The 55,559-nt window shown below is 61.3% G+C and carries 54 protein-coding genes and 3 pseudogenes (1 of these 57 running past the window's edge); 33 read left to right on the top strand and 24 right to left on the bottom strand.

The genetic code is table 11. The annotated features are described in order from the left end of the window. Positions 1-374: 374 nt before the first annotated feature. Positions 375-689, bottom strand: coding sequence for a phage integrase N-terminal SAM-like domain-containing protein (locus VCJ09_RS05285; protein WP_407693008.1), 315 nt, complete (start codon positions 687-689; stop codon positions 375-377). A gap of 28 nt (positions 690-717) precedes the next feature. On the opposite strand from VCJ09_RS05285, the gene VCJ09_RS05280 reads away from it, so the two are divergent. The 4 genes from VCJ09_RS05280 (at position 718) to VCJ09_RS05265 (ending at position 3,170) form a co-directional block, all read left to right on the top strand. Continuing rightward, positions 718-1,746, top strand: a complete 1,029-nt coding sequence (locus VCJ09_RS05280; protein WP_324733424.1) for an IS30 family transposase — start codon at positions 718-720, stop codon at positions 1,744-1,746. 132 nt (positions 1,747-1,878) lie between these two features. Further along, complete coding sequence (locus VCJ09_RS05275) at positions 1,879-2,331, top strand: DUF302 domain-containing protein (protein WP_324733423.1); 453 nt, start codon at positions 1,879-1,881, stop codon at positions 2,329-2,331. 119 nt (positions 2,332-2,450) lie between these two features. After that, the gene (locus tag VCJ09_RS05270; RefSeq protein WP_324733422.1) at positions 2,451-2,582 is read left to right on the top strand and encodes a hypothetical protein; all 132 of its coding nucleotides are present in this window, start codon (positions 2,451-2,453) and stop codon (positions 2,580-2,582) included. A gap of 156 nt (positions 2,583-2,738) precedes the next feature. Next, entirely contained in the window at positions 2,739-3,170 is a 432-nt protein-coding gene (locus VCJ09_RS05265) for an LIC_13387 family protein (protein WP_324733421.1), read from the top strand. Between the two features lie 210 nt (positions 3,171-3,380). On the opposite strand, the gene VCJ09_RS05260 is transcribed toward VCJ09_RS05265, so the two are convergent. After that, positions 3,381-4,511, bottom strand: coding sequence for a M14 family metallopeptidase (locus VCJ09_RS05260; RefSeq protein WP_324733420.1), 1,131 nt, complete (start codon positions 4,509-4,511; stop codon positions 3,381-3,383). A gap of 533 nt (positions 4,512-5,044) precedes the next feature. On the opposite strand from VCJ09_RS05260, the gene VCJ09_RS05255 reads away from it, so the two are divergent. Next, positions 5,045-5,602, top strand: coding sequence for a tetratricopeptide repeat protein (locus VCJ09_RS05255; RefSeq protein WP_324733419.1), 558 nt, complete (start codon positions 5,045-5,047; stop codon positions 5,600-5,602). A 165-nt stretch (positions 5,603-5,767) separates the two neighbouring features. On the opposite strand, the gene VCJ09_RS05250 is transcribed toward VCJ09_RS05255, so the two are convergent. The 5 genes and pseudogenes from VCJ09_RS05250 to VCJ09_RS05230 form a co-directional block, all read right to left on the bottom strand. Further along, positions 5,768-6,214, bottom strand: a complete 447-nt coding sequence (locus VCJ09_RS05250; RefSeq protein WP_324733418.1) for a YybH family protein — start codon at positions 6,212-6,214, stop codon at positions 5,768-5,770. A gap of 95 nt (positions 6,215-6,309) precedes the next feature. Further along, entirely contained in the window at positions 6,310-6,474 is a 165-nt protein-coding gene (locus tag VCJ09_RS05245; RefSeq protein ID WP_324733417.1) for a hypothetical protein, read from the bottom strand. Next, a complete protein-coding gene (locus VCJ09_RS05240; RefSeq protein WP_324733416.1) occupies positions 6,471-6,815 on the bottom strand; it encodes a YciI family protein in 345 nt (114 codons plus the stop codon). The genes VCJ09_RS05245 and VCJ09_RS05240 overlap by 4 nt, the downstream gene beginning before the upstream one ends. A 140-nt stretch (positions 6,816-6,955) precedes the next feature. Continuing rightward, the gene (locus VCJ09_RS05235; protein WP_324733415.1) at positions 6,956-8,200 is read right to left on the bottom strand and encodes an RNA polymerase sigma factor; all 1,245 of its coding nucleotides are present in this window, start codon (positions 8,198-8,200) and stop codon (positions 6,956-6,958) included. 292 nt (positions 8,201-8,492) lie between these two features. Continuing rightward, a pseudogene (locus VCJ09_RS05230) lies at positions 8,493-8,743 on the bottom strand (GntR family transcriptional regulator); the annotation flags it as partial. Positions 8,744-9,208: 465 nt separating this feature from the next. Between VCJ09_RS05230 and VCJ09_RS05225 the strand changes: the two are divergent. Beyond that, positions 9,209-9,421, top strand: a complete 213-nt coding sequence (locus VCJ09_RS05225) for a hypothetical protein (RefSeq protein ID WP_079204854.1) — start codon at positions 9,209-9,211, stop codon at positions 9,419-9,421. A gap of 71 nt (positions 9,422-9,492) precedes the next feature. On the opposite strand, the gene VCJ09_RS05220 is transcribed toward VCJ09_RS05225, so the two are convergent. After that, positions 9,493-10,965 carry a helicase HerA-like domain-containing protein gene (locus tag VCJ09_RS05220; protein ID WP_324733414.1) on the bottom strand — a complete coding sequence of 491 codons (1,473 nt, stop codon included), beginning with the start codon at positions 10,963-10,965 and terminating at the stop codon, positions 9,493-9,495. 133 nt (positions 10,966-11,098) lie between these two features. Here VCJ09_RS05220 and VCJ09_RS24955 point away from each other — a divergent pair. Together VCJ09_RS24955 and VCJ09_RS24950 are read left to right on the top strand one after the other, a co-directional pair. Further along, a pseudogene (locus tag VCJ09_RS24955) lies at positions 11,099-12,118 on the top strand (HAMP domain-containing protein); the annotation flags it as partial. 93 nt (positions 12,119-12,211) lie between these two features. After that, positions 12,212-12,976, top strand: a complete 765-nt coding sequence (locus tag VCJ09_RS24950) for a methyl-accepting chemotaxis protein (RefSeq protein ID WP_456107307.1) — start codon at positions 12,212-12,214, stop codon at positions 12,974-12,976. A gap of 23 nt (positions 12,977-12,999) precedes the next feature. On the opposite strand, the gene VCJ09_RS05210 is transcribed toward VCJ09_RS24950, so the two are convergent. Continuing rightward, on the bottom strand, positions 13,000-13,203 hold the full coding sequence (locus tag VCJ09_RS05210) for a hypothetical protein (protein WP_324733412.1): 204 nt from the start codon (positions 13,201-13,203) through the stop codon (positions 13,000-13,002). Positions 13,204-13,340: 137 nt separating this feature from the next. Between VCJ09_RS05210 and VCJ09_RS05205 the strand changes: the two genes are divergently transcribed. After that, on the top strand, positions 13,341-14,021 hold the full coding sequence (locus VCJ09_RS05205; protein WP_324733411.1) for a pirin family protein: 681 nt from the start codon (positions 13,341-13,343) through the stop codon (positions 14,019-14,021). A gap of 52 nt (positions 14,022-14,073) precedes the next feature. Here the strand turns inward: VCJ09_RS05205 and VCJ09_RS05200 are convergent, their stop codons facing one another. Next, positions 14,074-14,499: a CBS domain-containing protein gene (locus VCJ09_RS05200; RefSeq protein WP_079200887.1), complete on the bottom strand. Its 426-nt coding sequence runs from the start codon at positions 14,497-14,499 to the stop codon at positions 14,074-14,076. A gap of 46 nt (positions 14,500-14,545) precedes the next feature. Continuing rightward, a complete protein-coding gene (gene purU, locus VCJ09_RS05195) occupies positions 14,546-15,397 on the bottom strand; it encodes a formyltetrahydrofolate deformylase (protein ID WP_324733410.1) in 852 nt (283 codons plus the stop codon). Positions 15,398-15,739: 342 nt separating this feature from the next. Between purU and mvaT the strand changes: the two genes are divergently transcribed. After that, positions 15,740-16,117 (top strand): histone-like nucleoid-structuring protein MvaT, encoded by a 378-nt coding sequence (mvaT, locus tag VCJ09_RS05190; protein WP_079200885.1) that lies wholly within the window; start codon positions 15,740-15,742, stop codon positions 16,115-16,117. 179 nt (positions 16,118-16,296) lie between these two features. Here mvaT and sbcB read toward each other — a convergent pair whose 3' ends face one another. Continuing rightward, positions 16,297-17,727 carry an exodeoxyribonuclease I gene (sbcB, locus tag VCJ09_RS05185; RefSeq protein ID WP_324733409.1) on the bottom strand — a complete coding sequence of 477 codons (1,431 nt, stop codon included), beginning with the start codon at positions 17,725-17,727 and terminating at the stop codon, positions 16,297-16,299. Between the two features lie 158 nt (positions 17,728-17,885). On the opposite strand from sbcB, the gene VCJ09_RS05180 reads away from it, so the two are divergent. From VCJ09_RS05180 to VCJ09_RS05150, 7 genes are all read left to right on the top strand, one after another. Further along, positions 17,886-18,632 carry an RDD family protein gene (locus tag VCJ09_RS05180; protein ID WP_324733408.1) on the top strand — a complete coding sequence of 249 codons (747 nt, stop codon included), beginning with the start codon at positions 17,886-17,888 and terminating at the stop codon, positions 18,630-18,632. Continuing rightward, complete coding sequence (locus tag VCJ09_RS05175; protein WP_324733407.1) at positions 18,629-19,609, top strand: stage II sporulation protein M; 981 nt, start codon at positions 18,629-18,631, stop codon at positions 19,607-19,609. Before VCJ09_RS05180 ends, VCJ09_RS05175 begins: the two co-directional genes overlap by 4 nt. Next, the gene (locus tag VCJ09_RS05170) at positions 19,596-21,173 is read left to right on the top strand and encodes a DUF4129 domain-containing protein (protein WP_324733406.1); all 1,578 of its coding nucleotides are present in this window, start codon (positions 19,596-19,598) and stop codon (positions 21,171-21,173) included. The genes VCJ09_RS05175 and VCJ09_RS05170 overlap by 14 nt, the downstream gene beginning before the upstream one ends. Next, a complete protein-coding gene (locus tag VCJ09_RS05165; protein WP_324733405.1) occupies positions 21,170-22,363 on the top strand; it encodes a DUF4350 domain-containing protein in 1,194 nt (397 codons plus the stop codon). The genes VCJ09_RS05170 and VCJ09_RS05165 overlap by 4 nt, the downstream gene beginning before the upstream one ends. Beyond that, complete coding sequence (locus VCJ09_RS05160; protein WP_407693007.1) at positions 22,360-23,391, top strand: AAA family ATPase; 1,032 nt, start codon at positions 22,360-22,362, stop codon at positions 23,389-23,391. The genes VCJ09_RS05165 and VCJ09_RS05160 overlap by 4 nt, the downstream gene beginning before the upstream one ends. 25 nt (positions 23,392-23,416) lie before the next feature. Beyond that, positions 23,417-24,748, top strand: coding sequence for a DUF58 domain-containing protein (locus tag VCJ09_RS05155; RefSeq protein ID WP_324733404.1), 1,332 nt, complete (start codon positions 23,417-23,419; stop codon positions 24,746-24,748). A gap of 103 nt (positions 24,749-24,851) precedes the next feature. Next, on the top strand, positions 24,852-25,796 hold the full coding sequence (locus tag VCJ09_RS05150; protein WP_324733239.1) for an IS1595 family transposase: 945 nt from the start codon (positions 24,852-24,854) through the stop codon (positions 25,794-25,796). A 241-nt stretch (positions 25,797-26,037) separates the two neighbouring features. Here the strand turns inward: VCJ09_RS05150 and ltrA are convergent, their stop codons facing one another. Both ltrA and VCJ09_RS05140 read right to left on the bottom strand, forming a co-directional pair. Further along, on the bottom strand, positions 26,038-27,459 hold the full coding sequence (gene ltrA / locus VCJ09_RS05145; RefSeq protein WP_324733403.1) for a group II intron reverse transcriptase/maturase: 1,422 nt from the start codon (positions 27,457-27,459) through the stop codon (positions 26,038-26,040). A gap of 473 nt (positions 27,460-27,932) precedes the next feature. Continuing rightward, positions 27,933-28,220 (bottom strand): PA4642 family protein, encoded by a 288-nt coding sequence (locus VCJ09_RS05140; RefSeq protein ID WP_079200877.1) that lies wholly within the window; start codon positions 28,218-28,220, stop codon positions 27,933-27,935. A 218-nt stretch (positions 28,221-28,438) separates the two neighbouring features. Between VCJ09_RS05140 and VCJ09_RS05135 the strand changes: the two genes are divergently transcribed. Then, on the top strand, positions 28,439-29,113 hold the full coding sequence (locus VCJ09_RS05135) for a GntR family transcriptional regulator (RefSeq protein ID WP_324734597.1): 675 nt from the start codon (positions 28,439-28,441) through the stop codon (positions 29,111-29,113). A 185-nt stretch (positions 29,114-29,298) separates the two neighbouring features. Here the strand turns inward: VCJ09_RS05135 and VCJ09_RS05130 are convergent, their stop codons facing one another. After that, positions 29,299-31,188, bottom strand: a complete 1,890-nt coding sequence (locus tag VCJ09_RS05130; RefSeq protein ID WP_324733402.1) for an ABCB family ABC transporter ATP-binding protein/permease — start codon at positions 31,186-31,188, stop codon at positions 29,299-29,301. 169 nt (positions 31,189-31,357) lie between these two features. Then, positions 31,358-32,350, bottom strand: coding sequence for a DMT family transporter (locus VCJ09_RS05125; RefSeq protein ID WP_324733401.1), 993 nt, complete (start codon positions 32,348-32,350; stop codon positions 31,358-31,360). Positions 32,351-32,454: 104 nt separating this feature from the next. Between VCJ09_RS05125 and VCJ09_RS05120 the strand changes: the two genes are divergently transcribed. Continuing rightward, positions 32,455-33,354 (top strand): LysR substrate-binding domain-containing protein, encoded by a 900-nt coding sequence (locus VCJ09_RS05120; protein ID WP_324733400.1) that lies wholly within the window; start codon positions 32,455-32,457, stop codon positions 33,352-33,354. A 277-nt stretch (positions 33,355-33,631) separates the two neighbouring features. Here VCJ09_RS05120 and VCJ09_RS05115 read toward each other — a convergent pair whose 3' ends face one another. From VCJ09_RS05115 to VCJ09_RS05100, 4 genes are all read right to left on the bottom strand, one after another. Further along, positions 33,632-34,036: a hypothetical protein gene (locus VCJ09_RS05115; protein WP_324733399.1), complete on the bottom strand. Its 405-nt coding sequence runs from the start codon at positions 34,034-34,036 to the stop codon at positions 33,632-33,634. 105 nt (positions 34,037-34,141) lie between these two features. Then, positions 34,142-34,789 (bottom strand): peptidase M15, encoded by a 648-nt coding sequence (locus tag VCJ09_RS05110; protein WP_324733398.1) that lies wholly within the window; start codon positions 34,787-34,789, stop codon positions 34,142-34,144. Between the two features lie 164 nt (positions 34,790-34,953). Then, positions 34,954-36,090, bottom strand: a complete 1,137-nt coding sequence (locus VCJ09_RS05105; RefSeq protein ID WP_324733397.1) for a hypothetical protein — start codon at positions 36,088-36,090, stop codon at positions 34,954-34,956. Between the two features lie 73 nt (positions 36,091-36,163). Beyond that, complete coding sequence (locus VCJ09_RS05100; protein ID WP_324733396.1) at positions 36,164-37,219, bottom strand: hypothetical protein; 1,056 nt, start codon at positions 37,217-37,219, stop codon at positions 36,164-36,166. A gap of 136 nt (positions 37,220-37,355) precedes the next feature. Between VCJ09_RS05100 and VCJ09_RS05095 the strand changes: the two genes are divergently transcribed. After that, on the top strand, positions 37,356-38,384 hold the full coding sequence (locus VCJ09_RS05095) for an IS30 family transposase (protein ID WP_324730628.1): 1,029 nt from the start codon (positions 37,356-37,358) through the stop codon (positions 38,382-38,384). On the opposite strand, the gene VCJ09_RS05090 is transcribed toward VCJ09_RS05095, so the two are convergent. Together VCJ09_RS05090 and VCJ09_RS05085 are read right to left on the bottom strand one after the other, a co-directional pair. Further along, positions 38,296-38,766, bottom strand: a complete 471-nt coding sequence (locus VCJ09_RS05090; RefSeq protein WP_324733395.1) for a hypothetical protein — start codon at positions 38,764-38,766, stop codon at positions 38,296-38,298. The two genes, VCJ09_RS05095 and VCJ09_RS05090, sit on opposite strands and share 89 nt — an antisense overlap. A gap of 680 nt (positions 38,767-39,446) precedes the next feature. Beyond that, positions 39,447-39,956, bottom strand: a complete 510-nt coding sequence (locus VCJ09_RS05085; RefSeq protein WP_324733394.1) for a ProQ/FinO family protein — start codon at positions 39,954-39,956, stop codon at positions 39,447-39,449. A 381-nt stretch (positions 39,957-40,337) separates the two neighbouring features. Here VCJ09_RS05085 and VCJ09_RS05080 point away from each other — a divergent pair, with 381 nt between their 5' ends. The 13 genes and pseudogenes from VCJ09_RS05080 to VCJ09_RS05020 all read left to right on the top strand — a co-directional run bounded on the left by VCJ09_RS05080 (position 40,338) and on the right by VCJ09_RS05020 (position 54,051). Continuing rightward, positions 40,338-41,414 (top strand): proline racemase family protein, encoded by a 1,077-nt coding sequence (locus VCJ09_RS05080; protein WP_324733393.1) that lies wholly within the window; start codon positions 40,338-40,340, stop codon positions 41,412-41,414. Next, positions 41,411-42,532, top strand: coding sequence for an NAD(P)/FAD-dependent oxidoreductase (locus tag VCJ09_RS05075; protein WP_324733392.1), 1,122 nt, complete (start codon positions 41,411-41,413; stop codon positions 42,530-42,532). Before VCJ09_RS05080 ends, VCJ09_RS05075 begins: the two co-directional genes overlap by 4 nt. Beyond that, positions 42,529-42,765 carry a (2Fe-2S)-binding protein gene (locus VCJ09_RS05070; protein ID WP_324733391.1) on the top strand — a complete coding sequence of 79 codons (237 nt, stop codon included), beginning with the start codon at positions 42,529-42,531 and terminating at the stop codon, positions 42,763-42,765. Before VCJ09_RS05075 ends, VCJ09_RS05070 begins: the two co-directional genes overlap by 4 nt. Beyond that, positions 42,762-43,988, top strand: a pseudogene (locus tag VCJ09_RS05065) (FAD-dependent oxidoreductase); the annotation flags it as partial. The gene VCJ09_RS05070 and the pseudogene VCJ09_RS05065, both read left to right, overlap by 4 nt. A 123-nt stretch (positions 43,989-44,111) precedes the next feature. Beyond that, positions 44,112-44,861: an AraC family transcriptional regulator gene (locus tag VCJ09_RS05060; protein ID WP_324733390.1), complete on the top strand. Its 750-nt coding sequence runs from the start codon at positions 44,112-44,114 to the stop codon at positions 44,859-44,861. Positions 44,862-45,360: 499 nt separating this feature from the next. Beyond that, a complete protein-coding gene (locus tag VCJ09_RS05055; protein ID WP_324733389.1) occupies positions 45,361-46,176 on the top strand; it encodes an ABC transporter substrate-binding protein in 816 nt (271 codons plus the stop codon). 284 nt (positions 46,177-46,460) lie between these two features. Further along, positions 46,461-48,242 carry a cis-3-hydroxy-L-proline dehydratase gene (lhpI, locus tag VCJ09_RS05050; protein WP_324733388.1) on the top strand — a complete coding sequence of 594 codons (1,782 nt, stop codon included), beginning with the start codon at positions 46,461-46,463 and terminating at the stop codon, positions 48,240-48,242. After that, on the top strand, positions 48,235-48,900 hold the full coding sequence (locus VCJ09_RS05045; protein ID WP_079200867.1) for an amino acid ABC transporter permease: 666 nt from the start codon (positions 48,235-48,237) through the stop codon (positions 48,898-48,900). The genes lhpI and VCJ09_RS05045 overlap by 8 nt, the downstream gene beginning before the upstream one ends. A gap of 13 nt (positions 48,901-48,913) precedes the next feature. Continuing rightward, on the top strand, positions 48,914-49,564 hold the full coding sequence (locus VCJ09_RS05040; RefSeq protein ID WP_324733387.1) for an amino acid ABC transporter permease: 651 nt from the start codon (positions 48,914-48,916) through the stop codon (positions 49,562-49,564). Next, positions 49,557-50,279, top strand: coding sequence for an amino acid ABC transporter ATP-binding protein (locus VCJ09_RS05035; RefSeq protein ID WP_324733386.1), 723 nt, complete (start codon positions 49,557-49,559; stop codon positions 50,277-50,279). Before VCJ09_RS05040 ends, VCJ09_RS05035 begins: the two co-directional genes overlap by 8 nt. Before the next feature lie 9 nt (positions 50,280-50,288). After that, complete coding sequence (locus tag VCJ09_RS05030; protein ID WP_324733385.1) at positions 50,289-51,326, top strand: trans-3-hydroxy-L-proline dehydratase; 1,038 nt, start codon at positions 50,289-50,291, stop codon at positions 51,324-51,326. 157 nt (positions 51,327-51,483) lie between these two features. After that, positions 51,484-52,401, top strand: a complete 918-nt coding sequence (locus VCJ09_RS05025) for a dihydrodipicolinate synthase family protein (protein ID WP_079200864.1) — start codon at positions 51,484-51,486, stop codon at positions 52,399-52,401. A gap of 66 nt (positions 52,402-52,467) precedes the next feature. After that, a complete protein-coding gene (locus VCJ09_RS05020; protein ID WP_324733384.1) occupies positions 52,468-54,051 on the top strand; it encodes an aldehyde dehydrogenase (NADP(+)) in 1,584 nt (527 codons plus the stop codon). A 262-nt stretch (positions 54,052-54,313) separates the two neighbouring features. On the opposite strand, the gene VCJ09_RS05015 is transcribed toward VCJ09_RS05020, so the two are convergent. After that, entirely contained in the window at positions 54,314-55,321 is a 1,008-nt protein-coding gene (locus VCJ09_RS05015) for an Ldh family oxidoreductase (protein ID WP_324733383.1), read from the bottom strand. Positions 55,322-55,423: 102 nt separating this feature from the next. Continuing rightward, positions 55,424-55,559: the final stretch of a WbuC family cupin fold metalloprotein gene (locus VCJ09_RS05010; protein WP_324733382.1), read on the bottom strand. 338 nt of this gene lie beyond the right edge of the window; 136 of the gene's 474 nt are visible here — the last part of the coding sequence; its start codon lies off the right edge, out of view; its stop codon occupies positions 55,424-55,426.

Here is a 55,559-nt window from a genome sequence, read left to right as displayed (position 1 = left end):
TTCGCCTTGAGGACGGGCCTCCCACAGGGAGGACTCACGCCTGCGGATCCGAACCGTACAAGCCACCAGGCATTCGAGATACCTGGATGGACCGATCCGGATAGGTCGGTGACGTCTTTGCTATCGACCATCGTTGTTGGTGGATGGGTAAGCGTCATCCGCCCTACGCTCCTGGCTATTCGCGGATGAAACCCAGCCGACTGTCAAAGGGATCGGTGACGCGCCTATCGCGCACCCAGGCATCGCCTCGATGCTTGGCGGGCATAACCGCAGTCCTTCTGGCCTTTGCCATCACGTACCAGAATCTCGCCGCGGGTAAAGTCCACATCCTTGACCCGCAAGCGCATAACCTCCATCAAGCACATGCCCGAGCCTTACAGCAGACTGCCAACCAGCCAAAGCTCGCCCTTGAGCCCTGCCAACACCTGACGAACCTCGGCGATGCTTAGCACCACTGGTAAACGCACAGGCTTCTTCGCCCGGACGATTTCCCCGAGCCACGGCAGATCCAGCTTGAACACCTGCTTGTAGAGAAACAACAGAGCAGCCAACGCCTGATTCTGCGTGGAAGCGGACACATTTCTGCCTACCGCGAGATCAGATAGGAAAGCCTCTACTTCAGCCGCCCCCATCTCGAGAGGGTGACGATAGCGATGAAAACGGGCGGCGGCAAAAACTGAGTGCAACACCTGACCTTTCCGGTACGGTGCTGCCCCTATGTCTTATTCAGAACTCAGCGTTGAAGAGCGCGCCACCATTCAAATCGGTCGTGCCCAAGGCTTCAGCCTGCGCAAGATTGCCTGCTTAATCACCCGATCCCCTTCGACCATCAGCCGTGAGCTGCGCCGCAATCGAGATGCCTGTGGCGGCTACTCGGCCCGCTTGGCCCAGCAGCAGATGCAGGACCGCCGTCAGGTTTGTCGACCGATGCGAAAACTGTTGCCGGGTAGCGAGCGCTTCGAGTTGGTGGCCCATATGCTGCGTGAGCGTTTGTCTCCCGCGCAGATTGCCGGCAAGCTGCGCAGCATGAACATTCCCAGCCTCAGAGATGCCTACGTCTGTCGCGAGACGATCTATAACGCGATCTATGCCTTGCCGGTCGGCGAGCTGCGTAAGGAGCTGATCATCTGCCTGCGCCAAAGCAAGACGACGCGCAGACCGCGTTCTGGCGGCGTGGATCGGCGCGGACAGATCCCCGAGATGGTCAGCATTCATGTGCGCCCGCCGGAGATCGAAGACCGGCTGATGCCGGGGCATTGGGAAGGCGACCTGATCAAGGGTAAGGCCAACGCCTCGTCTGTAGGCACGTTGGTGGAGCGCACCAGTGGCTACCTGATGCTGGTGAAGATGAATGACGCGACGGCAACCTCGGCGATGGAGGGCTTCAGTGCAGCGCTCAATGGCATGCCGTTGGCGATGCGCAAGAGCATGACCTACGACCAGGGTCGAGAAATGGCGCGGCATGCTGAAATCACCCAGCAGACCGGGGTGGCAATTTACTTCTGCGACCCACACAGTCCCTGGCAGCGCGGCAGCAACGAAAACATCAACGGCCTGATCCGTCAGTACCTGCCCAAAGGAACGGACTTGTCGGTGCATAGCCAGGAAACGTTGGATGCCATTGCCTTGCAAATGAATATGCGTCCCCGTAAACGCTTCGACTTTAAATGCCCGATCGAAGTTATTGGGGAAGTAATGCAAAAGGCCATGACAATGCAGCATGATGCTCCAGCCTCAATTCAATAACCGTGTTGCACTCAGCTCCTGCACCGCATAACAAGCGACTCAAGTCGCTCGCTGCGCTCACTGAAGCCCGCCCCTGAGCCAATCGTTTGGCGTCATACTGAACCCTTCGTGTATCGCCAAGGAGTCTCGATTATGAAAATAGTGCAGGTAGTCGCCGCCGTACTGCTCGCGAGCATCTCAACACTCTGCGCAGCAGCGGACGGTCTAATCCAAGTCAAGAGCCCGTATTCAGTCAAAACCACCGCCGACAAATTTGAGGCGCTCGCCAAGCAGCGCGGCCTGACCGTTTTCGCGCGCATCGATCACGCTGCCGGCGCGGCGAAGGTTGGCAAATCGCTGCGTCCGACAGAGCTGCTCATCTTCGGCAGCCCAAAGGCTGGCACGCCATTCATAGAGTGCTCCCAAACGGTCGCAATCGACCTGCCGTTGAAGGCACTGTTCTGGGAAGACGCCAACGCTCAGGTCTGGCTTGGTTACAACGATCCGGCCTACCTCGGTCAGCGTCATGCAACTGCTCAGTGCCCCGCGATCGAGAACATTGGTAAAGCCCTGAGTGGCCTGGCCGAAGCGGCAACTGCCAAGTAGCGCGACAGATCTTTATGCGTGGTCTGCCCCTGCTGGGTTCGATGCTTTCGGCGCTAAAGGCCAAGCGGTGGAATGGTTTGTACCTCCAACTGGAGCCTACTGAACAAGGCTTGCGGGGCATGCCGCAAGCAATTGACCTCAACTACCTCAGCGCTCCGTCAGACACCCCCGAGCAGCCGCCCTACCAACCGGAGTTGCGCGACGAGATTGCCCCTGGAGTGCGCTGGATCGAGTTCTTGAGCATTGAGTAATGCCCGTGGCGGTCGCCAACCAGCGGCCAAGCGATGGCTGATGCCTGTGCATGCAGAACCAACAGCCCATGCTTGCCATAGAGCCGGCCTGTTCCATCCTGCCGCCTCATGCAGCCGCTCAGGTAAACCGCTGGATGGTCTTTTGAGGAGTTCGCCTTGTCATCAATAGCTCTTACCCTGGCCCAGTATCTGGTTACTGCGAGCGCGCTGGTTATCTTCGCCCTGGGCGCGGTGCATCTGCTGCTCACATTCACGGGTAGCTCCTTGCAACCGCGGGACGAGGTGCTGATGGCCCGCATGCATGAGATTTCACCGAAGATCACCCGCGAAACAAGCATGTGGAAGGCCTGGGTTGGCTTCAATGCCAGCCATAGCTTCGGTGCTCTGCTGTTTGGTTCGGTCTATGCCTACCTTGCTCTCGTGCATGGTCCCCTATTGTTTGCCTCGCCATACCTCTTGGGCGTTGGGCTTGTGCTGCTGTGTGGCTACGCCTTCCTCGGCAAGCGCTACTGGTTCAGCACGCCTTACCGCGGCATCCTCCTGGCAACTGCTCTGTACGTCGCCGCGCTCATCGCGAGTGGGGTCTGACTCGGCGCATTCGCCTCAGGTTGGCAATGGGCTAGCTCACGCCAATCGCTTGCTGCGCGCAGATGCCGCGGCAACCCCAGCTTGCCCTGACCAGCAATGCCGCGTCAGACACCTAGGTGGACTCTGCTCGCTGGTCGTCCACGCCGAGGACCAACCCGACAACCGGCTGGCCTCCACGCCACAGCCGGACGCCAGCAAGACAGGTCTTGCCTAGCGCAACGCCCCCACCATAGCCGCCGCAACACTGAGCACATCCTGGCCCAACTGCATCGAGCGCTTGCCGTCCCAGCCGGTAAGCGGATTGGGACTGTCGTCGTGGTCCTTGAACGGCATTTCGATGGTGAAGGACAGGCAGTCGAACTCCAGGCCGACCGCGTTGCAGGCCAGGGTGGTATTGGCTTGGCCGGGGGCATCGCGCTTGTAGCCGAACGCGGTCTGGAACTCGGCGCCGAGGGTGATCAGACGGCTGCGGAATTCCTCCTCCAGTTTTTCCAGGCGCGGACTGTAGCCGGGGTTGCCTTCACAGCCGGCGGTGAACACATGGGGGATTTCCTCGTCGCCATGGATGTCGAGGAACAGATCGACGCCGACGCTGCGCATCTGCTGCTGGACAAAGAACACCTCGGGACTCTCCGCCTCGCTGGCCGATTGCCAGGCGCGGTTGAGGTCCTTGCCGGCGGCATTGGTACGCAGGTGGCCACGGAAGGCGCCATCCGGGTTCATGTTCGGTACCAGATAGAGGTCGGCCTGTTGCAGCAGGGCATTCAGTTCGGCGTCGTCGCGGTTCTGCAGGCGCTCGATCAGGCCTTCCATGAACCATTCGGCCATGTGCTCGCCGGGATGCTGCTGGGCGATGATCCAGATCTTGCGCGGAGCCTGTGGGTTACGGCTGACCCGCAGCAACGGGATATCGCGGCCCTCGATGCTCTTGCCACTGGCGAACAGTTCGGCACCGGCCTGGTTCAGCGCCTGCTCGATCAGTCCGTCATGCCGCGCGCGGCTGTAGGGTTCGAAGTAGGCGAACCAGACCTGCGCCTCGCTCGGCTCGATGGCGAAGTTGAGCGCGCCCTCCTCGAAACGGCTGGGCACGCGGAACCAGTTGATATGGTCGTAAGAGGCAACGGCGTTGTAGCCGGTCCAGGCATGACTGTAGGCAGACTCGCCCGCGTTGGTCAGGCTAAAGCCGTAGCGCTGGCCCGGGGTTAGGCCGTCGACTTTGAAGTGGAACCACTGGAAGTGATAGCTGTTGAGATCAGGACGCATGGCCAGCAGCACCTGCTGCGGATTGCTGGCGTCGAGCACCTCGATATTGCCACTGTCGAAATTGCAGCTGATGTTCATGGATACCTCGCGGGCCTGATGGTGCGCTGCACCTGTGCCCGCAAGAATCGCAGGTCTGCCCGCCGGAAGAAACGCCAGAGGCGACAAACAGAGATGCATTGCATGTCTTGGGCATGTCCACGCGCCAGGCAAGCGATGGGCGGCCTGCCCGACGGCCGAAGAATATCGCGCCGGGGTGCCGCCTACAAAAGCGCGGCACGCCGCACGCCTCTCTAGAGATCCGCGCCCTCATTCGTGTGGAGCACGCGGCGAACGACAACAGCAGGCTGTCGGCCTACCCTGCAGCAAGCCCGGTCGAGCAATCCGCGCAGCGCTGAACCGAACAACTTGCTGGCGCTGGCGGGGTCTTCTAGTCTGCAGCAGCCGGGCTTCGCCCCGGCCTACGTGGTACAGGCAGACACCGAGCGAGCATAGGTAACAGGCCGAGGCAGTCAGGGCATTGTCCTTTCATAACATTGCTCTTTCATAGCATTGTCCTTTTATAAACAGACGGGCGCAGTCACCCGCATCCACTCCAGAAGAAGTGACAGACCATGAACGCTCATCGATGGCTACGCACGACACTCCCGGCACTCCTCTGCACAACCCTGCTGCTGGGCGGTTGCGCCAACCAGCAAGCGGACACCCGCACTGTGCCGCAGACGGGATCAGCCGTGGCCGGCGCATCACCGGTTGAGGACGCAGCGGCCACCCTGGCGAAGCTGCGCAGCCAAGCCAATCGCGGCGACCTCGACAGTCAGTTCCAGTTGGGCAGTTTCTACTTCGTCGGCAAGCCAGAGAAAGACCTCAAGCTAGCCGAGTACTGGTGGAAGCAGGCCGCCGACAAGGGCCACGCCATGGCCGCGGTCAGCCTGGCCTATCTGTATACCGGCCGCGACAATCCCGACTTCGCCAACCCGCAGGGCATGCTCAAGTACCTCAACCAATCGGCCGCCGGCGGCAACCCGATGGCCCAGCATATTCTCGGCAACCTCTACCTCAAGGGCCAACGAGGCGTACCGCGTGATGCCAACCAGGCTCGCCGGCTGTTCCAAAGCGCCTGCAAGCAGAACTATGAGGTCAGCTGCACGGCGCTGACGACATTGCCCTGAATGTGTCGCTGGCCCCTCATTAGCGGTTGCGGGCACTGCAGGTACGAGGGCGGGCGGCTATTGAAGGCGGTACTGCTGTGCGACCTAAAGATCACTTCCCGACGTCATCAGCACGTCGGGCGACCCTCTTTGGTCGCGAAGCCTGGCTAGCGGCCCGTCATTACGTCACGGCTTGAGATCGAACAAGGCTTTTCCACTTTCCATATCGAAGGGCGCGGAGAAGTGCTCATGGACGATCAGCCACTGGCCGTTGCGCTGCTGATAGCCCTGGGTCACACGCATCCAGGACGACTGCTCCTGGCCCTTGTCGTCGGTGCCGCCGCAGTGGCACAGGTAATAGCCCAGGGCCAGGTCGCCACCGACCAGCAAGGTCGGCTCATGGACCTCGAAGACGCCCGGCCCCGAACACATCTCCATGCAAGCCTGCCAGTGCGCGGCATAGGCCTCGCGGCCCTTGAACTGCAGCTGGAGGATGGCGTCGTAGGCGACCACATCGGTTGCATAGTGGTCGACGATGCGCGCGACGTCCTTGGCCTGTACGGCCTTGGCCCAACTGTCCAGCAGGGCCTGAACCTGGCTGTGGGGGTCTTGCAGACGAGTTGCAGTACTCATTTCCGTTCTCCTCAGGGAGTCGTTCGCTGGATCGCTGTTTCAGGCGCTTTCGTCGCGCCGCTGCAGCCGTTGGGCGCCTGCTCCGGCGCCGCGTGTTAGCGGTCATCCTCGGTTACCACCAGCATCGGCAGTTGCCGACGTTCGACGTTGAACACATCGTGCTGGCGCGCCAGCAACCACTGCTCGCGGCTGACGGTATTCGGGCAGTCATTGCGGCTCATGGCGTGCACGCCCAGGATGGATTTGCCGGGGTGGCTCACACATCCAGCTGGCGCACCGGTCGTACTTCGACACTGCCAACTCGCGCCGCCGGAATCTTCCCGGCAAGCTGGATGGCTTCGTTGAGGTCGCGGGCATCGACCAGGTAGAACCCGGCCAGCTGCTCCTTGGTCTCGGCGAAGGGGCCGTCGGTGATCGACAGTTTGCCGCCACGCATGCGCACCGTGGTCGCGGCCGCCACCGGCTGCAACGCCTCGGCGGCGAGCATACGACCGCTGTGGCGCACCGACTCGGCGTAGGCCAAGCACTCCTCGTCACGCGGGCTGTCGGGGGAGTCGTGCAGCAGCTGTTCGGTGCTGTAGACCAGGCAGAGGTATTTCATGGTGTCCTCCAGCGTCTTTCTCATTGTTGGTAATCACTAGTCGTGCGGCCGTGCGGCAAATCGACAGCGCCGCTGAATATATTTTCATGGCCGACCAGTGGTGCGGATCGGTCTAGTAAGTCGCGGCTAAAGCCCACCGATCAGGCGTCCTTCAGGGCCTGCAAGCGCCGCTCAAGAAACTGCCGACCCGGCTCCTGCTGGGCCAACTGCAGGGCCCGCAGATAGGCGCCGCGCGCTTCGCCGGTGCGCCCCAGGCGTCGATAGAGATCGGCCTGGGCGGCATGGGCCAGGTGGTAATCGGCCAGTTCGCCGCGCTTGAGCAGGGCCTCGATCAAGGCCAGTCCGACGCGTGGACCGTCACGCATGGCCAGCGCCACCGCGCGGTTGAGTTCGATCACCGGCGAGGGCGCAATGCGCAGCAGTGCATCGTAGAGCCCGACGATCTGCGGCCAATCGGTGGCCACGGCGTTCGCCGCCTCGGCATGCACGGCGGCGATCGCGGCCTGCAGCGAATAGGTGCCGAACCGCCGCGAGCGCAGGGCCTGCAGCACCAGGGCAGCGCCCTCGGCAATCAGCTCGGCCGACCAGAGCGAACGATCCTGCTGTTCCAGCAACACCGGCGCACCGCTCGCCGCAGTCCGCGCCGGGCGCCGCGCTTCATGCAGCAGCATCAATGCCAGCAGGCCCATGACTTCTGGCTCGGGCAGCAGTTCGAACAGCAGACGCCCTAGGCGAATGGCTTCGCTGGACAGATGGCTGCGGGTCAACGAGTCGCCGGAACTGGCGAAGTAGCCCTCGTTGAACACCAGGTAGATCACCTGCAGCACCGACTCCAGACGCTCGGCTAATTCGCCACGCCCCGGCACTTCGTAGGGGATGCGCGCATCGCGAATCTTGGTTTTGGCCCGCACGATGCGCTGGGCCACGGTGCTCGGGCTGGTGAGAAAGGCGCGGGCGATGTCTTCGCTGCTGAGGTCGCAGATCTCGCGCAGGGTCAGGGCGACCTGGGCATTGGCGGCGAGCGCCGGGTGGCAACAGGTGAAGATCAAGCGCAGGCGATCATCCTCGACGCTGTCACCGTCCCACACTGGCTGATCGCGCGCGGCGATAGAGTCGGCCAGGCGGGCATCCAGCGGTTCGAAGCGGGCCTGTCGGCGCAGGCTGTCGATGGCCTTGAAGCGCCCCGCCGACACCAGCCAGGCGCGTGGATTGGCCGGCACGCCATCGCGCGGCCACTGTTCCAGCGCCACCCGAAACGCCTCGTGCAGCGCCTCTTCGGCCAGGTCGATATCGCCCAGCAGGCGGATCAGGGTCGCCAGCACCCGCCGCGACTCGTCACGGTAGAGGCTGGCCAGCAGCTCGTGCATCCCGTCAGCGGCGTTCATGATCCCCTCCCTTCGGCTGGTGCGAAGCTCAGCGTAGGCCGCCTGCTCGTCAAGGACAACGGTGCACTCCTACGCGAGCACGCCCTACAGAAGCATGCGCATGCACATCGACGCCATCGGCCTCGGCAGACTTCACGACCGCAGCCGCTCCTGCGCGAACGCAGAAACCCTTCACGGAGTGGCGCGCCGGTAATGGCGCCGGTTGCTTTGCAGGAAGAACAGCCGCGACGCTTGTGCCAGCGCGGTGGGTGATAGGTACGCCGGACAAAACCGCTGACGTTTTGGCTCAAGGCATCGCCAACACATCGCGCAGGGTGGCGAGGGTCGCCGGGGCGATGCGGATACCACTGGGCCTCGGCGTGCCCAACACGAAGGTGGCGATAGCGTGACGGGTTGCCACCAGGCCAGCCGCCTGCAAGCGCGACAACGCCGCGCTCGCCACGGTGCGACTGACGCCCTGCTTTTCCATGATCGCTGACTCGGTTGGCAGCTTGTCGCCGCGCTGATCACAGCGGCGCGAATCCACCGCGACAGTTCGGTCACTCAGCCGGCCAATGCCCATCACCTGCCTGGTCGTCCCGGCTTGCGTTAACTGCGCCACGGACAATCCGCCAGCCTGCACTTCGGCTTGCAGGACTGACCGATCAGTCACAGTTGAACACCTGCCTGATGCACTATCGAGCACTGCATTGAACAGAACGGTCTTATTCACTGTCAGATGAAACAGTTAATGATCAATCGCCTCGCCAGTACTACTTAACCCCCCTAGACTTTTAAACGGCATTGACCATAATTGTATTAAACTGTACGCAATGGATAATTTAAGAGCACCTGCTTGATTAAGCTTAGTGGCTGTTTTCCAATAAAACTCAGCCTCAGGTAAACATATTCAGGCCTGTTCGACCGCTGCATCTGCCATTGCCACAGCCACCCGATTGATGACCGCAGCAGTAAGGCCATTGCCTTACGTTGTCATCACACTACTTCTTCAACACCATGGGTAATCACGTGACGAAAGACGAACTGCGCGCCGAACTCGAGCGCCAGGCGCAGCGTTACAAGGATGTACAAGGCGGAGAAATCATTACTTACGCCGCTCAACCGGAACCCGAGCGCAAGCCCTGGCGCAAGAAGGCCAACCTTCTTGACCAAGCATTTGAAAAAGAAATCGAAAAGATCGAAAAAGACCTGCAAGCCAAACACGACGAGCACAGCGGCTGACTGCCCTCTGCAGAACGTATTTAGCCCCGCAGGGATAACGCTCGATAACCGTGGTTATTGACGGCGTGGCGTTATCGTCTCTTGCCGCCCAGCAACGAGCCCAGCAGACCGCGCACCAACTGCCGACCAAGCTGGTTGGCGGCCTGGCGTACGGCGCTTTTCATCACCTGCCCGGCCAGGCCGCCGAGCATGCCGCCAATGCCGCCTGCGGGACTCTCCTTGGTTTGCTGTTGCGCCGCCTCGACACTGGCTTGTGCGACACGGGCGGTGAGCCGTTCGTAGGCCGACTCGCGGTCGATCGGCTTGTCGTAGCGCCCGGCCAGCGGCGACTGCCGAATCAGCGCGGCCCGCTCGCTCTCGCTCAACGGGCCGATGCGCGACTGTGGCGGCGCAATGGCTACGCGCAGGACCATGGCCGGCGTGCCCTTGTCTTCCAGGGTGCCAACCAGGGCCTCGCCGATGCCGAGCTCGGTCAGGGTTGTCAAGGTATCGATCGAGGGGTTGGGACGAAAACCATCCGCTACCGCGCGCAGAGATTTTTGCTCCCTGGTGGTGAAAGCGCGCAAGCCGTGCTGAATCCGCAGGCCAAGCTGGGCCAGCACGCCATCGGGCAAGTCACTGGGCGATTGCGTGACGAAGTAGACGCCCACGCCTTTCGAACGAATCAACCGAACCACCTGCTCCAGGCGTTCCTGCAGGGCTTTCGGGGTGTCGGCGAAGAGCAGGTGCGCCTCATCGAAGAACAGCGCCAGCAGCGGTTTGTCGGCATCGCCGCGCTCCGGCAACTGCTCGAACAACTCGGCCAGCAGCCACAGCAGGAAGGTCGCGTAGACCTTCGGTGCCTCATGTACCAGACGGCTGGCGTCGAGCAGATGAATGCGCCCGCGCCCGTCGCGATCCGGCTGCAGAATGTCTTCCAGCTGCAGTGCCGGCTCGCCGAACAAGGCTTCGGCGCCCTGCTGCTCGAGGCTCGACAGGCGGCGCAATAGGGCCTGGGCAGAGGTTGTGGTGAACAGCGCACTGTCCTCGCCGAGCACCGCCGGCGTGCTCTTCAGGTACGCCAGCAATGCTTTCAGGTCTTTCAGATCGAGCAATAGCAGCCCTTCGCGATCCGCCACCTTGAACGCCGCATAGAGGGCGGCCTGCTGGCTGTCGGTCAATTCCAGCAAAGCCCCGAGCAGCAGCGGGCCCATCTCGCTGAGGGTGGTGCGCAACGGATGACCGCTCTGGCCATGGATATCCCATAGCGTAACCGGGTAGGCCGTCGGTCGATGCTCAAGCCAGGGCATGCTGGCGATCCGCTCGGCGATTTTTCCCTGAGGCGCACCGGCGGCGCCGAGACCACATAGGTCACCTTTGACATCCGCGGCGAACACCGCCACCCCGGCATCGCTGAAGCCCTCGATGAGACGCTGCAGGGTCACGGTTTTCCCGGTGCCGGTCGCACCCGCCACCAGCCCATGCCGATTGGCCAAGCGCAAGGCCTGAACGACCGGCTGACCAGCAAGGTCAGCGCCGAAAACAAACTGCTCTGATACGGACATTTCGGTGTCTCCCAGGTTAAAGGATTCGTCCACGGGTGCCGAGATAGCAAGACTGCGGACCCTAGCGCCACAGACTGCGTGCAACTTACAGCCAGCTACGACTGGCAGCTGACCATAGTGAACAACATAAAACATGACCCACAATCTGAAATTCAGTCACAAGATTCTGCTTGCGGCTTCCCTGGTGGTAATCGCCGCCTTCTCGTTATTCACCCTATACAACGATTACCTGCAACGTCATGCAATTCGCGCCAATCTGGAAAACTACCTAAATGAAATGGGTGAGGTAACCGCTGGCACTATCCAAAACTGGTTGTCCGGTCGCATCTTGTTGGTAGAAAGCACAGCTCAGACAATTGCCCAAGACGCATCATCCGACAAGGTCGTTCGCGTGTTGGAACAGAAAGCCCTCAATTCAACCTTCGCCTTTACCTACCTGGGTAGCGACGACGGCGCCTTCACCATGCGCCCAAACAGTGCGATGCCTAAAGACTTCGACCCACGCACCCGCCCTTGGTACAAGGATGCTCAGAATGCGGGTGGCACTATTCTTACCGAACCCTTTGTCGATGCAGCGACCAACGAACTAATCATCGCCATCGCCTCACCAGCTCAATCGGCCGGCGTTGTAGGCGGTGACTTGAGCCTGACCACCTTGGTCAACATCATCAACTCGCTGAACTTTGACGGGATTGGCTATGCCTTCCTGGTCAGTGCCGATGGCAAGATCCTGGTGCACCCGCAGAAAGAACTGGTGATGAAGACGCTCAGGGACCTCTACCCGAGCGACACGCCGCGCATCACCTCCGGCTTCAGCGAGACAGAAATGGATGGTGAGACCCGCATCCTCACCTTCGCCCCGGTCAAGGGCCTGCCCTCGGTCAACTGGTACGTCGGCCTGTCCATCGACAAGGACAAGGCGTATGCGGCGCTCAGTGACTTCCGCGCCTCGGCCATAGTCGCCACGCTGATCGCGGTGGTGCTGATCATCCTCCTGCTGAGCATGCTGATCCGCCTGCTGCTGCAACCGCTGACCCTGATGGGTAAGGCCATGCAGGACATCGCCCAAGGCGACGGTGACCTGACCAAGCGCCTGGCGATCCAGTCCAACGACGAATTCGGCACCCTGGGCAAAGCCTTCAACCAGTTTGTCGAACGGATTCACGGCTCGATCCGCGAAGTGTCCTCGGCCACCCACCAGGTCAACGAGGTGGCCAAGTTGGTGGTGGCCGCCTCCAACTCCTCGATGATCAACTCCGACGAACAGGCCAGCCGCACCAACAGCGTGGCCGCTGCGATCAACGAGCTAGGCGCCGCCGCCCAGGAAATCGCGCGCAACGCCGCAGATGCCTCGACCCAGGCCTCCGATGCTCGGGAGCAGGCCGAAGACGGGCGCCAAGTGGTGGGAAAAACCATCCAGGCGATGAATCAATTGTCCGGAAAGATCCGCACTTCTTGTGGCCACATCGAAACGCTGAACGGCAAAACGGTGAACATCGGCCAGATTCTCGAGGTGATCAAGAGCATCTCCCAGCAAACCAATCTGCTCGCGCTCAACGCCGCCATCGAAGCGGCCCGGGCCGGCGAAGCGGGCCGCGGGTTTGCCGTGGTCGCCGACGAGGTGCGCAACCTGGCGTACCGCACCCAGGAATCGGCACAGGAAATCGAGAAAATGATCGAGGAACTGCAGGTCGGCTCGCGCGAGTCGGTCACCACCATGACCGAGAGCCAGCGTTACAGCGAAGAAAGCGTGCAGATCGCCAACCAGGCCGGCGAGCGCCTGAGCAGCGTAACCCTGCGTATCGGCGAGATCGACGGCATGAACCAGTCGGTGGCCACCGCCACCGAAGAACAGACCTCGGTGATCGAGTCGTTGAACATGGACATCACCGAGATCAACACCCTCAACCAGGATGGCGTGGAAAACCTGCAGGCCACCCTGCGCGCCTGCGGCGATCTGGAACAACAGGCTTCGCGCCTGAAGCTACTGGTCGACAGTTTCCGCATCTGAAATCGTCGACAGCAAGAGGGCGCCTATTCGGCGCCCTTTTTTGTTTCTTTGTCCGCGGGTTCCAGTTGCTCGCCAGCCGGCTCCTGCAGCTTGCGCCACAGCTCGGCGGCATCGGCAAATTCAGTACCGCTCTGCGGGCTCAAGGCATCCGGGTCATAACGCCTGACGCAGCCCTCACCCAGGGTCGGCGGTGGCTGCGAGGTAGCGCGATCCAGGGGGTCTTGCATGCTGTGCACCTTCGCTAGCGCCCACATCAGCGCCCAATACATCATTTAAATCGATCGATATCAGCGCAAATTTACGCTTTTTATCGATCACTCCACTTCCCACAATGACCACCTCGACGTACTTCCCAGAGGTGATCATGTACCAGATTCGCCCCGCTGCCGAACGTGGCCATTCGCAACTGAGCTGGCTGAACAGTTACCACAGTTTTTCCTTCGGCGAGTATTACGACCCGCGCTTTCAGGGTTTCTCGCACCTGCGGGTGATCAACGAAGATAGCGTCTTGGCCGGTGCCGGATTTGCCACGCACGGCCACCGTGACATGGAAATCATCAGCTATGTTCGCCAAGGCACCTTGGCGCACCAGGATTCGCTGGGCACCCGCGAAGAAATCCAGGCCGGGGAATTCCAGCTGATGCGCGCCGGCTCCGGCATCCGTCACGGCGAGTTCAACGCCTCGGCGAGCGAGCCGGTGCACTTCATGCAAATCTGGATAGAGCCGGCGCAACGCGGCTTGGCGCCGGGCTATCAGCAGCGCGCCTTTGCCACGCAGGAAGGCCTGCAGATCATCGCCACCCCGGACGGCGCCGACGGCAGCCTGCAGATCGCCCAGGACATGACCCTCTACCGCTGGCAGGGCGGCCCACTCGACTATGTGCTTGCCCCGGGGCGCTGGCTCTACTTGCAGCTGTTGACGGGCCAGCTGAACGGTCCAGGCATACACCTGGCCACTGGCGATGGCCTGCAAGTGCGCGAGCCCGGCACACTCAACCTGCAGGGTCAGGGCGAGGCGCTGCTGTTCGACTTGCCTGCGGTATGAAACTTCGGTGCCTGCAGGGCTTGGAACACGGGCCTGCAGGCGACTTGTTACCTTATTTCGAAAGGGCTTTGCCCTGATCGTGCTGGGCGAACTCCTTGACCGCACGCAGCACATCGCTGCGGCTGATCTGGCCAACCAGGCGCCCGTTCTCCACCACCGGGATGCGCCCCAGGCGACCACGCAAAAAGCGCTCGGAGACCTCAATGACGTCGGTTTCCGGAGAAATGGTCTCAATCTCGGTATTCATGTAAGAACTGACCACACCACCGATCGCCTCGTAATAAGCCCCCGACAGGATGCCGCGCAGGCAATCGCCCTCGGATAACAAGCCAATCAGGTGTCCCTGGGAGTCAACCACCGGGGCACCAGCAATGCGATGCTCCAACAGCCGATTAATGGCGGTAAACAGATCGGTGTCGGACCGAAAGGTCACCAGATGGCGAGTCATGTAATCGCGCACCTTAATAGATTTGAGCATTAGCGAACTCCTTCAACCTGCACTTGGTTAATGCACGACACGGCAATTAGTCGAACACCACGGTCTTGTTATCGTGAACCAATACACGGTCCTCTAAGTGATAGCGTAGCCCACGGGACAACACCATTTTTTCCACATCCTTACCCAGACGGACCATTTCTTCGATGCTGTCGCGGTGACTGACGCGCACCACGTCCTGCTCGATGATCGGCCCGGCATCCAGCTCCTCGGTCACATAGTGCGAAGTCGCGCCAATCAGCTTGACCCCGCGCAGCGAGGCCTGATGGTAAGGCTTGGCGCCGACGAACGACGGCAGGAAGCTGTGGTGAATGTTGATCACCCGCTGGGCAAAGTCGCGACACAGTTGTGGCGGGAGAATCTGCATATAACGCGCCAGCACTATGACGTCCGCGGCATGCGCTTTGACCAGCCGCTCAACTTCATCGAAGGCCAGCTGCTTGTTCTGCGGCTCGACCGGCACATGGAAATAGGGAATACCATGCCACTCGACCATGCTGCGCAAATCGTCATGGTTGGAAATCACACAGGCAATATCGCAGTCCAATTCATCGCTGTGCCAACGGTGCAGCAAGTCAGCCAGGCAATGCGACTCGCGACTGGCCATCAACACCACGCGTTTTTTCTGTGCCGAATCAGTGACCCGCCATTCCATGGAAAACTCACGGGCGATGGGCGCAAAGGCTTGGTGAAACCCCGGCAAATCGAACGGTAAGGAATCGGCGCGAATTTCATGGCGCATGAAGAACCAACCGCTGTGATTATCCGAGTGATGACTCGCCTCGGTGATCCAGCCATTGTAGGTGGCTAAAAAGTTACTGACCTTGGCCACAATACCAACGCGGTCCGGACAGGCTATTACCAGCCGAAAAGTACGCATGGGAAACTCCAGAGAAGCGGCAAAGTCGGTCATTCTAGCCACAGTGCGAGAAAACTGCAGTATTCCTGAAATCCAGCTCAACCACGTCTTGCCAGACAACCGAGCCACCTCGACCTGACAACGCCAGGCTATACGCGTTTGTTGAAGATAGTGGCCTTGCGCGAACCTCGAGAGGCAACCGATAAACACTGACTGGCGGAATCATGGAGTTATCGCAGCCGCATATTTAAAACTTTGTTTGATAAAGCGTGGCAAAATCTTGCAAAGCGGTTTACTTGTCAAAAGTGTCTGACTATTATTACTGACACTTAGCCACCACCTACTCAATTCAAGGTAAGCCGCATGTCGCTGATCAACGAATACCGCGCTACAGAAGAAGCCATCAAAGAACTGCAAGAGCGCCTGAAAAATCTGTCGCAAGACGACAAGCTGAAAAAAGAACTGGAATTTGAAGGCAAACTGCGCACGCTGATGGGCGAATACCAGAAGTCCCTGCGTGACATCATCGCCATGCTCGACCCGGACGCCAAAATCAGCAAGGCACCGCGCGCTGGCGCCAAGACCACCGGGGTCAAGCGTGCTCGCAAAGTTAAGCAGTACAAGAACCCGAACACCGGCGAAGTGATCGAAACCAAAGGTGGCAACCACAAGACCTTGAAAGAGTGGAAAGCCAAGTGGGGCGGCGATGTTGTTGAAAGCTGGGCAACCCTGCTGGATTAAGCTCTACGCTTGAGTCGTCGATTTCAGCGCATAAAAAAACGCCAGCCTTGCTGGCGTTTTTTTATTCTGTAACAACGCTATGTTGCTGGCAAAACGCAAGGAGGCTCTGGCGGTGAGCCACCCTACAGAGTCGACAGACAACAGCCCTTGCTATCTAGCGCCTGACGCCTCACAGCCCATTACAAGGCATAGCGCAGACGCAATTGCTGCGCATAGTCACGCCACTCAGTGAGTATGGCCTGCTGCTTCGGCGTGGCCTGAGCGAATATTTCGCCGAGCGCCGTCTCAAAATTCGCCAAGGTATTGGGCGCGCCACACTCGGGCCGGGTTAACCGCTGCTGACAAAATATCACCCAGCGCTGCTGTTCTGCTGCGTCCAGGCTGGAAGAAAAGTTGCGCGCGCGATAACGAAATAATAATTCAGGTAAGCGCGCGTCATCGAGCGGCCAGACATTCTGGGCCAACTGTGCTGGATCGGCACTGCGCACCTGTTCGCATAAACGCCGGTCGCGATCACCGATAAAACCATCATATAGCTGTTGCTCGGGATCCTCGCTGGGCGCAAAACCTTCTTCGCCATATATCAGGGCGAGTTTGTCCTGCCATTGCGCCTGAGCGGCAACCAATTGATCGGCGTGCAGCAGAGGCTCGGTCATGTCCAACTGCAAACGCTGAATATCTTCGCCACGCAGCACATTCAACGGCGCCACCACCGGGCAACGGTTGATGTGCAGCAACTTCAAGGGTACCGGCAACTCACCCTCGCCCAGTTGCTCGCGCCGGGTATATAGGCGCCGACGCAAGGACTCGCCATCTTCCTCGAGCAATGGCGCCAGATCGGCGTGCAAGTCGCAGACGATAAGTGCGTTGCGATTGCGCGGATGCCAGGCCAGCGGCATCACCAAAGCCAGATAATGCCGCGCACCGGCGAAACGTCCGGAAATATGCACCAGGGGCTGTAACAACCGAACTTGGTCGAGCACCCGTTGCTTGCTGCGCAGTTGATAGAGGTAGTTGTACAGTTTTGGCTGCTTACTGCGAATCAGCCGAGCCAGTGCGATGGTCGCGCGCACATCGGACAGGGCGTCATGGGCCTGGCCATGCTCGATGCCGTTGGCCGCGGTCAGGCGCTCCAACTTGAGGCTGACGCGACCTTCTTCCTCCGGCCAGACGATGCCATCCGGGCGCAAGGCATAGGCCGCGCGCACCAGATCGATCAGGTCCCAGCGGCTGTTGCCTCCTTGCCACTCGCGGGCATAGGGGTCGAAAAAATTGCGGTACAGGGTGTAGCGGGTGACTTCATCGTCGAAGCGCAAGCTGTTGTAACCCACACTGCACGTGCCCGGCTGGACCATTTCGGCATGCACGCGGGCCATGAATTCGGCCTCGCTCAAGCCTTTTCCCGCCAACTGACTGGGCGTGATGCCGGTTATCAGGCAGGCGGCCGGATGCGGAAGAATATCGTCACTGGGCTGACAGTAGATGTTCAGCGGCTCGCCGATTTCATTGAGGTCTTCGTCGGTGCGAATCCCGGCGACTTGCAGCGGCCGGTCGCGGCGCGGATCGATACCGGTGGTTTCGTAGTCGTACCAGAACAGACTGGAGGTCACGGCGGCTTCCTATAGGCAGTGGGCGAATCCAGTCTAGCATTGCCCGCACGGCCATCCGGCAGGCACGGATTGCCGCCTCGAGCGCAGTTTGCATGCAGATTGGTTGCTTCGCCGCCTGTCGCTGGCTAGCATCGGGGTTTATTCAGCGCAGACCGCCGATGCCGCATTCCGCCACCTCGCCATCTCCGCGTCCGCCTCGACCACCCGTTCGGCAGCCAACTGCGTTGCTGGATACCCGCTACCAGGTGGAAACCCCGGAAGGTATCGATCTGCTCCTGCGTCCGGCAGGTGTAGTGCCGCGTGCCCTGGCCTTTACCATCGACCTGCTGATTCGCGGCCTGCTATTGCTGGTGACGTACGTCGTCCTCGGTCTGCTCGGCAAGTTCGGCATGGGCCTGGCGACCATCCTGCTGTTCCTGGTGACCTGGTGGTACATGGTGTTGTTCGAGGTGTTCAACCAGGGCCGCTCGCCCGGCAAGCAGATGCTCGGCCTGCGCGTGGTGCACGATGACGGCACCCCGGTCGGCTGGGCCGCTTCGCTGACCCGCAACCTGCTGCGCTTCGTCGATATCCTGCCGTTCGGCTACACCCTGGGTATTCTCAGCTGCCTCAATCACCCGGCGTTCAAGCGCCTCGGCGATATCGCCGCCGGCACCCTGGTGGTCTACCGCGACACCCTGCCCGCGCGCCCGAGCCTGCCGCAGGCCGAACCGCTGCATGCACCCTTCGCCCTCGACCTGGTCGAGCAACGGGCCTTGCTCGGATTTGCCGAGCGCGGCGCCAGCCTGTCCAGTGAACGCCGCACCGAGCTGGCGGCGATTCTTGCCGAGCCACTGCTGGTACCGCGCGAGCAGGCGGAACAGCGGATTAATGGCATCGCCCGCGGCCTGCTGGGGCCGACATGAAACAGAGCCTGTTCGAAAGCCGCCACCAAGCCGCCTGGCAAGCCTTCGCCGGACAACTCGACGCGCTCGAACGCGGCAAGACCGACAGCCAGCAGAGCAAGGGCTTCGCCGCCGCGTACCGACGCCTCTGTCAGCAACTGGCCCTGGCCCAGGCACGCGGCTACAGCAATCACTTGATCGAGCAGTTGCAGCATCTGGCACTACGCGGTCACCAGCAGTTCTATCGCCATCGCAGCCCGTTGGGCGCGCAGTTGATCGGTTTCCTACTCGCCGGTTTCCCCCGTTTGGTGCGGGCCGAATGGCGCTGCGTGCTAATCGCCAGCCTGGTGTTTTTCGGCAGCCTGTTGAGCATGGGAGTACTGGTCTATCTGTTCCCCGAGCTGCTCTACAGCCTGGTCGATCCGCAGCAAGTCGCGAGCATGGAGCAGATGTACGACCCCGATGCCCGGCGCCTCGGACGCTTCGGCGAACGCCACTCGGGCGACGACTGGCTGATGTTCGGCTACTACATCATGAACAACATTGGCATCGCCTTTCAGACCTTCGCCAGCGGCCTGCTGTTCGGCCTGGGCAGCCTGTTCTTCCTGCTGTTCAACGGCCTGATGATCGGCGCGGTGGCCGGCCACCTGACCCAGATCGGCTACGGCGAGACCTTCTGGTCGTTCGTCATCGGCCACGGCGCCTTCGAATTGACCGCCATCGCCCTGGCTGGCGGCGCCGGTATCAAGCTCGGCTGGGCACTGCTCGCGCCCGGTCGCCTGCCACGTAGCGAAGCCTTGCGCTTGGCCGCCGGGCGCAGCGTGCGCTTGGTCGGCGGGGTCATAGTATTTCTGCTTCTGGCCGCGTTTATCGAGGCCTACTGGTCGTCGATGACCTTCGCCGCGCCAACCGTCAAATATGCGGTTGGCGCAGGCCTGTGGCTGCTGGTGCTGAGCTATCTGCTGCTGGCCGGCCGAGGTGCCCATGCGCCTGACTGATGCCAGCGTGGCGATCCGCCCGCGCAGCCCCTGGGAAGCACTGGACCTAGGCGTGCTCCTGGCGCGCCGGCATGCCGGCCTGCTGATGGCCAGCTGGGCATTGGTCAGCCTGCCGATCTTCGCCCTGCTCTGCCTGTTGCTGTGGGACTACCCGGGCTGGGCGATATTCGCCTTCTGGTGGCTGAAACCGGCCTTCGAACGCCTGCCGCTGCATATCCTCGCGCGCGCCCTGTTCGGCGACACGCCAAGCCTCAAGCACGCGCTCAAAGCCCTGCCGGGCCTGCTCAAGCCACAACTGCTGGCCAGCCTGACCTGGCGCCGCTTCAGTCTCACGCGCAGCTTCGACCTGCCGGTTATGCAACTGGAAGGGCTGTCCGGCCAGGCACGCAGCCAGCGCCTGGTGGTACTGGGGCAACGCGATGCCGGCGCCGCGACCTGGTTGACCATAGTCGGCATGCACCTGGAAATGGCCCTGTGGTTGGGCCTGGCCAGCCTGTTCTACCTGCTGCTGCCGGCGCAGATCGAGCTGGACTGGAGCTGGCAGAGCCTGGCCAACGCGGCGGCCGGCGAATGGCTGTGGCTGGAGCACCTGTCCAACCTGCTGTATGTCCTGGTGCTGATCGCCTGGGAGCCGGTCTATGTCGCCTGCGGCTTTACCCTCTACCTGAATCGGCGCACCGCCCTGGAGGGCTGGGATATCGAACTGGTGTTCCGCCAACTGCGCCAACGCCTGACCGGCGTGGCCTATGCCCTGTTGCTCGGTTGCGGTCTGTTACTGCTGCAAGCCCCCCTGCCGGCCATGGCTGCCGAGATCGGCAGTTGCCCGCTGCCGGAGGCGGACCCCATCGGTCCCGAGGCCGCACGCCTGCTCAAACAACCGCTGAGCAGCCAGGCCGCCCAAGACAGCATCGGGCAACTGCTGGATCGGCCACCCTTTGAGCACCGCGAAACCGTCACCCGCTGGCGCTTCGGCGAGGAAGAGACCGCACAACCGAACGAAGAGCCGATCAGCGGCCTGCTGGAATTGCTCGAGAAATTCTTCAAGTTGGCCGAGTTCTGGAACAGCATCGACGCCGTCGCACTGTTTTTCGAGGCCCTGCTCTGGGCAGCCCTGCTCGGCCTGGTGGCGCTGCTGATCTGGCGCTATCGCCAATGGCTCGGCGCCTTCGCCGGGCGTATTGGCCTGGCTCAGCGCGCCGTAACGCCGCCCAGCAGCCAGCTATTCGGTCTGGAAGTGACCCCACAAAGCTTGCCGGCGGATGTCGCCGGCGAAGTCGAGCGGCTCTGGGCCGAGCAACCGCGCGCGGCCCTCGGCCTGCTCTATCGCGCCTTGCTCAGCCGCCTGCTGCACGACTATCACCTGCCCCTGCACAGCGCCCACACCGAGAGCGAAGTACTGCGCCTGGTTCAGGACCTGGATCAGGCCGAACTGAGCGACCTCAGCCAAACCCTGACCCTGCACTGGCAGAACCTCGCCTATGGCCATCGCCTGCCGCCGGATGATCTGCGCCAGGCGCTGTGCCAAGACTGGCGGCGCCTGTTCAATGACGGTGTGCGAGCATGAGCAGACGCCGCCAGTTCATCCTCGGCAGCGCGCTTGTGCTTGGCCTGGGCCTGCTCGGTCTCTATCTGCTGAGCCGCGCCCAGCCCTATCAAGAAACCGTCGAGCACGGCCCGGCACCCGAAGCGCAGACCAACCCATACCTGGCCGCCGAGCACTTTCTCCGCCAGCAGGACCTGCGGGTGCAGCGCGCCGATGACCTGCAGGTACTATCGACATTGCCCAGCGCCGGACAGACCCTGTTGCTGCTGGGCGACCGCCAACGCATGAGCCCACGCCAGGTCGCACGCCTGCGGGCCTGGGCGGCCAAGGGTGGGCACCTGGTGTTCGTTGCCGAACGCCTGTGGGATGAGGATGAGGGCAAAAGCGGTGACCTGCTGCTCGATAGCCTGGGCCTGCAGCAGTACCAGAGCGACGATCTCGACGAGCCTGAGAACGAGATCGAGGAACCCACGCCAGAGGCAGACGATGCCACGGCCAAGGCCTACCCCGAGCTGACCCAGCTTTACCTGGAAAACGAGCAAGCGCCGGCCTACTTCAGTTTCGATACCGGCTTTCATCTCTACGATGCGCAAAATCGCGCGCATGCCTGGGCCAACAGCGCTGCGGCGACCCACCTGGTCCAGCTCTATCATGGCGACGGTCTGATCAGCGTGCTGAGCGACAGCTGGATCTGGCAGAACGACAAGATCGCCGATTACGACAATGCCTGGCTGCTCTGGTACCTGAGTCAGGACAGCGCCGTGACCCTGCTCTACCACGCCGATCGCGACAACCTGCTCAGCCTGCTGTTGCGCTACTTCCCCCAGGCCTTGCTGGCCCTGGCCCTGCTGGTCGGCCTCGGCTTGTGGCGCGTCGGTATGCGTGAGGGCCCGCTGCAAGCGCCGGCCAGCCCGAATCGCCGGCAATTGCAGGAACACCTGCGCGGCAGTGCCGATTTCCTCCTCCGCCGCGGCGGCCAACACAGCCTGCTGCAGGGTTTGCAACAGGACATCCAGCGCCGTGCGCGTCGCCGTCATCCCGGCTTCGAACGCCTCGGCGTGACCGATCAATGGCAGGTGCTGGGGCGCCTGACCCGCTTGCCCAGCCGCGCCATCAGCCAAGCCATGGGGCCGCTACCTAAGCAGCGTCTGTCCGCCGTCGATTTCACCCGCCAGGTCGCCCACCTGCAAACACTCAGGAATGCCCTATGAGCGAACACATGCCCGAACAGCTGAGCCCGCCCGCTGCAGCCGCACCCCAAACGCCGAGCAGCCCGGCGCAACAGCGCCAGCGCGCCAGCCAACTGGCCCAGGCTCTGCGCCTGGAGTTGCACAAGGCGCTGATCGGCCAGAACGCCGTGGTCGACGATGTGCTCACCGCCCTGATCGCCGGTGGCCACGTACTGATCGAGGGCGTCCCCGGCCTGGGCAAGACCCTGCTGGTACGTGCCCTCGCGCGCTGCTTCGGTGGCGAATTCACCCGCATCCAGTTCACCCCGGACCTGATGCCCAGCGACGTCACCGGCCACGCCGTATACGACCTGCAAAGCGAGCAGTTCAAGCTGCGCAAGGGCCCGGTGTTCACCAACCTGCTGCTGGCCGACGAGATCAATCGCGCCCCGGCCAAGACCCAGGCGGCCCTGCTGGAAGTCATGCAGGAGCGTCAGGTCACCCTCGAAGGGCGCGCCCTGGCGGTGCCGCTGCCGTTCATGGTGCTGGCCACGCAGAACCCGATCGAGCAGGAAGGCACCTACCCACTGCCCGAAGCCGAGCTGGACCGTTTCATGCTCAAGCTGCGCATGGACTACCCCGAGCAGGCCGAAGAACTGAACATGGTGCGTCAGGTCACCCGTTCGACCCGCGCCGACATGCTCGACGTCACCCCCTTGCGCGCCCTGCTGCAAGCCAAGGATCTGCTGGCCATCCAGAAGATCGCCAGCGACCTGCCGCTCGACGAACAGGTGCTCGATTATGCCGTGCGCCTGGCCCGCGCCACCCGCACCTGGCCAGGACTGATTCTCGGCGCCGGGCCACGCGCCTCGATCGCCCTGGTGCGTGGCGCCCGCGCCCGCGCCCTGTTGCGCGGCGGCGACTTCGTCCTGCCGGATGACATCAAGAGCTGCGCCCTGGCGGTACTGCGCCACCGTGTGCGCTTGGCGCCGGAGCTGGATATCGAAGGCCTGGAAGTCGACCAGGTGCTCCAGCAGTTGCTCGACCAGGTCCCGGCGCCGCGTCTATGAACCGCTCTACCCAGGGTGCTGGCGCATGAAGCCCGCGCGCGCGTTGCTGATTCTGCTCGGCGTCCTGCTCGGCCTGGCCATTGTGCTCGGCACCTTGCAGGCACTGGCAGTCGAGGTGCCGCAAAGCCTGCAGGCGCTCTGGTGGGGGCTGCTGCTGGCACTGACCGGCGCGGCGCTGGTCGATGCCCTGCGCTTGGGAAAATTGCCCTCGCCACGTCTCGAGCGCCAGCTGCCAGGCAATCTGCCGCTGGGCCGCTGGAGCGAGGTGCAGCTGACTCTGCACCACGCCTATGCCCAGCCCGTGGCGCTGGAGGTGTTCGATCATGTGGCCGACGGCATGGCCTTCGAGCACCTGCCGCAACGTATCGATCTGCACCCGGGCGAACAGACCCAATTCGCCTACCGCGTGCGGCCGCTGCTCCGCGGGCACTTCCATTTCGACCAATGTGAAATCAGCCTGCCCAGCCCGCTGCGCCTGTGGCAGGCTCGCCGCTATCTGGCGTTGCCCGGAGAAACCCGGGTCTACCCGGACTTCGCCCGCCTGCATGGCGCGCAACTGATGGCGGTCGACGACTGGCTCAGCCAGCTTGGCGTGCGCCAGCGCCCGCGGCGCGGCCTCGGCTTGGAGTTTCACCAGTTGCGCGAATTCCGTGACGGCGACAGCCTGCGCCAGATCGACTGGAAAGCCACCGCCCGCAAGCGCACGCCGATCGCCCGGGAGTTCCAGGACGAGCGCGGCCAACAGATCATTTTTCTGCTCGACTGCGGCCGCCGTATGCGCAGCCAGGATGGCGAACTGGCGCACTTCGACCACGCCCTCAATGCCTGCCTGCTGCTCAGCTATGTGGCGCTGCGCCAGGGCGATGCGGTGGGCCTGGCAACCTTTGCCGGGGAACAGCAGCGCTTCCTCGCGCCAGTCAAAGGCTCGGCGCAACTCAATGTGCTACTGAATGCCGTGTACGACCTGAGCAGCACCCTGCAGCCGGCCGACTTCGCCGCTGCGGCCGACGCCCTGCTCGCCCGCCAGCGGCGCCGCGCCCTGGTGGTGCTGGTCACCAACCTGCGCGACGAAGACGATCAGGAGTTGCTCGCTGCAGTCAAACGCATCGGCCGCCAGCACCGCGTACTGATCGCCAGCCTGCGCGAAGAGGTGCTCGACAGCCTGCGCCACACACCGGTCGAGGATCTGGCAACAGCCCTGAGCTACTGCGGCACGGTCGACTACCTCAACGACCGCGCCGGCCTGCACGAACGTCTGGCCGTGCACAACGTGCCGGTACTCGACGCCCGGCCCAGCGAACTGGGCCCGCAGTTGGTCAGCCGCTATCTGGCCTGGAAGAAGGCCGGGGTGTTGTAGTCCCCGCGCCCCAAAAGGCTACCTGATTACGTACCAAGCTCAGTTGCTTCATTGAAACCCCCTGCTACGGTTAACTGTATGAATAACCAGTAGTAGGTGTCCCATGGCCCGTAATCAGGTTCAATTCCAGCCCGGTCTTTCGCTCACTAACTTCCTTAAGCGCTACGCAACCGAGGAGCAGTGTCGCGAAGCGCTCTTCAAGCTACGTTGGCCAGCCGGTTTCATCTGCCCCGAGTGTGGCCATCAGGGCGCCTGCTGCCAATTGGCGCGGCGGCTGTATCAGTGCAACCGCTGCCATCATCAGGCCTCGCTGACCGCGCGGACGATTTTTGACAGTACCAAGCTCCCTCTGACCACCTGGTTCCTGGCGATCTACCTGCTGACTCAACGCAAGAACAGCTTGTCGGCCTTGCAGCTCTCGCGTGAACTGGGCGTGAGCTACAACACGGCCTGGCAGCTCAAGCACAAGATCATGCAGGTGATGTTCGAGCGTGAACGGAACACGGTGCTCAGTGGCCGCATTGAAGTCGATGATGCCTATCTCGGTGGTGAGCGGCCGGGAAAGCGCGGTCGCGGCTCGGAGAACAAGGTTCCCTTCATCGCGGCGGTGCAGACCAGCGCAGAAGGTCACCCTCAGTATTTGCAGATACGCCGTGTACGGGCCTTCACGCTCAAGGCGATCGGCAGTTACGCGCAGCAGTCGGTGGCGCCGGGAAGCACCGTATTCAGCGACGGTCTTGCATGTTTCCGGGCTTTCGATGCGCGGGAGTGCCAGCATTTGCCCATCGTGACAGGGAGTGGTCGGGCCAGTGCCCAGCATCCGACCTTCAAGTGGGTCAACACCCTGCTGGGCAACGTCAAAAACGCCCTGACCGGGACTTTCCATGCGTTCGATCTCAAGCATGCTCCGCGCTATCTGGCCGAGTTCGAGTACCGCTTCAACCGGCGCTTCGACCTTGGTGCCATGATAGAGCGGTTCAGCTATGCCGCACTGAGGACACCGCCTATGCCTTACCGGCTCCTCAAGCTGGCTGAGGTTTATGCGTAATCAGGAAAGGCTATATCCCCGTTAGATGTTGAGCTAGCCGCAGTCTCGTGGGAGCGGCTGGGCGGCACCCCGCTTTAGCCGCGAAGTTTTGTTGCTGTATCGACGGTTTTCGCGGATAAATCCGCTCTCACAAACGCCCTGTATCTCTTGCAACACGTACAGGGACATAGATCGAGTAGGAGGAGGCCTCACGGCCTCCGTCCTCTCACACCACCGTACGTACGGTTCCGTATACGGCGGTTCAGGCTATGCGGCTAAGCCGGTTGATCGTATCCAGTATTGAGACCAGCCCAAGCCGATCCCACAGCTTCTTTGGCAGCGCCTGATTCATATGCGATGCCCCTGAGTTCCACCATGGCCCCCGACCGTTGACTGCCGATTTCCAGGCGCGCACTTCACTGAGTCCTAAACGCATCAGGTTACGCGCCCTCGTAAAGGGCCGTTTCCATTGTCGCCAGATTACACAGCGAAGTTTATGGCACACCCAGCCATCAAGCTCTTCGAGCGGTCGTTTGCTTTGGCTCAGTTTGAAGTACCCGCTCCAGCCTCGTAGTACCGGATTTAATCGCTCGATGACATGCGCCATCTTGCGTCCCCGGTTGCTACGCAGAAGCGTTCTGAGTCGGTCGCGCAGGCGACGCAGGCTCATGGTTGCCACTCTCAGTCTCGGCTGCTGGTGCCAGCTCATCCCATAGCCCAGGTAGTCGCAGATCCAGGGGCGTGCCACTCGGCTCTTTTCCCGATTCAGCGTCAGTTTCAGCCGCCGGTTCAGGACGCGCTCAACGCTGGCCATTACGCGCACACCGGCTCGCTGGCTGCGCACATAGATGTTCGCGTCATCGGCATAGCGTACGAAGCGATGGCCCCGCTTTGTCAGCTCGCGATCGAGTTCGTTGAGCAGGATGTTCGACAGCAACGGCGAGAGCGGGCCGCCTTGCGGCGCCCCTTCCTGCCGGCGGCTGGTGACCCCGCCCGACATCACCCCGGCCTCGAGATAACGGCGAATCAGCCTGAGCACTCGCTTGTCTTCAACCTGGCGCTGCACATGGGCCATCAATACATCGTGGTTGACCCGATCGAAGAACTTCTCCAGATCGAGTTCCACGCACCAGCGGTGGCCTGCCGCCACATGGGCACGGGCTGTTTCGATGGCTTGGTGGGCGCTTCTGCCCGGACGAAAGCCGTAGCTGTAGTCCGAGAACAGCGAGTCGAAGATCGGCGTGAGCTGTTGCAACAGAGCCTGTTGGATCAGGCGATCCACGACGCTGGGGATACCCAGCTGTCTTGTGCCGCCTTTGGGCTTGGGGATGTCAACGGCGCGCACACCTTGCGGGTGATACTCGCCGGCCAGCAACCTCGCCTTGAGGGTTGGCCAATACTGTTTCACGTAGCCCGCCAATTCGTAGACCGTCATGCCATCGGCACCCGGCGCACCCTTGTTGCTGACCACGCGGCGATACGCACGTTTGAGGTTGGCAGGTGCAAGCACCCGCTCCATCAGCGTGTCCGGCTCCGCGTTCGTCCACGCCACAGACGCCGTCGATGCTTGCGCCCTGTCAGCCGTCATCCTCGGATACCGTCCGGGACCTGGGGTAACAGTTTTCTCTTGGAGAATATTCTGCGTTTCAACATTCGACGAGACTCTGACGCCTACTGGCGGCATAACCTGTTCGGCCCTTGGTGGCGCGGTTATTCACCACTTATTACGGCGTCGGCTGACTTCTGCACGCTCATCCCGACGCCTCGCGGCGCTCGGTAGCACACTGGCAAACATGCAGATCTCCCAGGGTAATTCGCGCGACCTTCCTGCTTATGCCTGTCGGATCTACGTCGCAGCGTTCCGTGCAAGTATTGGGCTTTGACGGTATGGGCCGTCTCACCCCGCTGCGCCGCCTCTATCCGCTTCCTGTTCGTCAGGCCAGCATTTTGCCTCGGGCTTCCTTCAGATTCGCAGTCACCCACGACACCCTTGCCTCTGGCTAACACTTCCCCTTGCCGGGTGTGTAGAGGACTTGCACCTCCAAGTCACCAGCGTGGCCACCACAGCCAAACTGGTTGCGCTTGCGCGCAACGCGCCATGCCTGGCGCACCCACAAAAAAGCCCGCGAACGAGCGGGCTTTTTGCGACCAAGATGATCAACCGCGCGCGGCCTTGATCACCTCGATATAGGGTTCGGCAAAGCGCTGTTCCTGGACCAGGGCGATGAAGTCGCGACCCTGGGCATCCTTGGCCTCGAGGTCGTAACCAGCTTCGACGAAGAAGCCGACGAACCGCGTGAAATCGTCGACGCGCAGGCCGCGATAGGCCTTGATCAGTTTATGCAACGACGGCGGCGTGGCGTCAGCCGGCTCCACGGCGAGGAACAGCTTGATCGGCTCATCACCAATCTCTTCGCCAATCACCTGTTTCTTGTCTTTACGCATTGTTCACTCCAACTCGGCTGGCCACACGGGGCCGGCAGTGTACCTCTGGCGAACCTAGTGGCTCAACGCATCAACCGATTAAGCAGAGGAGCAATAGCTGGGCAGACTCACTGATTCATGCCGCGGCGAACGGGCTACGCGTAAGCAGGCGCGGCTCGCCCGACTCATCGTATACAATATTCACCAACACTAACTAACCGGGGGCCACTCCCTTGCCATTGCCCACCTTCACCGCCCCCAACCTCGGCGTCACCCCGACCGCCTCGGAAGTCATCACCAAGCACCTACGCGACGCAATCATCGGCGGCCATTTCGCCGAGAATGAGCCGGTCCGCCAGGACGACATCGCGCGAATCTTCAATGTCAGCAAGATTCCGGTGCGCGAAGCGCTCAAGCGCTTGGAGGCCGAAGGACTGGTGCAATTCCAGCGCAACAAGGGCGCGGTGGTGACCAAGATCTCCGAGCCGGAACTGGCGCAGATCTTCGAGGTGCGGGTGCTGCTGGAAGTCCAGGCGATTCGCCTGGCCGTGCCAAACATGACCGCGGCGACCTTCGTCCGCGCCGAACGCATCTGCGAGGAGTTCATCGGCGAGACCGACATCGGCCGCTGGGCCGAGCTGAACTGGGCACTGCACGCCTGCCTCTACGAACCGGCGCAGCGGCCCTTCCTGCTCAACCTGATTCGCTCCATCCACGACAAGGTGGAACGCTACCTGCGCATGCAGATGAGCCTGTCCGCAGGCAAGGACCGCGCCGACCACGAGCACCGTGAGATCCTCACGGCCTGCCGTGCGGGCGATGCCGACAAGGCCGCCGAACTGATCGAACAACACATCATCGGCGTCTGCCGCACCCTCTATGAGCACCTGCCCAATCGCCTGACGCCGAACTGACCGGGCTGCGCACTACAACGACAGTGCGCAATTGCACTGGGGCCGTCCTCGTTTATGACTGGGGCAGCCTTCTGGCGGACCGGCGGCGCTGGCACCGACGAGCGCGCTAGCGCCGCCGCTGGTAATAGCCAAGCAGTTCTGCATGGCCCAGGACATGCCCGTTCATCGCCCGTTTCAGCGCCGCCTTAGCGCGGAGGCTCGGGCCGCGGCGATGGCTGCGCTGCCGGCTCTTGCTGCTGCAGCGTCCACATCTGCGCGTAGCTGCCGTCGAGCGCGAGCAACTCGCGGTGGCTGCCGCTTTCGATGATGCGCCCGGCGTCCAGCACCAGGATGCGGTCGGCCTCCATCACCGTGGACAGGCGATGGGCGATCACCAGGGTGGTGCGGCCGACCTGGATGCGTTCGAGCGCGGCCTGGATGGCCTTCTCCGACTTGGAATCCAGCGCCGAGGTGGCCTCGTCGAAAATCAGGATGGCCGGGTTTTTCAGCAAGGCCCGGGCGATCGCCACGCGCTGCTTCTCGCCGCCGGACAGCTTGAGGCCGCGTTCGCCGACTTGGGTCTGGTAACCATCCGGCAGGCCCAGGATGAACTCGTGGATATGCGCGGCGCGGGCGGCGGCTTCGACCTCGTCACGGCAGGCCTCGGGACGGCCATAGCTGATGTTGTAATAGATGCTCTCGTTGAACAGCACGGTGTCCTGCGGAACGATGGCGATGGCCGCGCGCAGCGAGGCCTGGGTCAACTCGCGCAGATCCAAGCCGTCGATACGGATATGCCCGGAGTCGACGTCGTAGAAGCGGTACAGCAGCCGCGCCAGGGTCGACTTGCCCGAGCCGGAATGACCGACCACCGCCACCGTGCCGCCGGGCGGGACTTCGAGGCTCACGCCATGCAGAATCTCGCGGCGCGGGTCATAGCCGAAATGCACCTGCTCGAAGCTCAGCCGCGGACGGCTGGTCAGCAGCGGCTGGGCGGTCGGCGCGTCTTGCACATCCTGACGCTGGTCGAGCAGACCGAACAGCCGCTCCATATTGGTCAGCGCCTGCTTCACCTGGCGGTACATCATGCCCAGCACGAACAACGGGGCCGACAGCTGCAACAGGTAGGCGTTGACCAGCACCAGATCGCCGATGCTCAGCTCGCCGGCCACCACTCCCGCGGCAGCCCGCCACATCATGGCGCTGACGCCGACGGCGATCACCGTGGACTGCCCGAGATTGAGCAAGGCCAACGACTGGGTCGCCTTGACCTTGGCGTTCTCCAGGTGGCGCAGGTTCTGGTCGTAGCGCCCGGCCTCGTGCGCCTCGTTGTTGAAATACTTGACCGTCTCGTAGTTGAGCAGCGAGTCCACCGCGCGCTCGTTGGCGTGGGTATCGGCCTCCACCGCGGCGCGGTAGAAGCGCGTACGCCACTCGGTCACCGCCAGGGTCCATAGACTGTAGGCCAACAGTGTGCCCAGGGTGATGAAGGCGAAACCCCAGTCATAGGCCCAGACCAGCACCGCCGTCACCAGCAGCACCTCGAGCAGGGTCGGCACTATGCTGTAGAGCGTCCAGTCGAGCAGTTCGGAAATCGCGCTGCCGCCGCGTTCCACATCACGGGCCACGCCACCGGTACGGCGATCGAGGTGGAACTTCAAGCTGAGGCCGAGCAGGTGGCCGAATACTTTCAGGGTGACCTGGCGCGAGGTCCGCGCCATCACGCGGGCGAACACCACCTGGCGCAGTTCGTTGAACAGGGTGACGCCGATGCGCGCCGCGCCGTACGCCAGCAGCAGGCCGACCGGCAGCAGCACCAGGCTGGGTTCGACATTCAGCCCATCAACGATCTGCTTGAGGGCGACCGGCACATAGAGGTTGACCAGCTTGGCGGCGACGATCAGCACCAGCGCCAAGGCGATGCGGCCGACGTAGGGCCGCAGGTAGGGCAGCAGCTCGGCGAGCACCCTGAAGTCGCCGCGGGCACCGGCCGCGCGGGCAACCGCGGCGGTGGGTCCACTGTCCGAGGTGTCGCTCGCGGCAGGCTCGGGCGAGCGGGTTGGCGACGCCGCTGGCTGCTGGTCGGGAATGCTCATGGGGCCACCTGCCCGGCCAAGCCGGTTGGCCCCAGGCCCATGGCCGCGCCAATCCGCGGTCCGCCACCGCTCGACTGCTGCATCAGCGCCCTCCTACCTTGATCAGAGCCGTCACCACGACCTTACTCCACTTGTCTCCGCTGCTGTTGCGCAAGGTCGGTGCCGCCCCCTAGCGGCCCGATGAGGCGAGTACGGCCGTGGCCTGCTTGGCACCTTGAGCGCAAGCACCCTCAGCAACAGGCTCCTGCTGCTGGGGCGAGCTAGTGCGCCGCGCCACTAGCAACACCCCCGCCAGCACCAAGCCGGCCCCGGCCAATTGCGCCAGAGAAACCGGCTCGGCGAGCAACAGCCAACCGAAGAAAATCGTCAGCATCGGGCCCAATGTGCCGATCAGCACGGTACGCGCCGCACCGATGCGTTGCACCGCGGCGGACTGCCAGAACACCGGCAATACCGTGGAAAACAGGGCCATAGCCGCCGCATACAGGTAAACCGGTGCGGGCAGGATCAGGGCGGAAAAGGGCTGGCTAATCAGAAAATGGATCTGCGTCGCCAGGGTCGAAACGATAATCCCCAGTGCGGCAAAGCGGATCGAGCCGATACGCCGAATGGCGATCTCGGCGCCAGCGCTGTACAGCGCATAGGACAGCGCCGAGCCGAAGACGAAGGCCGCGCCGATCAGCACGGCATCGATGTCCCTCGCTACCTGCAGGTCGTGGGCAAACGCCAGGCCGATGCCCGCGTATGACAGCAGCAGTGCGCCTATTTGCCGCCGCTCCAGGCGTTTGCCCATAAACAGCACACCGATCAGCACGGTCAGGGTCGGGTAGATAAACAGAATCAAGCGTTCGAGCGCGGCAGAGATGTACTGCAGGCCCACGAAGTCGAGGATGCTGGCGCCGTAGTAACCGAGCAGCCCCAGCACCAGTAACAGGCCCCAGTCCTTGCGCGTGAGCGGTGGCGCGGAGCGGAAAAACGACAGGCTGACCCACAGCACTATTGGCAAGGCGATGGTCATGCGCAGGGTCAACAGGGTGATGGCATCCACGGGCGCCAGCGCATAGGCCAACTTGACGAAAATCGCCTTAAACGAAAAACCGAATGCCGCCAGAATCGCAAACACGATGCCCCAGCGTTCGGCCGACCAGGTTTTCCACGCCATAGCAGGTATATCCCAAAGAGTTGTCCTGAGCCGAATGATCGCGGGTGTAGAATCGCCGTTAAATTGGCTTTTTCGCAACGTAGCGTTCGGATTTAACCAAGCCTATGCACTATGACCTGACCGACCTCCGGCTCTTTGTCGCGATTGCCGAAGCGCAGAACCTCACCCGTGGCGCCGAGCGCGTGCATCTGGCGGCGTCTTCGGCCAGTCACCGCATCCGCCTGCTGGAAGACTCGATCGGCACCCCGCTGCTGGTTCGCCAGCCCCGCGGCGTCAGCCTGACCCGCGCCGGCGACGTGCTGCTACGCCATGCGCGCCAGGTGTTCGCCCAACTCGAACAGATGCATGCCGACCTCACGCCCTATGCCCAAGGCGTGCGCGGCCACGTCAGCCTGTGGGCCAACACCCACGCGACCCATGCCTTTCTACCGGACAGCCTGGCGGCCTTCCTGCGGCGTCACCCGCAAGTCAGTATTTCCCTGGAAGAGCACACCAGCCCCGAAGTCGTCCTGGCGGTGGCGCGCGGCGAGGTGGAGGTCGGCGTCGTGGCGGATTCGCTTGCCGGCGCCGACGTGGAACTGATTCCCTACCGCGCCGACCGCCTGGTGCTGATCGCCCCTGCGGATCACCCGCTGGCCCAACGGCCCAGCACGGCCTTTGCCGAGGTATTGGATTACCCCTTCGTGATGCTGCATTCCGGCTCGGCCATTCATACCTTCACCATGAACGCGGCCGCCGCGCTCGGCCGACACCTCGAGGTGCGCATTCAGGTGCGCAGTTTCGAGGCCGTATGCCGGATGGTCAGCGCCGGTGTTGGCCTGGGGCTGGTGCCGCGCAGCGCCATCGCCGGTGACACGCCGCGCTTGCCGCTGGCCGTTGTCGAACTGGAAGAGCCCTGGGCCCAGCGCGACCTGAAGGTCTGCGTGCGCAAGCGCGAGCTGTTGTCGCGATTTGCGGCTGACCTGGTCGACTGCCTGACCGGCAGCGATAGTGAGCTGGCGTAACGCTCCAGCTGTTTTGGTCGAAGGCCTTGGCGGTTGATTGGACGTGGGGGCTATCGGCGGGCACTGGCGCCGAGTATCTACCGATAAACAGATCAATTGGTCTTCTCGCCGATGGTCTGTTTAAGGCCGGCTGCGGCCGGTCATTACAGGCCGAAGTCGCCCCTTTCCTGCCGGTCGTGACAGGCAGGAATCGGCCAAAAGCAGACGTTAGAGTAGAGAAATAAATCTGTCCCCTTTTCTCATTGCTCACTACTTGTCGCATGGATAATGCCCACCCTCAAATCTTTAATTCAGGGTCTTCTAATTGCGCAAAATGTACTTTTTTAAATAGTGGAGCGCCGTACTTAATTTTTCGCCGCCATTCAGAAATTTCATTATTGGCCTGCGATGTTCCGAGGCCACCAATACTGATTGAGCAGGTGCTCAAGCCGGAAGTTGTTAGCCGTAAAAGTTGTATTCTTCCAATCTTTCGGGTTTTCTCAAGCCACCCCTTTTCATTGAGCCAATAGTTTACGGCGCTTGGACTCATAAGTTTAGTTAACACATCACGGCGCATTTCTTTTTTTGATAAATTTCCAACATCACCTTGAGCAATATAAAGCGCAGAAATTGTCCGAGAACGGTCTGTGCCCGCGAACGGATTTCCATAATCACCAGGAGCGTAGAACTCGATGCCTGACATAAGTATCTCCAAGAGTATTTGAAATTTATTAATATGTAAGGAAAACTGATTACTTAGCCTAAGCTTCTCACAGCCAGTAATTTTGAATAAAAATGAAAATAACAATTATTTTAGGCTGGTAACCCATGGCGTTATCAGCGTGCTACGCTGATGCTGGTTAAGGCAGGCACTTCCATTTTTTACCAAAGCTTTCTTATCCCCCGTATGTGGATTAGCAACGTATGTTTTGATTGATTTTTTTACTGCTGGATTGGCCCGCCAACCAAGATTGAAGGCAGCAAGTTTTGGAAACCAATACTGGCTACTGTAGGGCAGGTTGTCGTGAATCCACCAAGCAAGTGGTGTCCAATCACCGGTTTTCTCGTACCAAGGTAGCAGGGCGGGTACTGCGATGCAGGCGGTTGCGCCAATATACCCATCACTGTCAGGGCAATCCCATATGTGTTTGGCATAGTTATTAGGGTTGGCCGCACAATTGTATTGATTCCCTTTCTCCGCACCTTTGGCGTTGATTTCCTGGCTCCGATAGGCCGAGCGAATAGCAATACGACCGAAACGGGCCTGCAAGGGCTCAAGCAGTAGTTCGCAGAGCTGTTTTCCTGCGGCAATAGCTATTTCAGGCTGCTCGGGAATATTGGCAATACCTTCGATCTGACTAATTTCTGAGTAGAGAAAATCCCGCATAAAAAAACTTTCCGAGAGGCGCACCCGGCCGAGATCTTCAAGTGCTTTCACAGTAGTTGGGCTGTTCATTCAGCAATATCCTTATCATGTAAAATTTAAGGTGGACTCATACCCACTAACTCCTAGAATCCTAGTCAGCTACTGGTTTACAGTTGGTATCGAAGGCTTCTATCTGATCCTGACTACACGAGAAAGCATCAGATCTCCTCGCAGTGATAGATTAAACCGCCGAATCAAGGCTGGACGGTTTCCACTCGATCCCGACTAATGTAGATCAAGCCAACACTGTTCTTTCGACACTCTTCGACAAGTAATGTCACAGGTGCAACAGGTAAACCACCAGATCGCCCGTCGACACCCATAAACATAGTTTTTACACGGGTTCCCTTGCGCGCGCTTGCGGCTCCGTCACGCCAACGAACCAGCTTATGGATATCGTTTAGGTAAGCCTGCATCACTGCTTTGTCACCTTTCTTATCTAGCGCAGCGCCTGCTTTCACTTCAAAAATAGTATCAATGTGGGCGAGTTTGTGTGCGTCGTTAGATTGGCGCATGTCACCGCCCCTGTATAAGTTGAAACGCCCATCAAAACCTTCACTGAATACGACAAGATCCGGTCGTTCCTGCATGCGACTGCCTGCAGGCGCAGCAAATGAAAAATAGGTCTCAAGTGAGAGCTGCTCTGCTCCAAACCCGGCATCGCGTAAGCGGTGATAAAGGCGTGCGGTAGTATTGGCCTCGTGCCCAGTCACTGCAAGGCACTCACGGGCCAACTGGTCCAACTTAAAGGCCTTGCTCTCGAGCTCAAAGGCACTTTTCGGTTTGCAGTTATTGGCTATCTTTTTTGCAATTGGGGCCTGAGTTAGCTTCTGCTTAGGTCTAGAGACATAGAAGAAATCCTCTCCTTGACAGTAGTAAGCGAACGAAAGGCCATGAGAGTTGCTTTGCGCGGAGATCAGTTCAATTCTGTGCGGTGAAATCGCACGACCAAGCTCCGCCATATCTACACAGAAAAACCAGCACTCAATGCCCTTTGCAGCATCATCACGGAGTTTCGCCATGTCGGCGCAGTACCCATTGGCATCTATCTCGACTTTTAAGGCGTTTCGATAGCCATAAGCTCCTCCTTTGACCTCCACTGCAGCTACAGGAATGCTTTGCGTGGTAGCAAAGTCCCCCTCAAAGCCATCGCCGAAAAGCACGATGTCTACGCGATTACCAGAGAGGGCTTGCTCACGGGCAATACGCTGCGATGAGATACCCGATTTAACCAATTGATGATGAATAATTGCGTGGACTACATCTTCTTTTCCGCAAAACAGGCCGGAGTCAGAAAAAACGTTGGCAAGAAGCATATTGGTGATATTCATTTATCTCTCCGCCTAGAAATATTCACTACACGATTTATACAGGGCCATACTGCAACTAAGGCACAGCCATAGTTTATTTAATTGCCATCCTGAGGCAATATGCCCGCATATCGTCACTATCCTGCTCGGCCGCCTCTTTCATTTTCATGAACGGATTTTTTTTGAACCACGGGGCAGTTAATCGAAGGCCATCAAAAATCGACTCTGACTCACCCGATCTGAAACCAATAAGTGTTTTTATACGCTCGAAGAAATTTGAAATCTGACCATTTTCACCTATCCAATATATTCTTCTAAGCCAGCTAAGCGCGACCGTATCAAGCGGTATTAATATTGGACCACATTCTTCACCTGGAACCAGAAGCATAGGCATCAATTTTGTATTGTCAGGAGATGGGTAAATGATGATCCAAGCATAACTTTCGGCCACACCCCCATACACGAATGGATGGGATGAAAGTGGACCTATAGGCTTTTGCGCGCACTCATCCCATGTATCCCACCCAGCATCCGGTATAGGGCCGCTATTTTTATGCCGTTCCAATGACTTTCGAGCCAAATCTTCAATATCTTGTGCGCTGCGCTTAATGTCGATTTCTGTTTCATAAAATGCATATCCACAGCCAATATAAGTATGTGGAATATGAAAAAAACTATCATCCACCGAGCATCCGCAAACAAACCATCCACCCATCCAAATGTCTACCGGCTTCATTTTGCTAGTAACGGGTATCTCCCAGTAGGCGCGTGATGTATCCATTGCAGATGCCAACTCAGCGCTTCTTGCGGCATTTTCAAACGCAATAGGTTCTTCATCTGAATAAACTTTAAGAGGTCTAATAGGTATATCAATCTCAGGATACATCTCCCTCAAGTGATTCCCCGCCTCCATAGAATCTGTACCGTATGGACTGTAATCGCTTGGAAAATAGTTGTGATATCGGGTCTCAACATCCCAATGCGGCCACCTGCATGCCCCCCCTGATTCGGCATGTTTGGCTTTAAGTTCAGCCGTTTCTTTGAATAAGGCAAATAATCCAAACTCATTATCTACTCGATCAACAATACCCTGTAGGGTGGCCTGAACCTGCCATACATCATTGCGAACGTCTGCATTTGCTGGATGCAAGGACATTCCGACCATTAGACGATTTGCCAAAGTGGATACACTGACACCATAAACGCTAGCGATGCCTTGAAGTAGATTACGGGGCGGCCGCGGAAACTGAGTGCAACACCTGACCTTTCCGGTAAGGTGCGGCCCAATGGAATATCACGAACTCAGCATTGAAGAGCGCGCCACGATTCAAGTGGGTCGGTTGCATGGCATGAGCCAGCAAGCAATTGCCCAAGCACTTGGTCGCAACCGCTCCACGATCAGTCGTGAACTGCGACGTAACACCGGCTCCAACGGCATCTATCACGCACCTACGGCCCAGGGGCATATGCGTCAACGTCGAGAGGCGTGTCGCCCGCAAAAGAAGCTAGTGCCGGGCAGCGAACTGCTTGAGTTGGTGGTGGAGTTGCTGCGAAAAAACTTCTCTCCCGAACAGATTGCCGGCAAGCTGCGCAGCATGGATATTCCCAGTTTTGAAGATGCTTACGTTTGCCGCGAGACGATCTACAGCGCGGTCTATGCCCTGCCTGTGGGCGAGCTGCGCAAGGAGCTGATCCAGTGCCTGCGCCAGGGCAAGAGTACGCGTAGGCCGCGTGCAGGGGGCGTTGATCGGCGCAACCAGATCCCGGAGATGGTGAGCATCCATCTGCGTCCGCCAGAGATTGAAGACCGCTTGATGCCGGGGCACTGGGAAGGTGATCTGATCAAAGGCAAGGCCAACGCCTCTGCTGTGGGCACGCTGAACGAGCGCAGTAGCAATTACCTGATGCTGATCAAGATGAACGATGCAACGGCAACTTCGGCGGTTGAGGGTTTCAGTGCGGCCCTCAACCGGATGCCGCTGGCTGTGCGCAAGAGCATGACCTACGACCAGGGCAGGGAAATGACCCGGCATGCTGAGATCACCCAGAAAACAGGGGTGGCAATCTACTTCTGCGACCCGCACAGCCCCTGGCAGCGCGGCAGCAACGAGAACATCAATGGCCTGATTCGCCAGTATCTGCCCAAGGGCACGGACTTGTCTGTATGTAGCCAGGAACAGCTGGATGCCATCGCTTATGAGTTGAACATTCGTCCACGTAAGCGCTTCAACTGGAAGTGCCCAATTGAGGTGATGTCAGAGATGATGGAAAAAGCGATGACGATGCAACATGATGCGCCCGCTTCAATTCAATAACCGTGTTGCACTCAGCTCCTGCAACCGCCCGGTATTTATTCGCATTTAGACGTAAACGTACTTTTTCAGGGGAGGTCGCTGGTGGCAACATCATCCGATGAAGCTCCTTTGTGTAGCCCCCCTCACCTCCGAGCCCACAATCAGTACAGAATTTCCCCAAACTAGTTGCTTGGGCTTTCAGAGCCTTCTTCAATGTTGGATATTCACTATGCAGATTCCGAGCGATGACTAACTCATCACCACGCGGCAGGTTTCCGCTTCCTAAACTGCGCAAAGCGGACCATGCATCCTTGCCGTCTGCCTGCCAGGCTCTGTTTTCTGCTTGAATGCGATCAAGAACATTCGTGACTACAATTTCAGCCCTACGTTCTTTAGTATCCATATCCGCCAGAACCTCCTTAGTGGTGTTTAATTCGCTTCTGCCGATGCCCGAGCGTGATCACTTCGCCATCTAAACTTAGTACAGCGTAGGTGTTCAGTAGAGCGCCTAGGTCGCTCACGACTTGCGGGCCCACTTCTTTAGCGAGGCGGCGGCGAGCGGAATGATCGAAGTAGCGAATGCAGCCGCCATGATGGTCATACTCTTCTGCACCATAAGCTTGCAGCCACTCAATGATCTGGTGTGGTATGGCTCGCTGCTGTGCTCGAACCATTCCGTGCCTAGTCAAGTTAGACCTATCCATTTTCCGGCTCCAGACATCCGCATTTCGTTTGTGTGTCCGCAGTATCCTCCACACAGTATTTCTGTGTAATCCCTCAAATTTGTTGGCTTGCATGCTGTCTTTGGGGAAGTTAATGTCTTTTTTTGGGGAAGATTAATGCCTGGAAAAATCGAACGACCATCACTCGCCCAATCCGCATGACAGTCACGATTTTGACCGTATACCCACAACTATTACGTTAAGAAGGCAGCGACTTTAGAACGGTTAAACGTCAGCTATTGGCCGGCAGCGGGCACATCTGACAGGTGGTACCGGCCACTTGCTGCTCTTCGAACCGCCTCACCATCGCCTCGCGCACCTTGTCAGTGATTGGGCGACTCGGTGCCGAGCGCGAGTGATTTTAATCCACAATATGTTCCACAGCGGTATCGACGGCCTTGTCCTGTATACGCTCTTTCGGCTTTGTCTGATTACGTCGTGCTTGTCCGCGCTGCCGCTTAGCCTGCTGCTTCGCATGCAGCGTCTGAGCCGCCGTCACCATGCCAACTGCCTGGCCGCTCAAGTCCAAGCGCGGCGCATTCTCCGTCATGCTTGCCCAGTATCGACTTCCTCGGCACCAGGTAGCGATGCCCTGTTTGAGCTGTTCGCTGGATATTCCGAGCAGCTCCAGGTGTTGCTCGGCATCCTTGAAAATGCCCTCCTTTAGCGGAACCTTGGGGGCCGGATTGACCGGGAAGGCCAATGGAAAGTGCTTCTGCAATCGCCAGATCGCTTCCACCGCAGGATCTTGCTCGCGAGGCTTCGTCTGCGGAGAAGGCTTCCGCATACGCTGCTTCGTACTATCAGTTTTTACCTGCACTTTTTCGGCCCGCAGGCGGTCGCGTAGCTCAGCTAGTTGTTCAAAACCCATCGTTCAGTTCGCAGCTTCATGGTTGATTCGTGGTGCAAGGTTATCCCATGCAGTCTTTTGACACAGCCTAATCAAGAGTCGGCATGATTAAGGCAAGTGAGCGCGACATCCCAGTTGCTCGCCAACGAGCAATGGAGCGGCGGGGTATGTAGCGGCTTTGGACTGATTAAGGATAAGGGGCTGCTTTTGGCCGTTACCTGCCTTTCACCTGCCAACCACCCCATGCTTTGCCAGCAGAAAGCCCGCCCAGTCTGCCTTATCAGCCCCTCCCGCTCCGCCACCACTATGCCGTTTTCGTCATCTCCCTCCAGGAAATCCCTCAAGCCGCCAGCGCCCTGAACGGCCACTCTTGCACTGACCTTTCCAGTGCAGGAGGCAGCCATGCAACGCATCCGCGTCATCGACTCACACACCGGCGGTGAACCGACCCGCCTGGTGATCGACGGTTTTCCGGACCTGGGCCACGGCAGCATGAGCGAGCGCCGCCAGCTACTGGCCGAACGCTTCGACGACTGGCGCGCCGCCAGCATGCTCGAACCGCGCGGCAGCGACGTACTGGTCGGCGCGCTGCTGTGCGCGCCAGTGGACCCCAGCGCCAGTGCCGGGGTGATCTTCTTCAACAACAGCGGCTATCTGGGCATGTGCGGCCACGGCACCATCGGCCTGATAATTTCCCTCGCTCACCTCGGCCGCATCCAGCCCGGCCTGCACCGCATCGAAACCCCGGTCGGCACGGTCGAGGCCACCCTGCATGAGGATCGTTCGGTCAGCGTGCGCAACGTGCCCGCCTACCGCTACCGTCAGGCGGTCACCTTGGAAGTGCCCGGCCTGGGCCGGGTCAGCGGCGATATCGCCTGGGGCGGCAATTGGTTCTTCCTGATTGGCGAACACGGCCAGCGCATTGCTGGCGATAACCTCGAAACGCTGACCGCCTATTGCTGGGCCGTGCGTCAGGCGCTGGGGCAACACGGTATCCGCGGCGAGGATGGCGGCGAGATCGACCACATCGAGCTGTTTGCCGATCCCGAAACGCCGATCGGCTCGCAGCCAAGCGTCGCGAGCGAAGAGGAGGCAAGGCAAGAGCAGGCGAAAAAGCGCAGTTTACAAGGCGTAAATGAGCATTTTGAGCCTGCTCTTAACGCAGCATCATCGAGCGCAGCAGCTTCACTGCGAGCCGACAGCCGCAACTTCGTGCTGTGTCCGGGCAAGGCCTATGACCGTTCGCCCTGCGGCACCGGCACCAGCGCCAAGCTGGCCTGCCTGGCCGCCGACGACAAACTGCAGCCCGGTCAGTTGTGGCGCCAGGCCAGCGTGATCGGCAGCCAGTTCGAGGCCAGCTATGAGTGGCAGGCAGACGGGCGCATCGTCCCGACCATTCGCGGTCGCGCCCACCTCAGCGCCGAGGCCACCCTGCTGCTGGAGGACGACGATCCCTTCGCCTGGGGCATTCGTCCATGAATGCCGACATCATCGTCGTCGGTGCCGGCATAGTCGGCAGCGCCTGCGCCCATGAGTTCGCCCGCCGCGGCCTCGACGTACTGGTGCTGGACAGCCAGCGCGGCGGCGCCACGGCGGTCGGCATGGGCCATCTGGTGGCGATGGACGACAACCCGGCGGAACTGGCTCTGAGCCGCTACTCCATCGAGCTGTGGCGGCAGTGGGCGCCGCAACTCGATGCGGGCTGCGCCTACCGCAATTGCGGCACCCTGTGGCTGGCCGCCAACCGCGAGGAGTTGCAGGCCGCCGAACACAAACGGGAAACCCTCAGCGCCCAGGGCATCACCTGCCAGATGCTCGATGCAAACGCCCTGCGCCAAGCCGAGCCGATGCTGCGCAAGGGTCTACTCGGCGCGCTGAAAGTCGGCGGCGACAGCATCCTCTACGCGCCGAATGCCGCGCACTGGCTGCTGCAACAGGGCGGCGTACGCATCACCCGACGCCAGGAGCAGGTCAGCGAGGTCGACGGCAACCGCGTGCGCCTGGTCGATGGCCGCTGGCTCACGGCCGAGGCCGTGGTGCTGGCCAACGGCATCCACGCCACCGAGCTGTGCCCCGAGTTGCCGATCCGGCCGAAGAAGGGTCATCTGCTGATCACCGACCGCTACCCCGGACGCATCCAGCATCAACTGGTCGAACTCGGCTACGCCGCCAGCGCCCACGCCAGCACAGGCACTTCGGTGGCCTTCAATGCGCAGCCACGGCCGACCGGACAGATCTTCCTCGGCTCGTCGCGCCAGTTCGACAGCCTCGACCCGGCCGTGGAAGGCCCGGTACTGGCGCGCATGTTGCGCCGCGCCCTGGATTACCTGCCGGGGCTGGCCGAGCTGAATGCCATCCGCAGCTGGACCGGTTTTCGCGCCGCCACCCCGGACGGCCTGCCACTGCTCGGCGAGCATCCGCAGCAGCCCGGTCTGTGGCTAGCGGTCGGCCACGAAGGGCTGGGCGTCACCACGGCGCCGGGCAGCGCCCAATTGCTCGCCGCGCAACTGTTCAAGGAACCCGCGGCCATCGACCCTACCCCTTATCTACCGAGACGCTTTCTGCCGGCGCCCCGGCCCATGGAGCACAGTGCATGATCGAACTCAGCCTCGATGGCCTTCCGCTGCGTGTCGAAGAGGGCAGCACAGTAGCCGCCGCCCTCTATCTGGGTGGCGACGGCAGCAGCCGCACCTCGGTCGGCGGTCAGCGCCGCGCCCCTGTATGCGGCATGGGCATCTGCCAGGAGTGCCGGGTCAGCATCGACGGCCAGCGCCGCCTGGCCTGCCAAACCCTGTGCCAACCCGGCATGTGCGTGGAGACCCACGCATGAGCGAAGATTTCGACCTGCTGATCATCGGCGCCGGGCCCGCCGGCATGGCCGCCGCCCTGGCTGCAGCCCCCAGTGGCCTGCGCATTGGCGTCATCGACGACAACCCACTCCCCGGCGGGCAGATCTGGCGCGACGGCGTGCAGGCCCAGCTGCCCGCCAATGCCCGACGCCATCGCGCGGCACTGGCGGCGGCGCGCAATATCCAAGTGTTCAGTTCGACCCGGGTGGTCGCCATCGCCGGGCCGCAGCAGTTGCTCCTGGAAGATGCCGAACGCGCCTGGCGCGTGCGCTACGCCAAGTTGATGCTCTGCACCGGCGCGCGTGAGTTGCTGCTGCCCTTCCCCGGCTGGACCTTGCCCGGCGTCACTGGCGCCGGCGGCCTGCAGGCGCTGATCAAAGGTGGCGTACCGGTGGCCGGTGAGCGGCTGGTGATCGCCGGCAGCGGCCCACTGTTGCTGGCCAGCGCCGCCAGTGCCAAGCAGGCCGGCGCACAAGTGCTGCGCATCGCCGAACAGGCGCCCGCGATTGCCTTGGCCGGGTTCGCCCTGAGCCTGGGGCAATGGCCGAGCAAGCTGCTGCAGGCCTTGCAGTTGTTCGATGCCCGCTACCGCAGCAACAGCCATGTACTGGCCGCGCTCGGCGAGGAACGTCTGGGAGCTGTGCGCCTGCTGCAGAACGGTAAAGTGCTGGAGATCCCCTGCGAGCGCCTGGCCTGTGGTTTCGGTTTGCTGCCCAACATCCAGTTGGGCCAGGCCCTGGGCTGCCGCATCGCCGGGCAGGCCATCGCCGTCGATCAATGGCAAGCCTGCAGCCTCAGCGATCACTACGCGGCGGGTGAATGCACCGGCTTCGGCGGCAGCGAACTGGCCCTGATCGAAGGCGCCATCGCCGGTCACAGCGCCATCGGCGAACAGGCCAAAGCCCGCGCGCTGTGGCCACAGCGCCAGCATTGGCAAGCCTTCGCCGACCGTCTCGGGCGCAGCTTCGTCCTCGATCCGCGACTCAAGCAACTGGCTGCGCCGGACACCCTGGTCTGCCGCTGCGAGGATGTGCCCTATGCCGCACTCGCCGGGCGCGACGACTGGGTCGACGCCAAATTGCGCAGCCGTTGCGGCATGGGTGCCTGCCAGGGGCGGATCTGTGGCGGCGCGACGCAATTCTTGTTCGACTGGCCGGCCCCGGCGCCGCGCCCGCCGTTCTCCCCAGCGCGCTGTGAGACCCTGCTGCACCTGGCCGACGAATCCGAACCGGCGCCGACCCCCACTCCAGGCAAAGTCGCGACGCTTCCCAGCGCCGTGCAGACCGACTTAGAGTAGAGGGCTTCCCGTCTCGCCTGGATTCCTTGCATGCTGCCCCTGCCGCTGCCCACCCCGCGCGATCTGCCCGAGCTGCTGGGCAGCCTGCAACAGATCACGCCCCTGCTGGATGCCATGCCCGGCGTGGTGTTCTTCATCAAGGACACCGCCGCCCGCTATGTGCTGGTCAACCAGACCCTGAGCCAGCGCTGTGCGGTAAACAACCACCATGAGTTGCTGGGCCAGACCGCCGAGCAGGTGTTTCCCTCACGCTTCGGCCCGCTCTACACCGAGCAGGATCGTCGGGTACTGGAGGGCGGCGGGCAGCTCAGCGACCAATTGGAGTTACACCTGTACCCCGGCCGTCAGCCGGGTTGGTGCCTGACCCATAAGCTGGCGCTGCGTGACCTGCATGGCATGATCATCGGCATGGCCGGCATCTCCTACGACCTGCAGGCCCCGCAAGCCAGCCACCCGGCCTATCAGCAACTGGCCGCCGTCGACGCGCATATCCGCCAGCACTTCGCCCAGCCCATCAGCCTCAAAGACCTCACCGCCATCACCGGCCTGTCCGTCGCCCAGCTGGAGCGCCACTGCAAACGCATCTTCCAGCTCACCCCACGGCAGATGATCCACAAGGCGCGCCTGGGCGCGGCCTCGCAGTTGCTGGCCGATCACCTGCCGATCACCGACATCGCCCTGCGCTGCGGCTACACCGATCACAGCGCCTTCAGCCGTCAGTTCAAGGCCCTCACCGGGCTGTCTCCCAGTCAGTACCGCGAGCGTCTGCGCGCCGCTTAGCAAGCAGCAGAACAACTACTGCGCTCGGCTATGCGGCGTTGCAACAGAGCGAAGCGAGTCAATCAGCCTCACCAAAGCGCAGCGTTGCGGCCGTTTCGCCTTGTGCCCCACAGGGATGTGGGAAATGCCGTACCCCTAGGGAACGGGTACGGCCCTAGCCTTCGCTCGCTACATGTTTCAATGACTTGCCCAGGCTGTTACCTCGATTCGTAGCCTAAACGCACATCCCTGGGGCGCGCTGCTCCCTTAGGTGACACCCCGTCCCAGCGCGGGCTGTCTGCGGGCTGGGCGGCGCGGCTCAGCAAGAAAACCTCACGAATACGCCCTGTGCCCGCCCTCAGCGGCTCGCGCGGCCCGACAGCGCCGTTTATTACCTGCCCACCCGCACCCGATCGGCTCTTGGCACAGCCAATGCATATAAAATATCGTATACGAAATCATTGATACGAAAGACACAGCACCCTTTAATTGCTCGACCCCACCACTCCACGAGGCCCCTATGAAAAATCCAACAACTGCCGTAGCCCTCACCGTTGCTCTTAGCGCGTCCCTGATTGGCCAAGCCCAGGCCGACAAACTCGACGACATCATCCAATCGGGCAAACTGCGCTGCGCCGTGACCCTGGACTTCCCACCCATGGGCTTTCGCGATGAAGGTAACAACCCCGCCGGTTTTGACGTCGACTATTGCGCTGACCTGGCGAAAGTCCTTGGGGTAACCCCTGAAGTGGTCGAAACACCGTTCCCGGACCGGATTCCCGCGCTGATCTCAGGCCGGGCCGACGTTATCGTCGCCTCAACCTCCGACACCCTAGAACGCGCAAAAACTGTGGCGATGACCGTGCCCTACTTTGCCTTCCAGATGGTCGTACTGACCCGAGAAGACAGTGGCATTGAGAAATACGCAGACCTCAAGGGTCGCCCAGTGGGTAACACCAGTGGCACCTTCGAGGCTATCGCGCTGGAAAAAGACGTCAAAAGCTGGGGCAATGACGCCAGCTTCCGCGCTTACCAAAGCCAGAACGACACCATCCTCGCCGTTACTCAGGGTCACATCGATGCCTCTGTCGTGACCAACACAGTGGCGGCCTCGACCCTCAAGTCAGGCAAATACAAAGGCCTCAAAGTGGCCGGCAATGCGCCCTACACCATCGACTACGTGTCCCTGGCGGCCAAGCGCAACGAGTACGGTCTGATCAACTACCTCAACCTCTTCGTCAATCAACAGGTCCGTTCAGGCCGCTATGCCGAGCTGTACCAGAAGTGGATCGGCGGCGCTCCGGTGGAGCTGACGGTTCCAGGCGTTTACTACTAACAGGTCGTTGAAAAATGTAGCGAGCGAAGGCTAGGCAAGGCGAAAACGGCCGCAACACAGCGAAGCGGAGTAACGGCCGGAGGCTGGCCCGCAGGGTGAGCGTAGCGAATCAAAAGCGCAGTTTACGTGGTGTAAATGAGCATTTTGAGACGCCGCGTCCCGGGCCGCTTTCAACGCCGCATAGCCGAGCGCAGTAGTTTTTCAACGGCCTGCTAGCCCCGCGCGCCACACATCCATCCACTGGTTAACGCACGGTCGCCAACCCGGCCGTGCGGGAGTTACACATGCCTGAATTCGCAGTAACGGCACGCAGCCTGGTTGCAGGCAATGCACAAGGCGAATTGCTCTATGCCGACGTCGGCTTGAGCTTCTGGGGCGGCGTCGATCCCTTTAGCGGCGAGGTGATCGATCGCCACCATCCACTCAGCGGCCAGGTAATTGCGGGACGTGTGCTGGCCATCCCCAGTGGCCGCGGCTCCTGCACCGGCAGCAGCGTACTCCTGGAACTGATTCTCAACGGTCATGCACCGGCCGCACTGGTCGTGGCGCACCCCGAAGAAATTCTCAGCCTGGGCGTGCTGATCGCCCAGACCTTGTTTGACTGTGGCCTGCCGGTCGTCTGCATCGGCCCTGAAGCCTTTTCCCGGCTGCATGACTGCGCATTTGTCCGCGTTGCAGATGATCGGGTTAGCGCCTTCAGCCAGAGCCCTGCGGATAACTGGCAAGCGACCACGCCAGATACCCGCGCCACACAGTGGGCCACTGGCCCAATTGCCCTGAACGACAGTGACCGCGACTTGCTCACGGGCAAACACGGCAAGGCCGCCCAGGTCGCCATGCAGATCGTCTTGCAAATGGCCGAGCTACAGGGCGCCGACGAATTGATCGATATCAGCCAGGCGCACATCGATGGCTGCATCTATACCGGTCCGGCCAGCCTGCGCTTTGCCGAACAATTGCTTTCCTGGGGGGCCGCCGTCAAAGTCCCGACCACGCTCAACTCGATCTCGGTCGACCAGCGTCTCTGGCGCCAGCAAGGCATCGATCCGGCATTCGGCGAACCCGCCAGCCAGCTCGGTGAGGCGTATATGGCAATGGGTGCGCAACTGAGTTACACCTGCGCACCGTACCTGCTCGACAGCGCGCCGCAGGCCAATGAACAAGTGGTCTGGGCTGAATCCAACGCCGTGGTGTATGCCAACAGCGTACTCGGCGCCCGGACGCAGAAATACCCGGACTATCTGGATATCTGCATCGCCCTGACCGGTCGCGCACCACTCACCGGCTGTCATCTGGATGCCGGGCGCTTGGCCACTTTGCTAATTGACGTAGCGCCGCTCGGCCCACTCGATGATGCGTTCTATCCACTGCTCGGTTATCACGTCGGCGCGTTGTCGGGCAGCCAGATCCCCGTGCTCAACGGGCTGCAGAACGCGGCGCCTACGCGGGACGACTTAAAGGCCTTTGGCGCCGCGTTTGCGACCACCTCCGGCGCCCCGATGTTCCACATCGCCGGGGTTACCCCAGAAGCCGCCAGCATAGAGCAGGCGCTGGCCGGCCTCCCGCCCCAGCACATTGCAACAGTCAGCGCAGCCGGCTTGCTCGATAGTTGGAACGAACTCAACAGTGCGCCGTCTCCGCAGCTGGGCCTGGTAGCCCTAGGCAATCCGCACTTCTCTTTGAGCGAGTTCGCCGCCTTGGCCGCATTGTGTGAGGGCCGCAGCAAACACCCCGACGTCGCCCTGGTGATCACCTGCGGACGGCATGTGCAGCAACAAGCCAGCGCGGCTGGCTACCTGGCGACGCTCGATGTGTTTGGCGCACAACTGGTGACCGATACCTGCTGGTGCATGCTCGGCGAGCCGGTGCTCCCGGTCAGCACCACCAGCCTGATGACCAACTCAGGCAAATACGCCCACTACGCCCCAGGCCTGGTCGGGCGCACAGTGCATTTCGGCAGCCTGGCGGCCTGCGTCGAAGCGGCCTGTCGAGGATTTGTCAGCGGCGAACTTCCCGCCTGGTTGAGCCAGGCCCATCAGCCAAGGGAAAAATTGAGCGATGTTTGACTATAACTTTCACTGGCGCTCGGCTTTAAAAGCACTTCCTGACATGCTCGGCGGTGCTTGGGTAACCTTTGAGACGGCCGCGTTATCGATGGTCTTTGGCGTGCTGATCGCGCTGCTGTTAACCGTCATGCGGCAGAGCCAGAACCCGCTGGCGCGGGGTGTTTCCGGGGCCTGGGTCTCGGTTGCCCGGAACACCCCATCGTTGTTTCAGATCTACCTGTTGTACTTCGGCCTCGGCTCGTTCGGCCTGCACATCAGCTCATGGGCCGCACTGCTGGCCGGGATCACGTTCAACAACGCCGGCTACCTGGCAGAGAATTTTCGTGGCGGGCTCAAGGCCGTTCCCGATACCCAGATGCGCGCGGCCCGTTCACTGGGCATGAGCGCATTCAAAGCCTACCGGTTGATCATCGTCCCGCAGCTACTGCGCATTGTGTTCTACCCCCTGACCAATCAGATGGTCTGGGCCGTGCTGATGACCTCGCTGGGGGTCATCGTCGGCCTCAACAACGACCTCACCGGGGTGACCCAGGACTACAACGTAAAGACCTTCCGCACCTTTGAGTATTTCGCGCTCGCGGCAGTGCTTTATTACCTGATTGCCAAAGCCATCGTAATGGTCGCCCGCCTACTCGGCTGGCGCCTGTTCCGCTACTAAGAGGGCAATGGCCATGTTGACTACCAGCCTCACCTCAACCGATCTGCTGTTCATGCTCCAGGGTGCCTGGACCACTATTCTGCTTACCCTCTGGTCGATGCTGCTGGGCACATTCGGCGGGGTTATCTGTGGCCTGCTGCGCGCCACGTTGCCGCGTGCAACCCTGCCGATGGCCTGGGTGCTGGATATCTTCCGCAGTGTGCCGCTGCTGATCCAGTTCGTGCTGTTCAACTCGCTGAAAAGCATCGTCGGCCTCGACTGGAGTGCGTTCACCGTTGCCTGCGTAGTGCTCGGCGTATACGCCACGGCCTATTGCACGGAAGTCGTGCGCAGCGGTGTCCTCGCGGTCTCGCCCAATGTCCGCCGCGCCAGCCGCTCGCTGGGGTTGAGCTATTGGCAAGACCTGCGCTACATCGTCATGCCGATGGCCACCCGCGTGGCGTTTCCGGGCTGGCTGAACCTGACCCTGTCGGTGATGAAAGACACCGCCTTGGTCATGTGGATTGGCATCATCGAACTGCTGCGTTCCTCACAAACCATCGTCACACGCATCCAAGAACCGCTGCTGGTCCTGTGCATCGCAGGGCTTATCTACTACTTCATCAGCCTGGTTGTGGCCCGCTTGGGTAATCAACTGGAGAAAAGGTGGCAGGAAAATGATTGAGATCGAAAGCGTACACAAATCCTTCGGCGACCTGGATGTGATCAAGGGTGTCAGCCTGACCGTCGAAAAAGGCGAAGTGGTGTCGATCATCGGTGGCTCGGGCTCGGGTAAGTCGACCCTGCTGATGTGCATCAATGGCCTTGAATCGATTCACCGGGGCAGCATTCGGGTCGACGGTGTCGAGGTGCATGACAAAGCCACCGACCTCAACCAGCTACGCCAGAAGATCGGCATCGTATTCCAGCAGTGGAACGCCTTCCCGCACCTGACCGTACTGGAAAACGTCATGCTGGCGCCGCGCAAAGTGCGTGGCCAAAGCCGCGCCGAGGCAGAAGACATAGCGGTCAAGCAACTCACCCATGTTGGCCTCGCTGACAAGCTCAAGGTGTTCCCGGGCAAGCTCTCCGGCGGTCAGCAGCAACGCATGGCCATCGCCCGCGCCCTGGCCATGTCACCGGATTACATGCTGTTCGATGAGGCCACCTCGGCGCTCGACCCGCAGCTGGTCGGCGAGGTGCTGGACACCATGCGCCTGCTCGCCGAAGACGGCATGACCATGGTCCTGGTAACCCACGAGATCAGTTTCGCCCGCGAAGTGTCCGACCGCGTGGCGTTCTTCCGTGATGGTCTGGTGCATGAAATCGGCACACCCGAGCAAGTGCTCGGCAACCCGCAGCGTGCGGAAACCGCCGACTTCCTCAAGTCCGTGCTCTAGGAGTCTGCCATGCGTTCTTCGAAGGTTATCCATGTGGTCAGCTGTCACGCCGAGGGCGAGGTCGGCGATGTGATAGTCGGTGGCGTGGCCCCACCGCCCGGCGACACGGTCTGGGCGCAATCACGCTGGATCGCCGAAGACCAGACCTTGCGCAACTTCATGCTCAACGAGCCACGCGGCGGGGTATTTCGCCACGTCAATCTGCTGCTGCCAGCCAAGGATCCACGGGCGCAGATGGCCTGGATCATCATGGAGCCGGCCGACACCCCGCCAATGTCCGGCTCCAACTCGTTGTGCGTGGCCACCGTGCTATTGGAAACCGGCATCCTGCCGATGAGCGAGCCAGAAACCCGCCTGGTGCTGGAAGCCCCCGGCGGCCTGATCGAAGCCGTCGCGCAATGTCGCGATGGCAAGGTCGAGCGCGTCGAGGTACGTAACCTGCCCTCCTTCGCCGACCAGTTGGATGCCTGGATCGAGGTGGAAGGCCTCGGCTCGCTGCAGGTGGACACCGCCTATGGCGGCGACAGCTTCGTGATCGCCGACGCCCACGCCCTGGGCTTTGCCCTCAGCGCCGACGAAGCCGCCGACCTAGCCGCCTGCGGGCTGAAAATCACCCGTGCGGCCAATCAGCAGCTGGGCTTCGTCCACCCGCTGAACCCGGACTGGGCGCACATCTCCTTCTGTCAGCTGGCCGCCCCCGTGACCCGCGAGAACGGCATCGCCAACGCGGCTAACGCGGTGGTGATCCGCCCCGGCAAGGTCGACCGTTCGCCCACCGGCACCGGCTGCTCGGCACGCATGGCGGTGCTGCACGCCAAGGGCCAGTTGCAGGTCGGCGAGCGCTTTATCGGCCGTTCGATCATCGGTTCCGAGTTCCACTGCCATATCGATAGCCTCTGCGAGGTGGCCGGGCGCCCGGCGATCATTCCCTGCCTGTCCGGCCGGGCCTGGATCACCGGCACTCACCAGCACCTGCTCGACCCGCGCGATCCCTGGCCGCAAGGCTACCGACTGTCCGATACCTGGCCGGTCGAGACTTCAACCTAAGCGCCAGCGCCCGCCGCACTGTCGGCGGGCATGGGCTGCAGCGACACACGCGCAGTACACCGGAAAATACCCGCGCCACCGAGCAAGTTTGTCTGGTATTTTTCCGCACAAAAGATATCGTATACGAAATACACTAATCACAAGCGGAGACACAACCATGAGCAAGCGCGTCAACTGGAGCGGGGTATTCCCTGCAGTCACCACTCAATTCAACCCTGACTTCTCGGTAAACCTGGAGCAGACCCACAAGGTGATCTCCAACCTGGTGCGCGACGGCGTATCCGGCCTGGTGGTCTGCGGCAGCGTCGGCGAAAACACCTCGCTGACCATCGAGGAGAAGATGGCCGTCACCGAAGTGGCCAAGGACGCTTCCGCTGGCCGCGTGCCGGTGATCTGCGGCATCGCCGAGTTCACCAGCGCCGGCGCCGCCAAGGTGGCCAAGGCGGTTGAGCGGGTCGGCGTCGACGGCATCATGGTGATGCCCGCGCTGGTCTACTCCTCCAAGCCACACGAGACCGCCGCGCACTTTCGTAGCGTCGCCACGGGCACCGACCTGCCGGTGATGGTCTACAACAACCCGCCGATCTACAAAAACGACGTCACCCCGGAGATCCTCATCTCCCTGGCCGACATCGAGAACGTGGTGTGCTTCAAGGACAGCTCCGGCGACACCCGTCGCTTCGTCGACGTGCGCAACCAGGTGGGCGATCGCTTCATCCTGTTCGCCGGCCTCGATGACGTGGTCCTGGAAAGCATCGCGGTCGGCGCCGAGGGCTGGATCTCCGGCATGTCCAACGTGTTTCCCAAGGAAGGCGAAACCATCTTCCGCCTGTGCAAGGCCGGCCGCTTCGACGAAGCCATGCCGATCTACGAATGGCTGATGCCGATCCTCCACCTCGACGCCCGCCCGGACCTGGTGCAGTGCATCAAGCTGTGCGAGGAAATCGCCGGGCGCGGCAACGCCCTGACCCGCCCGCCACGCCTGGCCCTGCAAGGCGAGGACCGCGCCCACGTCGAGACGATCATGGCCAAGGCCATGGCCAACCGCCCCGCTCTGCCGGATGTCGGCCTGTAGGCCTCTGCCCCCCAGCCAACAGCGCCACGCTCGGCGACGAGCGCGGCCTTCAACGGAGGACCCCGCATGGCGGAAATTCTCGGTCACAACTACATCGCCGGCCGCCGTAGCGCCGCTGGCAGCGAAACCCAGCAGAGCATCGATGCCACTACCGGCGAAGCCCTGCCCTACCGCTTCAGTCAGGCCACAGTTGCTGAAGTGGATGCCGCCGCCAAGGCCGCCGCTGCCGCTTACTCGCAGTTGCGCAGTCTGCCGGCCAGCCGCCACGCCGAGTTTCTCGAGGCCATCGCCGACGAAATCGATGCCCTGGGTGAGGACTTCGTTGCCCTGGTGTGCCGCGAAACCGCCCTGCCTGCAGGACGCATTCAAGGCGAACGTGGCCGCACCAGTGGGCAGATGCGCCTGTTCGCCAAGGTATTACGCCGAGGCGACTTCTACGGTGCACGGATTGATGGTGCCCTGCCCGAGCGCCAGCCGCTGCCGCGCCCGGATGTGCGTCAGTACAACATTGGCGTCGGCCCGGTCGCAGTGTTTGGCGCCAGCAATTTTCCGCTGGCGTTCTCCACCGCTGGTGGCGACACCGCCGCAGCGCTAGCGGCAGGCTGCCCGGTGGTATTCAAGGCGCACAGCGGCCACATGGCCACAGCGGAATGTGTGGCCGATGCGATTATTCGCGCCGCCGAAAAAACCGCCATGCCCGCTGGCGTGTTCAACATGATCTACGGCAATGGTGTCGGTGCCGACTTGGTCAGGCACCCACTGATTCAAGCCGTCGGCTTTACCGGTTCCCTCAAGGGCGGCCGGGCACTGTGCGACATAGCCGCTGCTCGCCCACAGCCGATCCCGGTGTTCGCCGAGATGTCGAGCATCAACCCGGTGCTGCTGCTGCCGGCCGCTCTGCAACAGCGCGGCAGCAAAATTGCCAGCGAACTGAGTGGGTCCGTGGTCCTTGGCTGTGGCCAGTTCTGCACCAACCCGGGCCTGATCATCGCGATTCGCTCAGCTGAATTCAGCGCATTCCTGCAAGAATTCAGCGCCCAGATGGCCGCACAACCGGGGCAGACCATGCTCAATGCCGGCACCCTCGACAGTTACCGTCGCGGTCTCGACAGCCTCCTTGCGCACCCTGGCATCGAACATCTGGCCGGCACCCGGCAAACCGAAAGCCAAGCCCAGCCGCAACTGTTCCAAGCGGATGTGAACTTGCTGCTGAATGGGGACGAACTGCTCCAGGAAGAAGTGTTCGGCCCGACCACGATTGTGGTCGAAGTGGCGGACAAGACCGAGCTGCTGGCAGCGCTGCAAGGTTTACACGGACAGCTGACCGCCACCCTGATCGCCGAGAATGAAGACCTCGCGCCCCTCGCTGACGTAGTGGCGGTGCTTGAGCAGAAGGTCGGCCGGGTGTTGTTCAACGGCTACCCAACGGGTGTGGAAGTGTGTGACGCGATGGTGCATGGCGGCCCTTACCCTGCCACCTCGGACTCACGCGGCACCTCGGTGGGCAGCCTTGCCATCAACCGTTTCCTGCGGCCGGTGTGCTACCAGAACTGTCCTGATCAATTGCTTCCGCAAGCGCTGCAAGACGCCAACCCACTGGGAATTGCCCGCTTGGTTGATGGCCTGATGCAGCGCCCATCCATGACCTGAAAAGTGTCGGCTAGGAAATAGATGGATGCTTTGCCCCGGCTCAATGAGTCGGGGCTTTTTTAGCTTGCGGAAGGTGGGTCGGGCCGCGCAGGTTAGGCGCTAACCACGTCCTTGTCGGTTGGCGATTAGTTGGCTGCGTAGTAACCCACCCAAGCAGCCGATACCGCCTGGTGGGTTACCCGACGCGCAGTTGCCGAGACGCACCTTCACCCCGCGATGCGTCGCTAACCTACCCAGACTTCATCCAGCCGAACAGCCGTAACTAGCCGGCAATCAGCGCCTTGAGATCGTCATACAAGGCCTGGGGAATCTGCACGCCCTGCTCGGCGCTGCGCGCTCGGGCCTCGTAGCGGCGCTGTGACGGCAAGCGCGCGCCCTGGCCCTGGATATTCTCGAACATCGCCTCGGCCCGAGCCAGATGTTCATCGGTGGCATCACCGAGAAAGCGCCGTGGATCAATCACCACGATCAGTTCACCGTGATAGGGCGATGACTTGCTGCCCGCGTCATAAGCCAGTGATTCCGCACTGGTCAGATCACCAATCAGCGGGCCGGCAATCAGCTCCACCATCGCCGCCAGTGCTGAGCCTTTGTGCCCACCAAAGGTCAGCATGGCGCCGTTCATGACCGCCTCGGCATCCGTGCTCGGCTGACCATGCTGGTCAATCCCCCAGCCCAGCGGAATGGGCTTGCCCGCACGCCGATGCAGCTCAATCTCACCACGGGCAATCGCACTGGTGGCGAAATCAAAAATAAACGGGTTGTGCCCGGCACGTGGCCAACCGAAGGCAATCGGGTTGGTGCCGAACACCGGCTTGCTGCCACCTGCCGGTGCCACCCAGGCATGGCTTGGGGTAAAGGCGAATGCCACCAGACCGGCCTCGGTCAGCGCCTCGATCTCGACCCACAATGCCGAGAAGTGCACACAGCGATTAATCGCCAGCGCGGCGATTGCGCAATGCCTGGCCTTTTCAACCAGTACCGGCAAGCCGGCCTGAAACGCCAGCTGAGAAAAGCCACCTTTGGCATCCACCCGAACCAGCGCCGGAGCCTGATCGATAACTTCCGGTTCGGCGTCTGCAACGACCTTGCCTGCCTTCAGCGAGCTGACGCAGCCCAGCAGCCGATACAGGCCATGGGATGCACAGCCATCACGTTCTCCCGCCAGCACCGTAGCGGTCACCGCCTGTACATGCGCCTCACTGAAGCCGTTGCTGCGCAAGATGTCCTGCGCCAGTTCGCGTGCTTGTTCCAGGGTCAATCGAATCACGGTCAGCGTCCTCTAATAATCAGTGGTTAGAGTGGCGCCTCAGCGCTTGACCCGGCTTGACTCGTTTACCCGGACAGGATGACGAATTCGGCACAACAGTGCTCAGGCGAACTGCCCACGCATCCAGGCCAGATAGCCGGCGACGTCCGCGTCGCCTTCGCTCGGCGCCCAGAGCGCGCGCTCGCCCTCACCGACCGGCTGGTAGGGCCCGGCCTTGCACTCGAATAGAATACTGTCG

This window comes from Pseudomonas paeninsulae, assembly GCF_035621475.1.
Taxonomy (GTDB): domain Bacteria; phylum Pseudomonadota; class Gammaproteobacteria; order Pseudomonadales; family Pseudomonadaceae; genus Aquipseudomonas; species Aquipseudomonas paeninsulae.
The sequence above is the reverse complement of the archived record's forward strand: the minus strand, read 5'-3'. Positions and strand labels throughout refer to the sequence as shown.

What these genes read in the sequence shown, in the direction of transcription:
- VCJ09_RS05280 (WP_324733424.1), top strand. Translation starts at nt 718, where the DNA reads ATGTCTTATTCAGAACTCAGCGTTGAAGAGCGCGCCACCATTCAAATC.
- VCJ09_RS05275 (WP_324733423.1), top strand. Translation starts at nt 1,879, where the DNA reads ATGAAAATAGTGCAGGTAGTCGCCGCCGTACTGCTCGCGAGCATCTCA.
- VCJ09_RS05270 (WP_324733422.1), top strand. Translation starts at nt 2,451, where the DNA reads ATGCCGCAAGCAATTGACCTCAACTACCTCAGCGCTCCGTCAGACACC.
- VCJ09_RS05260 (WP_324733420.1), bottom strand. Translation starts at nt 4,511, where the DNA reads ATGAACATCAGCTGCAATTTCGACAGTGGCAATATCGAGGTGCTCGAC.
- VCJ09_RS05255 (WP_324733419.1), top strand. Translation starts at nt 5,045, where the DNA reads ATGAACGCTCATCGATGGCTACGCACGACACTCCCGGCACTCCTCTGC.
- VCJ09_RS05250 (WP_324733418.1), bottom strand. Translation starts at nt 6,214, where the DNA reads ATGAGTACTGCAACTCGTCTGCAAGACCCCCACAGCCAGGTTCAGGCC.
- VCJ09_RS05240 (WP_324733416.1), bottom strand. Translation starts at nt 6,815, where the DNA reads ATGAAATACCTCTGCCTGGTCTACAGCACCGAACAGCTGCTGCACGAC.
- VCJ09_RS05235 (WP_324733415.1), bottom strand. Translation starts at nt 8,200, where the DNA reads ATGAACGCCGCTGACGGGATGCACGAGCTGCTGGCCAGCCTCTACCGT.
- VCJ09_RS05220 (WP_324733414.1), bottom strand. Translation starts at nt 10,965, where the DNA reads ATGTCCGTATCAGAGCAGTTTGTTTTCGGCGCTGACCTTGCTGGTCAG.
- VCJ09_RS24950 (WP_456107307.1), top strand. Translation starts at nt 12,212, where the DNA reads ATGATCAACTCCGACGAACAGGCCAGCCGCACCAACAGCGTGGCCGCT.
- VCJ09_RS05210 (WP_324733412.1), bottom strand. Translation starts at nt 13,203, where the DNA reads ATGCAAGACCCCCTGGATCGCGCTACCTCGCAGCCACCGCCGACCCTG.
- VCJ09_RS05205 (WP_324733411.1), top strand. Translation starts at nt 13,341, where the DNA reads ATGTACCAGATTCGCCCCGCTGCCGAACGTGGCCATTCGCAACTGAGC.
- VCJ09_RS05200 (WP_079200887.1), bottom strand. Translation starts at nt 14,499, where the DNA reads ATGCTCAAATCTATTAAGGTGCGCGATTACATGACTCGCCATCTGGTG.
- purU (WP_324733410.1), bottom strand. Translation starts at nt 15,397, where the DNA reads ATGCGTACTTTTCGGCTGGTAATAGCCTGTCCGGACCGCGTTGGTATT.
- mvaT (WP_079200885.1), top strand. Translation starts at nt 15,740, where the DNA reads ATGTCGCTGATCAACGAATACCGCGCTACAGAAGAAGCCATCAAAGAA.
- VCJ09_RS05180 (WP_324733408.1), top strand. Translation starts at nt 17,886, where the DNA reads ATGCCGCATTCCGCCACCTCGCCATCTCCGCGTCCGCCTCGACCACCC.
- VCJ09_RS05175 (WP_324733407.1), top strand. Translation starts at nt 18,629, where the DNA reads ATGAAACAGAGCCTGTTCGAAAGCCGCCACCAAGCCGCCTGGCAAGCC.
- VCJ09_RS05170 (WP_324733406.1), top strand. Translation starts at nt 19,596, where the DNA reads ATGCGCCTGACTGATGCCAGCGTGGCGATCCGCCCGCGCAGCCCCTGG.
- VCJ09_RS05165 (WP_324733405.1), top strand. Translation starts at nt 21,170, where the DNA reads ATGAGCAGACGCCGCCAGTTCATCCTCGGCAGCGCGCTTGTGCTTGGC.
- VCJ09_RS05160 (WP_407693007.1), top strand. Translation starts at nt 22,360, where the DNA reads ATGAGCGAACACATGCCCGAACAGCTGAGCCCGCCCGCTGCAGCCGCA.
- VCJ09_RS05155 (WP_324733404.1), top strand. Translation starts at nt 23,417, where the DNA reads ATGAAGCCCGCGCGCGCGTTGCTGATTCTGCTCGGCGTCCTGCTCGGC.
- VCJ09_RS05150 (WP_324733239.1), top strand. Translation starts at nt 24,852, where the DNA reads ATGGCCCGTAATCAGGTTCAATTCCAGCCCGGTCTTTCGCTCACTAAC.
- ltrA (WP_324733403.1), bottom strand. Translation starts at nt 27,459, where the DNA reads ATGCCGCCAGTAGGCGTCAGAGTCTCGTCGAATGTTGAAACGCAGAAT.
- VCJ09_RS05140 (WP_079200877.1), bottom strand. Translation starts at nt 28,220, where the DNA reads ATGCGTAAAGACAAGAAACAGGTGATTGGCGAAGAGATTGGTGATGAG.
- VCJ09_RS05130 (WP_324733402.1), bottom strand. Translation starts at nt 31,188, where the DNA reads ATGAGCATTCCCGACCAGCAGCCAGCGGCGTCGCCAACCCGCTCGCCC.
- VCJ09_RS05125 (WP_324733401.1), bottom strand. Translation starts at nt 32,350, where the DNA reads ATGGCGTGGAAAACCTGGTCGGCCGAACGCTGGGGCATCGTGTTTGCG.
- VCJ09_RS05120 (WP_324733400.1), top strand. Translation starts at nt 32,455, where the DNA reads ATGCACTATGACCTGACCGACCTCCGGCTCTTTGTCGCGATTGCCGAA.
- VCJ09_RS05115 (WP_324733399.1), bottom strand. Translation starts at nt 34,036, where the DNA reads ATGTCAGGCATCGAGTTCTACGCTCCTGGTGATTATGGAAATCCGTTC.
- VCJ09_RS05110 (WP_324733398.1), bottom strand. Translation starts at nt 34,789, where the DNA reads ATGAACAGCCCAACTACTGTGAAAGCACTTGAAGATCTCGGCCGGGTG.
- VCJ09_RS05105 (WP_324733397.1), bottom strand. Translation starts at nt 36,090, where the DNA reads ATGAATATCACCAATATGCTTCTTGCCAACGTTTTTTCTGACTCCGGC.
- VCJ09_RS05095 (WP_324730628.1), top strand. Translation starts at nt 37,356, where the DNA reads ATGGAATATCACGAACTCAGCATTGAAGAGCGCGCCACGATTCAAGTG.
- VCJ09_RS05090 (WP_324733395.1), bottom strand. Translation starts at nt 38,766, where the DNA reads ATGGATACTAAAGAACGTAGGGCTGAAATTGTAGTCACGAATGTTCTT.
- VCJ09_RS05085 (WP_324733394.1), bottom strand. Translation starts at nt 39,956, where the DNA reads ATGGGTTTTGAACAACTAGCTGAGCTACGCGACCGCCTGCGGGCCGAA.
- VCJ09_RS05080 (WP_324733393.1), top strand. Translation starts at nt 40,338, where the DNA reads ATGCAACGCATCCGCGTCATCGACTCACACACCGGCGGTGAACCGACC.
- VCJ09_RS05075 (WP_324733392.1), top strand. Translation starts at nt 41,411, where the DNA reads ATGAATGCCGACATCATCGTCGTCGGTGCCGGCATAGTCGGCAGCGCC.
- VCJ09_RS05070 (WP_324733391.1), top strand. Translation starts at nt 42,529, where the DNA reads ATGATCGAACTCAGCCTCGATGGCCTTCCGCTGCGTGTCGAAGAGGGC.
- VCJ09_RS05060 (WP_324733390.1), top strand. Translation starts at nt 44,112, where the DNA reads ATGCTGCCCCTGCCGCTGCCCACCCCGCGCGATCTGCCCGAGCTGCTG.
- VCJ09_RS05055 (WP_324733389.1), top strand. Translation starts at nt 45,361, where the DNA reads ATGAAAAATCCAACAACTGCCGTAGCCCTCACCGTTGCTCTTAGCGCG.
- lhpI (WP_324733388.1), top strand. Translation starts at nt 46,461, where the DNA reads ATGCCTGAATTCGCAGTAACGGCACGCAGCCTGGTTGCAGGCAATGCA.
- VCJ09_RS05045 (WP_079200867.1), top strand. Translation starts at nt 48,235, where the DNA reads ATGTTTGACTATAACTTTCACTGGCGCTCGGCTTTAAAAGCACTTCCT.
- VCJ09_RS05040 (WP_324733387.1), top strand. Translation starts at nt 48,914, where the DNA reads ATGTTGACTACCAGCCTCACCTCAACCGATCTGCTGTTCATGCTCCAG.
- VCJ09_RS05035 (WP_324733386.1), top strand. Translation starts at nt 49,557, where the DNA reads ATGATTGAGATCGAAAGCGTACACAAATCCTTCGGCGACCTGGATGTG.
- VCJ09_RS05030 (WP_324733385.1), top strand. Translation starts at nt 50,289, where the DNA reads ATGCGTTCTTCGAAGGTTATCCATGTGGTCAGCTGTCACGCCGAGGGC.
- VCJ09_RS05025 (WP_079200864.1), top strand. Translation starts at nt 51,484, where the DNA reads ATGAGCAAGCGCGTCAACTGGAGCGGGGTATTCCCTGCAGTCACCACT.
- VCJ09_RS05020 (WP_324733384.1), top strand. Translation starts at nt 52,468, where the DNA reads ATGGCGGAAATTCTCGGTCACAACTACATCGCCGGCCGCCGTAGCGCC.